Origin of the sequence: Kribbella sp. NPDC051718 (genome assembly GCF_040681515.1) — a bacterium.
In the GTDB taxonomy this organism is placed as follows: domain Bacteria; phylum Actinomycetota; class Actinomycetes; order Propionibacteriales; family Kribbellaceae; genus Kribbella.
The window spans coordinates 56,901-114,571 of the sequence record NZ_JBFAYZ010000001.1 but is presented as its reverse complement, the minus strand read 5'-3'; the positions used below and the strand labels follow the sequence as shown (position 1 = coordinate 114,571).

53 protein-coding genes and 2 tRNA genes (2 of these 55 cut by a window edge) are annotated in these 57,671 nt (G+C 66.7%); 36 read left to right on the top strand and 19 right to left on the bottom strand.

Going from position 1 to position 57,671, the window contains the following annotated elements; genetic code table 11:
- The 9 genes from AB0M15_RS00555 to AB0M15_RS00515 all read right to left on the bottom strand — a co-directional run.
- Positions 1–356 carry the 5' end (the start) of an alkaline phosphatase family protein gene (locus tag AB0M15_RS00555; RefSeq protein WP_363812451.1) on the bottom strand. 1,285 nt of this gene lie to the left of the window's left edge, so only the first 356 of its 1,641 coding nucleotides appear in the window; the start codon lies at positions 354–356; its stop codon lies off the left edge, out of view.
- 34 nt (positions 357–390) lie between these two features.
- The gene (gene efeB / locus AB0M15_RS00550) at positions 391–1,716 is read right to left on the bottom strand and encodes an iron uptake transporter deferrochelatase/peroxidase subunit (RefSeq protein ID WP_363812449.1); all 1,326 of its coding nucleotides are present in this window, start codon (positions 1,714–1,716) and stop codon (positions 391–393) included.
- The gene (locus tag AB0M15_RS00545) at positions 1,713–2,876 is read right to left on the bottom strand and encodes an EfeM/EfeO family lipoprotein (RefSeq protein ID WP_363812447.1); all 1,164 of its coding nucleotides are present in this window, start codon (positions 2,874–2,876) and stop codon (positions 1,713–1,715) included. Before AB0M15_RS00545 ends, efeB begins: the two co-directional genes overlap by 4 nt.
- A 177-nt stretch (positions 2,877–3,053) precedes the next feature.
- A complete protein-coding gene (gene smpB, locus AB0M15_RS00540; RefSeq protein WP_363812445.1) occupies positions 3,054–3,533 on the bottom strand; it encodes an SsrA-binding protein SmpB in 480 nt (159 codons plus the stop codon).
- A 39-nt stretch (positions 3,534–3,572) separates the two neighbouring features.
- Positions 3,573–3,645, bottom strand: a tRNA-Arg gene (locus AB0M15_RS00535).
- Between the two features lie 32 nt (positions 3,646–3,677).
- Positions 3,678–4,877: a hypothetical protein gene (locus AB0M15_RS00530; protein WP_363812443.1), complete on the bottom strand. Its 1,200-nt coding sequence runs from the start codon at positions 4,875–4,877 to the stop codon at positions 3,678–3,680.
- A gap of 200 nt (positions 4,878–5,077) precedes the next feature.
- Positions 5,078–5,680, bottom strand: a complete 603-nt coding sequence (locus AB0M15_RS00525) for an META domain-containing protein (protein WP_363812441.1) — start codon at positions 5,678–5,680, stop codon at positions 5,078–5,080.
- On the bottom strand, positions 5,677–6,171 hold the full coding sequence (locus AB0M15_RS00520) for a SigE family RNA polymerase sigma factor (protein WP_328328618.1): 495 nt from the start codon (positions 6,169–6,171) through the stop codon (positions 5,677–5,679). The genes AB0M15_RS00525 and AB0M15_RS00520 overlap by 4 nt, the downstream gene beginning before the upstream one ends.
- Positions 6,172–6,377: 206 nt before the next feature.
- On the bottom strand, positions 6,378–6,986 hold the full coding sequence (locus tag AB0M15_RS00515) for a hypothetical protein (protein ID WP_363812439.1): 609 nt from the start codon (positions 6,984–6,986) through the stop codon (positions 6,378–6,380).
- Between the two features lie 114 nt (positions 6,987–7,100).
- Between AB0M15_RS00515 and AB0M15_RS00510 the strand changes: the two genes are divergently transcribed.
- The 3 genes from AB0M15_RS00510 to AB0M15_RS00500 all read left to right on the top strand — a co-directional run bounded on the left by AB0M15_RS00510 (position 7,101) and on the right by AB0M15_RS00500 (position 8,407).
- A complete protein-coding gene (locus AB0M15_RS00510) occupies positions 7,101–7,238 on the top strand; it encodes a hypothetical protein (protein WP_343973699.1) in 138 nt (45 codons plus the stop codon).
- A gap of 13 nt (positions 7,239–7,251) precedes the next feature.
- Complete coding sequence (locus AB0M15_RS00505; protein WP_363812437.1) at positions 7,252–7,863, top strand: alpha/beta hydrolase; 612 nt, start codon at positions 7,252–7,254, stop codon at positions 7,861–7,863.
- Between the two features lie 61 nt (positions 7,864–7,924).
- Complete coding sequence (locus AB0M15_RS00500) at positions 7,925–8,407, top strand: GNAT family N-acetyltransferase (protein ID WP_363812435.1); 483 nt, start codon at positions 7,925–7,927, stop codon at positions 8,405–8,407.
- Between the two features lie 61 nt (positions 8,408–8,468).
- On the opposite strand, the gene mscL is transcribed toward AB0M15_RS00500, so the two are convergent.
- The 3 genes from mscL to AB0M15_RS00485 all read right to left on the bottom strand — a co-directional run bounded on the left by mscL (position 8,469) and on the right by AB0M15_RS00485 (position 10,050).
- Positions 8,469–8,876, bottom strand: coding sequence for a large conductance mechanosensitive channel protein MscL (mscL, locus tag AB0M15_RS00495; protein ID WP_363812433.1), 408 nt, complete (start codon positions 8,874–8,876; stop codon positions 8,469–8,471).
- 136 nt (positions 8,877–9,012) lie between these two features.
- Positions 9,013–9,636, bottom strand: a complete 624-nt coding sequence (locus AB0M15_RS00490; RefSeq protein ID WP_363812431.1) for an SAF domain-containing protein — start codon at positions 9,634–9,636, stop codon at positions 9,013–9,015.
- 54 nt (positions 9,637–9,690) lie between these two features.
- On the bottom strand, positions 9,691–10,050 hold the full coding sequence (locus tag AB0M15_RS00485) for an FmdB family zinc ribbon protein (protein WP_363812429.1): 360 nt from the start codon (positions 10,048–10,050) through the stop codon (positions 9,691–9,693).
- A gap of 171 nt (positions 10,051–10,221) precedes the next feature.
- Here AB0M15_RS00485 and AB0M15_RS00480 point away from each other — a divergent pair, with 171 nt between their 5' ends.
- Entirely contained in the window at positions 10,222–12,768 is a 2,547-nt protein-coding gene (locus AB0M15_RS00480; RefSeq protein ID WP_363812427.1) for a penicillin acylase family protein, read from the top strand.
- On the opposite strand, the gene AB0M15_RS00475 is transcribed toward AB0M15_RS00480, so the two are convergent.
- Positions 12,769–13,326 carry a 5-formyltetrahydrofolate cyclo-ligase gene (locus AB0M15_RS00475; protein ID WP_363812425.1) on the bottom strand — a complete coding sequence of 186 codons (558 nt, stop codon included), beginning with the start codon at positions 13,324–13,326 and terminating at the stop codon, positions 12,769–12,771.
- A gap of 70 nt (positions 13,327–13,396) precedes the next feature.
- Here AB0M15_RS00475 and AB0M15_RS00470 point away from each other — a divergent pair, with 70 nt between their 5' ends.
- Positions 13,397–14,785 carry a UTP--glucose-1-phosphate uridylyltransferase gene (locus AB0M15_RS00470; RefSeq protein ID WP_363812423.1) on the top strand — a complete coding sequence of 463 codons (1,389 nt, stop codon included), beginning with the start codon at positions 13,397–13,399 and terminating at the stop codon, positions 14,783–14,785.
- The gene (locus AB0M15_RS00465; RefSeq protein WP_363812421.1) at positions 14,778–15,248 is read left to right on the top strand and encodes a GNAT family N-acetyltransferase; all 471 of its coding nucleotides are present in this window, start codon (positions 14,778–14,780) and stop codon (positions 15,246–15,248) included. Before AB0M15_RS00470 ends, AB0M15_RS00465 begins: the two co-directional genes overlap by 8 nt.
- Here the strand turns inward: AB0M15_RS00465 and AB0M15_RS00460 are convergent.
- A complete protein-coding gene (locus tag AB0M15_RS00460) occupies positions 15,208–16,266 on the bottom strand; it encodes a helix-turn-helix domain-containing protein (RefSeq protein WP_363812419.1) in 1,059 nt (352 codons plus the stop codon). The genes AB0M15_RS00465 and AB0M15_RS00460 overlap by 41 nt on opposite strands.
- A 136-nt stretch (positions 16,267–16,402) precedes the next feature.
- Here AB0M15_RS00460 and AB0M15_RS00455 point away from each other — a divergent pair, with 136 nt between their 5' ends.
- The 10 genes from AB0M15_RS00455 to AB0M15_RS00410 all read left to right on the top strand — a co-directional run bounded on the left by AB0M15_RS00455 (position 16,403) and on the right by AB0M15_RS00410 (position 25,082).
- On the top strand, positions 16,403–17,764 hold the full coding sequence (locus AB0M15_RS00455) for an alpha/beta hydrolase (protein ID WP_363812417.1): 1,362 nt from the start codon (positions 16,403–16,405) through the stop codon (positions 17,762–17,764).
- Positions 17,765–17,781: 17 nt separating this feature from the next.
- Positions 17,782–19,008 carry a gephyrin-like molybdotransferase Glp gene (gene glp, locus AB0M15_RS00450; RefSeq protein ID WP_363812416.1) on the top strand — a complete coding sequence of 409 codons (1,227 nt, stop codon included), beginning with the start codon at positions 17,782–17,784 and terminating at the stop codon, positions 19,006–19,008.
- Positions 19,005–19,487 (top strand): cyclic pyranopterin monophosphate synthase MoaC, encoded by a 483-nt coding sequence (gene moaC / locus AB0M15_RS00445; RefSeq protein ID WP_363812414.1) that lies wholly within the window; start codon positions 19,005–19,007, stop codon positions 19,485–19,487. The genes glp and moaC overlap by 4 nt, the downstream gene beginning before the upstream one ends.
- Positions 19,484–19,972, top strand: a complete 489-nt coding sequence (locus AB0M15_RS00440; protein ID WP_363812412.1) for a MogA/MoaB family molybdenum cofactor biosynthesis protein — start codon at positions 19,484–19,486, stop codon at positions 19,970–19,972. Before moaC ends, AB0M15_RS00440 begins: the two co-directional genes overlap by 4 nt.
- Positions 19,972–20,583: a GNAT family protein gene (locus AB0M15_RS00435; RefSeq protein ID WP_363812410.1), complete on the top strand. Its 612-nt coding sequence runs from the start codon at positions 19,972–19,974 to the stop codon at positions 20,581–20,583. The genes AB0M15_RS00440 and AB0M15_RS00435 overlap by 1 nt, the downstream gene beginning before the upstream one ends.
- 98 nt (positions 20,584–20,681) lie before the next feature.
- Positions 20,682–21,497 carry a hypothetical protein gene (locus tag AB0M15_RS00430; RefSeq protein WP_363812408.1) on the top strand — a complete coding sequence of 272 codons (816 nt, stop codon included), beginning with the start codon at positions 20,682–20,684 and terminating at the stop codon, positions 21,495–21,497.
- Positions 21,498–21,588: 91 nt separating this feature from the next.
- Positions 21,589–21,664: transfer RNA gene (locus AB0M15_RS00425), tRNA-Ala, on the top strand.
- 357 nt (positions 21,665–22,021) lie between these two features.
- Positions 22,022–23,167 (top strand): hypothetical protein, encoded by a 1,146-nt coding sequence (locus tag AB0M15_RS00420; RefSeq protein WP_363812407.1) that lies wholly within the window; start codon positions 22,022–22,024, stop codon positions 23,165–23,167.
- On the top strand, positions 23,164–23,844 hold the full coding sequence (locus AB0M15_RS00415; protein ID WP_363812405.1) for an HAD-IA family hydrolase: 681 nt from the start codon (positions 23,164–23,166) through the stop codon (positions 23,842–23,844). The genes AB0M15_RS00420 and AB0M15_RS00415 overlap by 4 nt, the downstream gene beginning before the upstream one ends.
- Before the next feature lie 17 nt (positions 23,845–23,861).
- Complete coding sequence (locus tag AB0M15_RS00410) at positions 23,862–25,082, top strand: ATP-grasp domain-containing protein (protein ID WP_363812403.1); 1,221 nt, start codon at positions 23,862–23,864, stop codon at positions 25,080–25,082.
- Here the strand turns inward: AB0M15_RS00410 and AB0M15_RS00405 are convergent.
- Positions 25,056–26,189: a hypothetical protein gene (locus tag AB0M15_RS00405; RefSeq protein ID WP_363812401.1), complete on the bottom strand. Its 1,134-nt coding sequence runs from the start codon at positions 26,187–26,189 to the stop codon at positions 25,056–25,058. The two genes, AB0M15_RS00410 and AB0M15_RS00405, sit on opposite strands and share 27 nt — an antisense overlap.
- A 185-nt stretch (positions 26,190–26,374) precedes the next feature.
- Between AB0M15_RS00405 and AB0M15_RS00400 the strand changes: the two genes are divergently transcribed.
- The 8 genes from AB0M15_RS00400 to AB0M15_RS00365 all read left to right on the top strand — a co-directional run bounded on the left by AB0M15_RS00400 (position 26,375) and on the right by AB0M15_RS00365 (position 39,264).
- Entirely contained in the window at positions 26,375–27,136 is a 762-nt protein-coding gene (locus AB0M15_RS00400; RefSeq protein ID WP_363814534.1) for an alpha/beta fold hydrolase, read from the top strand.
- 15 nt (positions 27,137–27,151) lie between these two features.
- On the top strand, positions 27,152–32,029 hold the full coding sequence (locus tag AB0M15_RS00395) for an amino acid adenylation domain-containing protein (RefSeq protein WP_363814532.1): 4,878 nt from the start codon (positions 27,152–27,154) through the stop codon (positions 32,027–32,029).
- Positions 32,030–33,094, top strand: coding sequence for a thioesterase domain-containing protein (locus tag AB0M15_RS00390; RefSeq protein WP_363812399.1), 1,065 nt, complete (start codon positions 32,030–32,032; stop codon positions 33,092–33,094).
- A 51-nt stretch (positions 33,095–33,145) separates the two neighbouring features.
- Complete coding sequence (locus AB0M15_RS00385) at positions 33,146–35,554, top strand: non-ribosomal peptide synthetase (protein ID WP_363812397.1); 2,409 nt, start codon at positions 33,146–33,148, stop codon at positions 35,552–35,554.
- A gap of 146 nt (positions 35,555–35,700) precedes the next feature.
- Positions 35,701–36,726: a tRNA pseudouridine(13) synthase TruD gene (truD, locus tag AB0M15_RS00380; protein WP_363812396.1), complete on the top strand. Its 1,026-nt coding sequence runs from the start codon at positions 35,701–35,703 to the stop codon at positions 36,724–36,726.
- A 5-nt stretch (positions 36,727–36,731) separates the two neighbouring features.
- The gene (locus AB0M15_RS00375) at positions 36,732–37,709 is read left to right on the top strand and encodes an ABC transporter ATP-binding protein (protein WP_363812394.1); all 978 of its coding nucleotides are present in this window, start codon (positions 36,732–36,734) and stop codon (positions 37,707–37,709) included.
- Positions 37,706–38,482, top strand: a complete 777-nt coding sequence (locus tag AB0M15_RS00370; protein ID WP_363812392.1) for an ABC transporter permease — start codon at positions 37,706–37,708, stop codon at positions 38,480–38,482. Before AB0M15_RS00375 ends, AB0M15_RS00370 begins: the two co-directional genes overlap by 4 nt.
- Complete coding sequence (locus AB0M15_RS00365) at positions 38,479–39,264, top strand: ABC transporter permease (protein ID WP_363812390.1); 786 nt, start codon at positions 38,479–38,481, stop codon at positions 39,262–39,264. Before AB0M15_RS00370 ends, AB0M15_RS00365 begins: the two co-directional genes overlap by 4 nt.
- Before the next feature lie 15 nt (positions 39,265–39,279).
- On the opposite strand, the gene AB0M15_RS00360 is transcribed toward AB0M15_RS00365, so the two are convergent.
- From AB0M15_RS00360 to AB0M15_RS00345, 4 genes are all read right to left on the bottom strand, one after another.
- Positions 39,280–40,818, bottom strand: coding sequence for a GMC family oxidoreductase (locus tag AB0M15_RS00360; RefSeq protein ID WP_363812388.1), 1,539 nt, complete (start codon positions 40,816–40,818; stop codon positions 39,280–39,282).
- Positions 40,819–40,838: 20 nt separating this feature from the next.
- Complete coding sequence (locus tag AB0M15_RS00355; RefSeq protein ID WP_363812386.1) at positions 40,839–42,080, bottom strand: cytochrome P450; 1,242 nt, start codon at positions 42,078–42,080, stop codon at positions 40,839–40,841.
- 28 nt (positions 42,081–42,108) lie between these two features.
- The gene (locus AB0M15_RS00350) at positions 42,109–43,203 is read right to left on the bottom strand and encodes a DUF6421 family protein (RefSeq protein WP_363812384.1); all 1,095 of its coding nucleotides are present in this window, start codon (positions 43,201–43,203) and stop codon (positions 42,109–42,111) included.
- 66 nt (positions 43,204–43,269) lie between these two features.
- On the bottom strand, positions 43,270–44,088 hold the full coding sequence (locus tag AB0M15_RS00345) for a DUF6202 family protein (protein WP_363812383.1): 819 nt from the start codon (positions 44,086–44,088) through the stop codon (positions 43,270–43,272).
- A gap of 317 nt (positions 44,089–44,405) precedes the next feature.
- Between AB0M15_RS00345 and AB0M15_RS00340 the strand changes: the two genes are divergently transcribed.
- The 12 genes from AB0M15_RS00340 to AB0M15_RS00285 form a co-directional block, all read left to right on the top strand.
- On the top strand, positions 44,406–44,606 hold the full coding sequence (locus AB0M15_RS00340) for an MbtH family protein (protein WP_363812381.1): 201 nt from the start codon (positions 44,406–44,408) through the stop codon (positions 44,604–44,606).
- A gap of 33 nt (positions 44,607–44,639) precedes the next feature.
- Entirely contained in the window at positions 44,640–46,133 is a 1,494-nt protein-coding gene (locus AB0M15_RS00335) for an AMP-binding protein (protein WP_363812379.1), read from the top strand.
- A 66-nt stretch (positions 46,134–46,199) separates the two neighbouring features.
- On the top strand, positions 46,200–47,204 hold the full coding sequence (locus tag AB0M15_RS00330) for a MupA/Atu3671 family FMN-dependent luciferase-like monooxygenase (RefSeq protein WP_363814530.1): 1,005 nt from the start codon (positions 46,200–46,202) through the stop codon (positions 47,202–47,204).
- Positions 47,201–48,487 (top strand): hypothetical protein, encoded by a 1,287-nt coding sequence (locus AB0M15_RS00325; RefSeq protein WP_363812377.1) that lies wholly within the window; start codon positions 47,201–47,203, stop codon positions 48,485–48,487. Before AB0M15_RS00330 ends, AB0M15_RS00325 begins: the two co-directional genes overlap by 4 nt.
- A complete protein-coding gene (locus AB0M15_RS00320; RefSeq protein ID WP_363812375.1) occupies positions 48,487–49,341 on the top strand; it encodes an aspartyl/asparaginyl beta-hydroxylase domain-containing protein in 855 nt (284 codons plus the stop codon). The genes AB0M15_RS00325 and AB0M15_RS00320 overlap by 1 nt, the downstream gene beginning before the upstream one ends.
- Positions 49,342–49,730: 389 nt before the next feature.
- Positions 49,731–50,759 (top strand): LuxR C-terminal-related transcriptional regulator, encoded by a 1,029-nt coding sequence (locus AB0M15_RS00315; protein ID WP_363812373.1) that lies wholly within the window; start codon positions 49,731–49,733, stop codon positions 50,757–50,759.
- Positions 50,760–50,953: 194 nt separating this feature from the next.
- Positions 50,954–52,465: an Hsp70 family protein gene (locus AB0M15_RS00310; protein WP_363812371.1), complete on the top strand. Its 1,512-nt coding sequence runs from the start codon at positions 50,954–50,956 to the stop codon at positions 52,463–52,465.
- A 4-nt stretch (positions 52,466–52,469) separates the two neighbouring features.
- Positions 52,470–53,624 carry a tetratricopeptide repeat protein gene (locus AB0M15_RS00305; RefSeq protein WP_363812369.1) on the top strand — a complete coding sequence of 385 codons (1,155 nt, stop codon included), beginning with the start codon at positions 52,470–52,472 and terminating at the stop codon, positions 53,622–53,624.
- Positions 53,625–53,629: 5 nt separating this feature from the next.
- A complete protein-coding gene (grpE, locus tag AB0M15_RS00300) occupies positions 53,630–54,148 on the top strand; it encodes a nucleotide exchange factor GrpE (protein WP_363812367.1) in 519 nt (172 codons plus the stop codon).
- A gap of 199 nt (positions 54,149–54,347) precedes the next feature.
- Entirely contained in the window at positions 54,348–55,574 is a 1,227-nt protein-coding gene (locus AB0M15_RS00295) for a hypothetical protein (RefSeq protein ID WP_363812365.1), read from the top strand.
- Positions 55,571–56,722 (top strand): hypothetical protein, encoded by a 1,152-nt coding sequence (locus AB0M15_RS00290; protein ID WP_363812363.1) that lies wholly within the window; start codon positions 55,571–55,573, stop codon positions 56,720–56,722. The genes AB0M15_RS00295 and AB0M15_RS00290 overlap by 4 nt, the downstream gene beginning before the upstream one ends.
- Positions 56,715–57,671: the start of a hypothetical protein gene (locus tag AB0M15_RS00285; protein WP_363812361.1), read on the top strand. Its footprint extends 969 nt past the window's final position; only the first 957 of its 1,926 coding nucleotides appear in the window; it begins with the start codon at positions 56,715–56,717; the stop codon falls past the right edge of the window. The genes AB0M15_RS00290 and AB0M15_RS00285 overlap by 8 nt, the downstream gene beginning before the upstream one ends.

Genomic DNA, 57,671 nt, shown 5'->3' with positions numbered 1-57,671 from the left:
AGCCGGCTCGGGTCGTACTGGTTCGGGTTGTGCTTGAGCAGCGTCGGCGTCAGGCCGTTGACCCGCGGCGTGTGGCGGGCGGCCTGGAACTTGGTGCCGTCGGTGTTGGCGGCGTTCGGGTACGTGCCGAAGTAGTGGTCGAACGAGATGTTCTCGTCGAAGATGACGACCAGGTGCTTGATCGGGGTGCTCGCGGTCACCGGCGGCTTGGGATGGCCGCCGCCGTGGTGCCACCAGCCGTCGCCGGCCCAGGCGGGACCGGCCGCGGCGACCAGCGCCAGCACGCCGACCCCGGCGACGCCGGTGATCGCCGCCGCTCGGGTTCGTTTGCTCCAGGTACGGGGCTTGAGGACCACAACTGCCTCCTTGCACATCGTTGGGAATTGCACTTCAGGCGAGCAGCCCGCGTCCGAGATGGTCGGCGGAGTCCCGGACCCCGGGCAGAATGAGGAAGTAGCCGCCACCCACCGGCTGGATGTAGTCGACGAGCGGCTCGTCGGCCAGCCGCTTCTGGATGGCTTCGAACTGGCGCTGGAGATCCTGCTGGTAGCAGACGAAGACCAGCCCCATGTCGAGGTTGCCGACGTCGTCCACGCCGCGGTCGTAGTTGTACGGCCGGCGCAGGATGCGGCTGGCGTCGCTCTGCGGAGTACGTGGGTTCGCCCGGCGGATGTGGCTGGTGAGCGGGATCGCCGAGCCGATCGGGTCGGCGGCGAAGTTCGGTACGTCGTGCTCGTCGTTGCCGTCGAGCGGTGCGCCGGTGTCGCGCCGGCGGCCGAACATGTTCTCCTGCTCGTTGATGGAGACGCGGTCCCAGAACTCCACCAGCATCCGGATCCGGCGGACGACCTGGTAGCTGCCGCCTTCGGTCCACGGCTGATCGGTTGCTGGCGGCAACCACACCGTCTTGTCCATCAGAGCCGCGTCGTTGACGTCCAGGTTGGACGTACCGTCCTTGAAGCCCATCAGATTGCGGGGAGTGCCGCTCGGTCGCGGTGGCGAGCTGAAGCCCTCGTACCGCCAACGCACCTGCATCGCGCCGCGAGTGTGGCGGGCGATGTCGCGTAGCGCGTGCAGGACTGTGTCGCGGTTGTCCGCGCACAGTTGCACGCTCAGGTCGCCGTGGCTCTCGGCCGGGTCGAGGTGGTCGTTGGGGAAGGTGGTCATGCGGGTCAGCCCGGCCGGCTTGCGGTTGGCCAGCCCGTACCGCTCGTCGAACAGCGAGGCGCCGACGCCGACGGTGACGGTCAGCCGATCGGCGGGGACCGTCGGCCCGAGTACGCCGGAATCGGTCGGCGGCGCCGAAATCCCCGGATCCGGCGGCGTCCCACCCGCGGTGAGAAAGCGAGCCCTGTCGGTCAGCGTCTTGAACAGGTCGGTGAGCTCCGCCCGGTTCGTGGTGAGCACGTCGAACGAGACATGAACGGCCTGCGGCTGAGCCGGCGTGACGATCCCCGCCTGGTGCACCCCATGGAACGGTACGACCGCCTCGACCACCGGCGCCGCATCAGCCCGCCCCGCCCGAGCAATCCCGGCCCCAGCCCCCGCCCCAACCGCAACCCCCGCCAGCCCAGCACCAAACGCACCCCGCAAGAACGACCGCCGCGCCGTACCCGCCCGCTCGGCGCCCGCCCGCTCCGCACCCGCCTGTCCCGTGCCGGACCGCCCCGTGCCGGTCCGCTCCGCGGTCGGCTGGTCTTTGTCAGGGGTGCTCATGAGGTCCTCCGGACGTCGCCGATTGCGGCGATCGGTGCCAGTACTTCGACCAGTTGGCTGACGGCGGCGTTGAGGCGCATGCGGGTCTGCTGGTCCAGGGCTGTCGGCGCGATCCAGGTGCCGTCCGGCCGGTGCCCCTTGGCCAGCAGGCCTCGGGTGGTCGCGATCCACGTGGCTACCTGCGGCCAGCCGGCGTACCGCTTGGTCATCAGCGGCGCGAGCGCACGTAGTACCGCCTGCGTGCCGTCCAGGTTCGCCCCGATCGTCGCGAGCCCAGTACCGCTGCCCTGGTCCGCCTGGCCGGTCAGCTCGAACTGCAGCGCGTTCTCCATGATTTCGTGGGCGCGCAGCGGCAGATCGTTCGGATCGGTCCGCTCCTTCGGGAAGTCCTCGCGAAGACCAGCGACGGCGGCGGCGAGCTTGGTGCCGACCGGTACCAGCGAGGCGGGCGACTGCCCATGCCACAGCCCGTACTCGATCCGCCGCAACCCACCGAACCCCGGATCCCGCACCCCAGCAGGCAACCCATCCGGCATCCCGTCGATCTGGTCGCCGAAGTCCCCGAACGTGTCGTACGCCGCCCCCAGCCGCTCATACGCCAGATGCGCGGCCAGCCACGCCGCCCGAGACGCGGCCAAGTCACCGCCGCGGAAGGTCCGTACCAGCTTGCTGACCTCACCCGCCAGCGTCCCGAGCCCCGTAGCGACGTACCCCCGGTACTCCGTAACAGCACCGGTCAGGTCCTGACCACTGATCGGCAGGATGGCCGGTGCAGGCGGGGGAGGACCGTCATCGATCTGGATCGTCGGCCCAGTCACCGCGTCGGTGTCCTCCGCCAGACACCGGAACGCATACGACGCCCGGCCGAGGTTCAGCTGCATCGGCCGACTCGTGTTCGGCGCGAGCGCCTCGACCTCGGCGTAAACCCCACCAGTCGCCGGATCGATCAGGTCGACCTCGGTAGTAACCGTCCCCACATTGCTCACCTGAACGGTCTGCGGCCCGCTCTGCGGATCCTTCCACCCGGTACCGCAGTTACCCCGCGACACTGTGACTGTCGGCGCACCTTGCGCGTCCTGTCCGGAGCACCCGGACAGGACGAGCAGGATCCCGCAGACCGCCAACGCACCAGCTGGGCGCAAGCGCACGACAAGCAGCACGAGGGCTCCGGGGGAGGGGTAAACGATTGATCACCCCAGACAGTAGGCCACCTTGCGAGCGCCACCCCATGACAGATGTCAGTCCCCCAGGATGTTGGCCTCCGGGTAACCCGCCGTTTCCCTACTCCCCAGCGAACGCGCGGTTGCGCGCATGCCCTTTCAGGTAGGCGGTTCGAATCAGTCCCGGCGCCCCTTCAACCGGCGGCCAACCGCGCGCTCGACCTCCCGGGTCGCCTCCCGCTCGGCCAGTGCCTGCCGCTTGTCCCAGTTCTTCTTCCCCCGGGCCAGCGCGATCTCGACCTTCGCCCGCCCGTCCTTGAAGTACAGAACCGTCGGCACGATCGTCAACCCACCCTCGTTGACCTTCCGCTCGATCTTGTCGATCTGCGCCCGATGCAACAACAACTTCCGCTTCCGCCGCGCCCCACCCTCATACCACCGAGCCTGCGAATACTGCGGAATATGCACCCCGTGCAACCACAGCTCGCGATCCTCAACCTGAGCAAACCCACCCACCAACGAAGCCCGCCCAGCCCGCAACGCCTTCACTTCCATCCCCTGCAACACAATCCCCGCCTCCCAGGTCTCACCCAGTTCATACTCATGGGCAGCCTTACGGTTCCGGGCGATCACAGGGTCGGCATCGGGCTTCTTCACTCTCTGATTCTGCCTGCCCCGCAGCACGGTCGCAGTGGGTGCCCCCGGCAGGATTCGAACCTGCGACGCACGGTTTAGGAAACCGACGCTCTATCCCCTGAGCTACGGGGGCGCACGTGTGGACCGGGGTTAAGGGTAGCGGAGTCAGCCGATGACTGCGTTGACGCCTAGGTGGCCGGAGATGGAGGCGTAGCGCTCGGCATAGAGGGTGATGCAGTTGGAGGCGGTGCAGCCGCCGCCGGCGAAGGAGAGGCCGCGGATGGTGGCGCCGGAGCCGGGGGAGGTTGTGTAGATCGGGCCGCCGGAGTCGCCGCCGCGGATGGCGATCGCGTTGTCGCGGGTTGCCCGGATGACGTAGGTGGTGCAGCCGTCCGTATCGCAGTACTTCGCGCTCAGGGACTTCACCGTGAGGCGGCACATCGAGAGGCTCTTGTAGCCGGACTGGCAGATGAACGAGCCGAGGGCGGGGTCGCCGGCGGCCTTGACTGTCCGGGTATCCACGGAGTCGCCTGGGCCGTCCGTCCAGATCTTGGCGCCGTACGAACTGCCGGTCAGCAGCGACTGGTCGTAGTCGGGGTAGTTCGTCCGCACCGACGTGGTGCCGTAGTAGTTGGTACCCGAGTTCCAGACGGTGCCGACGCCGCCGCAGTGGCCGGCCGTCACCGAACCGCGCTGGCCGTTCGATCGCTTGACGACCGAGAAGCCCGCGGTACACAACTTGAGCGCCGACTTGATCATCGCGCCGCCCCAGTGGCCGCCGGTCGGAGTGTCGCTCACTCGCGTCGTCCGCTGCAGGCCACCAGCCGATACCCGTACGCCGTCCAGCGACTGCAACGCCGCGACGGATGCGGCCGACGTGGAGGCCTTGTCGTACTCGACGACGACGTCCTCGGTCGCCGGGTCCAGGTCCGCGCTGTACGTCGTCTTGGCCGCGTCGGTCCACGAACGCGCGCTGATCCGGTTCCAGGCGTCCGCGATGGAGCGGGCGGAACGGCAGCTGCGCTCGAGGCCGAGCATCTTCTGCCCAGCGGCCGGAACGTTCTTGGAGACGGCGGCCTGGTACTTCTTCTCGTCGACCACCGAGTCGTCCACAACGACCTTGTAGCCGGTCTCAGGCGAGCCCAGTACGCCGACGATGCCCTGACTCAGCCCGTACGGAAGACCCGACGTCGGCCGCCCGGTCACGTCGAGCGGCTCGATCGACCGGACGGCGCTGGTCACGCCCTCGGCGATCGCCTGGCCGAGCGGTCGCGGATCCTGCGCCGAGACGGGCTGGGACAGCCTGGTGGCGTCCGAGGACGTCGTCGTCGGGTCGGCGTGGTTGCACACCGTGGCCTTCGTCACAGTCGTCGGAGTTCCCGGCGCAGCCGTCGACGGCAGGGCCGAGAGTGAGGCGGTTACCAGTGACACTGAGCTAAGAGCGAGCAGCGGAACGGTAGCTGAGAGTCGCACTAAGCTCCCCAATCGGTGGACGGCCTCCGTGAATCGTCCGGTCAGGGACAGCTCATAGTCAATAGGCGATCACCGTCCGCAAGCAAATTTGACTACCGTGCGCGAGCGTATCTCGCAACTTCTCGCCCGTCGCCGGCGTAGAAGGTCAGGCCGGTCTTGTCGCTGGTGATCCGTTTAGCGGCCGCCAACACAGCTGTGTGCGGGACGTTGTCGCAACCGACCATCCGTTGGCTGCCCGACTTGCTGCTGAACTCGCCGCGCTGACCGATCGTGTAGGTGCCGTTGATCCCGTTGCAGCCGTCGGAGCCGACCCAGGTCCCGTCGGCCTTGAAGGTGATGGTCGGGACGTCCGGCCGGGCTGCCTTGAGGGTGGTGAAGCCACTGAGATGCACGGGTCGCCAGGTGCCGACCAATGATTGGGCCGTGGCTGCAGGAGCCTGAGCATTCGAGCCGGCCGCTGCAGGGTTGCTCCCTGCCGGCTGCGGGGTCGATTGGGATGGACCGGCCAGGCTGAAGCTGACCGCGGCGACCACGGCCACCGCGGCTGCGGCGGCACCCGAGATCAGCCAGGTACGCCGCTGGGCCTGCTGCGCGCCGACGGTGGCCCGGCCGACCAGGTCGGCGGACGGTGGGACCGAAGCGGCGGCGCGCTCGAAAGTGGCGCGCAGATCGTCTTCCAGCTCTGTCTTGCTCACGACAACCTCTCATCAACACGGTGGGACTGCCTCGTCTTGCGGAGCGCGGCGAGGGCTCTACTCGCGGTCGCGCGCACCGAGGACGGTTTGATGCCGAGCAGGTCGGCGATCGTCCGGTCGTCCAGGTCCTGGTAGTAGCGCAGCACCAGGACGACCCTTTCCCGGGCCGACAGCGTGGCGAGGGCTCGCCAGAGGTCGTCGGAGTTCACGATGTCCGTGGCCGGATCCGGCACCGTGCGATCGGTGTCGAGGTCGGCCGCCGGGGCCTCGGTGAAGGACCGGCGACGCGTCATCGACAGGTAGGAATTGATCAGGATCCGGCGCACGTAGTGGTGCGGGTCGTCGGCCCGCTGCACCTTGCGCCAGGACCGGAACGCCTGCATCAGCGCGATCTGGGCCAGATCCTCCGCCCGCTGGTAGTCGCCGGAGACGGTGAAACCGAGGCGCACCAGTTCCTGCCCGCGCGCGGACGCGTACTCCTCGAACTCCACTCGCAACTCCCCAACTGGGCGTACAACACCTCACACCTATTAGACGCAGTGTGCTACCCAGGGTGCTGCAGAGATTCACACACAGTTCGATCTCACCGCGGGAAGTCAGCGGGAGAGGCCGAGCCGCCCGCCTTGCGGGTGGAACCCACAAGGCGGGCGGGGTGACCCCGGCCCGGACGGCTTCGGGGGGCACGTCCGGGGCAGGGTCAGCGCAGGCCGAGCGCCTTGATCAGCTCGGGGGAGACCTGCCGCGGCGACGCGAGCTCGCCGGGCTTGCCTTGTCCTTCCAACGAGGTCGCCACCAGCTGGCGGCAACCGAACGCCTCCGCGGTGTACGAGAGCACGCCGCGGTCGTTGTCGGTGAACCGCAGCACGTAGGTCGGCCCCAGTTCCTTGGTGCACATGGGCGGCTTCTTGGGCACCGGCTTCGCGCTGTTCACCAGCGCGAACAGGTCGACGGCCTGGGCCGCGGTCCGCTTGGAGGTGACGGTCGCATAGTCCTGGCCGGTCGCCTGCGCGTCGTACTGGCAGATCGTGACGCTGACCGGCTGGAACAGGGACTTGGCGGTCCCCTTGCCCCAGACGGCCTTGCCGACGGCGTCCCGGACGGCGGTGATGGTGTCCGGGCAGTCCATGCTCGGTTTTCCGCTCGGGGTGGCGGTGGGCAGTGTTGGTGGCGTGCTGGGGGTGGTCGGCGGTTGGCTGGGCTGGGCGCCGGCGCCGCTGGAGTCCTCGTTACCGCAGGCGGCGGTAAATCCGAGCACTGTCACGACGAGCGTCGCCCCGATGAAGCCCCGTGTCCTTGATGCACTCACGACTCGGTCCTTCCGGTTGGGCAAGGAAACCCATCATGGTCGAGGAGGATCTCACTGGTCGTGGCAGAACTGTCACGGCACTGCGTCTATCTGGTCACGAGGTAAAATGGCCGCATGACGAGCCCGTACGAAGACGACGAGCCGCTGCTGCCCGAACAGACCCGCGACGACGACCCGCGGACCTGGGGTGAGAACGACTTCAGCAGCGACGACGACGAGCGAATCCTGCGCGAGGTCCCGCCGCACCACTGATCGGTCGCCCTCGATGAGCACGGTCTTCCTGGTCCACGGTGGCTTGTGGGAACCGATGAACGCGGATCGCTTCTGGCGTGCCCCGGGCATCGTCGCCGCACTCGAGGCGCGCGATGTCAGCGTCCTCGCGCCCGATCGTGCCCAGTCGCCAGCCAGCTGGACCGAGGAAGTCGCCGTACTGCGTAAGCGCCTTCCCCAGGAACCGGTGGTACTGGTCGGCGCCTCCAACGGCTGCTCAGTTGCTGCCCTACTCGCCATCGAGCACCCAGAGTCGGTCGAACGACTCGTCCTCGCCTGGCCGGCGACGAGCGGCGACCCGGTGGTCGACGAACGCACCCGGGCAGGTTTCACCTCCAGGGGAGCATCAGCAGCCATCGCTGAGGAGCTGCTCGCCGCGGACACCCTGCGTGGAGTGCGAGACGAAGACCTTGCCCTGTTGAGTATTCCGGTGGCTGTTCTCCCTTCGGTACCGGAGAATCCGTCTCACCAACGCAAGACGGTCGAAGCCTTGCTGCGCCTGATCCCTGGCAGCCGCGAACTCACCGGTTGCCCGGAGCCACCCACCCCGGACTTCCCGCCCCACAAGGACGAACTGGCCGGGACGCTGGCTGCTTTCATCGGCTGATCCGATCGCACCGTGACCGTCGTACTGTGTTCGGTCGGTGTCGTTCACGAGGAGAGTCCTGATGGAACTGCGGTCGTTCGAGAGTGCGTACACAGTGCTCGTGGCGGGCTGGGCGACGACAGCGCAGGAGGTCGCGTTGCTGACCGGGCGGGACGAGTACCCGTTCCCGGCCGACATCCTGACCAGCTGGCGCGCGATCGCCGACGACATCCAGTCCTACCTGTACTTCGACGGCGAGACCCCGGTCGCCTACGGCGAACTCTGGCTCGACGACGAGGAAGACGAAGTCGAGCTGGCCCGTCTCATCGTCGACCCAGCCCTGCGCGGCAAAGGCATCGGCACCGACTTCGTCCGGGCCCTGCTCGAACCGGCCCAGTCAGCGGGCTACGCCGAGATCTTCCTCCGCGTCCGCCCCGACAACACCCAAGCCATCCGCGCCTACCTCCGAGCCGGCTTCCAGCCCGTCGCCGCCGACATAGCCGCCGAATGGAACAAACCCCAACCCATCGACTACACCTGGCTCCAATACCCAACCACTGCCTGAGCCGCTCGGCCGGCTGCGATGTGCCGCAAGAGCGCAGCCGACCGGACCTGCAGTACCTCGGTCAGGACAGCGGGCGGGCCCGCAGAGCGTCGCGGATCTCTACCAGCAGCTCCTGGTCCATGGTCAGCGTGTTGGGCTCTTCCTCGGCGGTGCCGGCCTTCGCGGCGCGACGGTCCTGGATCTTCTTCATCGGGACGACGAGCACGAAGTAGACGACCACGGCGGTCAGGAAGAAGACGACGGCGGCGTTGATGATCGCGCCGAAGTCGATGACGGTCTTGGGGTTGCTGTCGTTGAGCTGGACGGCCAGGCCGTTGACGTTCGATCCGCCGATGGCGGCGATCAGCGGGCTCACCAGGCTGTCGACCACGGTCTTCACCACGGTGGCGAAGGCGGTGCCGATGACGACCGCGATGGCGAGGTCGAGGACGTTGCCTCGCAGCAGGAATTTCTTGAAGCCATCGATCATTTTGCAGTGCCTCCACGATGCGGGGCCCGGGCGGACCCTCGGCTGGGTACCCGCAAAACGTAGGTCTCCGCCCGCTGGATCGCGAGCGACCGCGCCGCATCACGACAGATCGCCACCGTCCGTGTCCGATAGGTGATCAGCTCGTGTCGGGTGTCAGGGCGAAGCTGATCCGCGTGTTCGCCGTCGCCTGAGCGATCCGGCCGATCACGTCCCGCCCGGCAGCGATCACCACCAGCGCGCCCGAAGCGCCGGTCGGCGACTCGCGCGCCGCGGGCAACGCGATCACGCGCACGGCTGCGGCCAACGGAGTCGCGGCGTCGACGGGAGTGCTCGTTGCGGCGTACAGGTCTATTCGGTCCCCGACTTGGAGCAGGGTGGTCAGGTCGGCGTCGTCGATTCGGACTGGATAGGCGAATTGGCCCGCCGGGAGTGACGCAGGGGTGAGGAAGCGCGCATCGGTGAGTGGCTCGCCGGAGCGCACCGGCCCCGCGAGGACGCGGCTCGCGACGTCGCTGCCCGGCTGGAGGGCACCGGCGGGCACGACGGCAGCGGGTAATCGCAGGGTCCGAAGGTCGCGCGCGGTCGGCGGCGAGCCACCGGCCAGGTCTCTGGCGGCGGCGAGGACGGCCACCGTCGGTGGTGGTGGCGGGGAGAGGGCGGCCATGCCGCAGTACACGGCTGCCGCCGCGGACACTCCAGCCAACAGGCGGCGGCGCCGGCGAACGGCTTTCAGCAGGTCACGAAGAAGAAGTCGGCTCATGCCAGGGAAGGTACGAGCCCGGGAGCCCCGTCTTCGGTTTGTCCACAGAGAAATTCAGGCGGCGCTGGTGCTGCTCGACGACGACCCGGACGACCCGGACCCGGAGGAGCCCGACGACGAGGACGAGGACGACGAAGAGCTCTTCGACGAATCCGACGACGACTTCGACCCGTTGGACGAGGACTCCGACGACGAGGAGGACGACTCGCTCTTGGCCGGCAGCGTGCTGGTCCCCGAGGACCGGCTGTCGTTGCGGTAGAAGCCAGAGCCCTTGAACACGACACCCACGGCGTTGAACACCTTGCGCAGGGTTCCCTGGCACTCGGGGCAGACCGTCAGGGCGTCGTCGGTGAAGCTCTGGCGGACCTCGAGCGAGTTACCACACTCGGTGCACTGGTACTGGTACGTCGGCACGTGATTCCCCTTCAGGCCGCTGGCACTCCTACTACTCGACTGCTAATAATGCGTTACGGGCCCGAAGTATTCCAACTTCAGGCCGAGATCTCCGGTCTAGACCGCTCTGTGTCCACAGGTTTTTGGGGAGCGGCATTTGGGGTGCGCGGCCGGATTCTCTAAGTTTGGTCCGTGCGTCGCCTGCTGCGTGTCATCGTCCTGTCCGGAATCGTGTTCGCCACCCTGCTCCTGGTGGTGGCCGGGACCGGCGTCTTCGTCGTCCGCCACTCCTTCCCCGGCTACGACGGGACGGTGGAGCTGACCGGACTCGACGCGGACGTGGAGGTGGTCCGCGACGGCAACGGCATCCCGCAGATCTACGCCGACAAGCCGGGTGATCTGTTCGCCGCCCAGGGCTACGTGCACGCCCAGGACCGGTTCTTCGAGATGGACTTCCGCCGCCATGTGACGGCCGGCCGGCTGGCCGAGTTGTTCGGCAAGGACGCGCTGGAGACGGACAAGTTCGTCCGCACGCTCGGCTGGCGGCGGGTCGCGGAGAAAGAGCTCGCCCTGCTCACGCCGACCACCCGGCAGTACCTGGACGACTACGCCCGCGGCGTCAACGCCTATCTGGACACCCATGAGGGCTCCGCCCTCAGCCTGGAGTACGCCGTACTGTCACTGAAGGACCCGACCGGCCCCGACTATCACCCGGAGCCGTGGACCGCGGCCGACTCGCTCGCCTGGCTGAAGGCGATGGCGTGGGACCTCGGCGGCAACATGGACGACGAGATCACCCGCACCAAGCTCGCCGCGAAGTACCCGACCGCCAACATCGCCAGCCTCTACCCGGACTACCCTTACGAGCGCAACGAGCCGATCATCGCGTCGGCCGGGGTGACCAAGGGCGGCACGTTCACCACCGCGTCGGCCCCGCCGCCGCAGCGCGGCATGCTGACCAAGGATCTGCTCAAGTCGCTCGACACCATCGACAAGGTGGCCAAGGGCCTGCCGGACCTGATCGGCCGCGGCGACGGCATCGGATCGAACTCCTGGGTCGTCTCCGGTGAGCACACCACCACCGGCAAGCCGCTGCTGGCCAACGACCCGCACCTCGGCGCGACGATGCCGGGCATCTGGACCCAGGTCGGCCTGCACTGCAACAACCTCGGCACCCAGTGTCCGTACGACGTGTCCGGGTTCAGCTTCTCCGGCCTGCCCGGTGTGGTGATCGGCCACAACAACTCGATCTCCTGGGGCTTCACCAACCTGGACCCCGACGTGACCGATCTGTACCTGGAGAAGTTCGCCGGGCCGAACGCGGTGATGTACGACAACAAGCGCACCGGCCTGGCCCGGCGCGAGGAGAAGTTCAAGGTCGCCGGCCAGGACAAGGAAGAGACGATCATCGTCCGGGAGTCCCGGCACGGCCCGATCATCTCCGACGTCGGCGACGACGAGCGCGAGACCGGCGAGCTGGCGGCGAAGAAGCTGAAGAGCCCCGAGGCGTACGGCGTCGCCATCCAATGGACCGCGCTGACCCCGGGACGGACCGCCGACGCGCTGTTCGCGATCAACCGGGCCCAGAACTGGACCCAGTTCCGGGCCGCCGCCTCGATCTTCGAGGTCCCGTCCCAGAACCTCGTGTACGCCGACCGCGAGGGCCACATCGGCTACCAGGCTCCCGGCCGGGTTCCGATCCGCAATGCCGGCTTCGGCGACTGGCCGGTGCCGGGCTGGGACTCGCGGTACCACTGGAAGGGCTACATCCCGTTCGAGGCGATGCCGACCGAGGCCGACCCCGACGACGGCGTGATCGTGACGGCGAACCAGGCCGTGGTGCCGCAGACGTATCCGTACCACCTGACCGACGACTGGGACTACGGCTACCGGTCGCAACAGATCCTCGAGCGGGTCCGGGCCGCGGGCAAACTCGACGCGAACTCGATGGCCTCGATCCAGCTCGACACCAAGAACCGCAACGCCGAGCAGCTGATGCCGTACCTGCTGCACGTCCAGATCAACGACGAGTTCGACCGGCAGGGTCAGGACACGTTGCGGACCTGGGACTTCACCCAGCCGGCCGACTCCGCGCCGGCGGCGTACTTCAACGTCGTCTGGCGCAATCTGCTCCAGCTGACCTTCCACGACCAGCTGCCGGAGAGCACCTGGCCGGATGGCGGGTCACGCTGGTTCGAGGTGATGCGCAACCTGGTCACCCAGCCGAACAGCACCTGGTGGGACAACCTCGACACCACCCAGCGGGAGAGCCGCGACGACATCCTGCGCGAGGCGCTGGTCAACGCGCGGGCCGAGATCACCACCAAGATGGCCCGCGAGCCCTCGAACTGGCAGTGGGGCCGGCTGCACAAGCTGACGCTGACCAACCAGACGCTGGGCAAGTCGGGCGTCGGCGTGGTGGACAAGCTGTTCAACCGCGGCCCGTACGAGCTGGGCGGCGGCTCGTCGATCGTCGACGCGACCTCGTGGGACGCGGCTGAGGGCTACGCGGTGACCTCGACGCCGTCGATGCGGATGGTGGTCGACCTGTCCGACTTCGACAAGTCGCGCTGGATCAACCTGACCGGCGTCTCGGGGCACGCGTTCTCGTCGAACTACATCGACCAGACCAAGCTGTGGGTGCGCGGCGAGACGCTGCCGTGGGCCTACACCCGCGGCGCCGTCGAGGCGACCCGCAAGCACACGTTGACCTTCACCAAGCCGGAGAAGGACAACTAGCTAACCGAGCTGGACCAGCCGGGTCGGGGTGAGTGCTGCCTTGACGGGCTGGTCGTGCGGATCGGACGGGAGGTCGTCGAGGATCTCGGAGTCGTTGACCACGGCCCAGGTCGGAGTACCGGGGGAGACGCGCGCCAGAGCCCGGTCGTAGGAACCGCCGCCACGACCGAGCCGCACGCCGTGGCGGTCTACCGCGAGCGCCGGGCAGATCACCAGCTCGGCGGAGGCAATCGCGTCGGCACCGAGGTCCACAGGCGGCTCTGAGAGGCCCAGCCGACCAGGGACCAGGTCGGCCGCGCCCGGGGCGATACCCCAGCCCAGGTCGTTGTCGGCGTACAGGACCGGCAGGAGGACCTCGCGGCCGGAGGCGAGCAGCCAGTCGATCAGTGGGCCTGTTTGAGGCTCATTGGCCATCGAGACGTAGACCGCGATCGTCCGCGCGGCCACCACCTCGACCTGCTCGCGGGCGACCGCCAGCAGCCCAGGTCCAGACATTGCGGCCGTTACACGCCGGGCGGCCAACAGTTGCGAACGCAATGCCGCCTTGGAAGAGAACACAGCGTGATCCTAGAGACGCGTAGTGACGTAGTTGACGTCGCGGTGAGGATGCCTACCCTAGTGTTGGGTCATGAGTGAGGCAGGTCTCCAACAGGCACAGGAGAAGATGCGCGCGGCCGGAGTCGCCGACGTCGCGGTGAAAGTCTTCTCGCACTACTACCGGTTGTTCGAGTCGGGTCAGCAGGGCACGATCCGCGAGGACGACATCGAGCCGGTGGGTGAACTTCCCCATCTCGAGCACCTCGATCCCAGCGAGGAGTCGCGGCGGGCTGCCCTCGCCGAGACGGTGGTGATCAAGCTCAATGGCGGCCTCGGTACGTCGATGGGCGTCACCGGACCCAAGTCGGCACTGCCGGTGAAGGACGGACTGAGCTTCCTCGACATCATCGCCCGGCAGATCCTCGCCACCCGCAAGGCGTACGCCGTACCGCTGCCGCTCGTCCTGATGAACTCCTTCCGCACCAAGAAGGAGTCGCTGGCGATCCTCGGCGAGTACTCCGACCTGCCGGTGGACGGCGTCCCGCTCGACTTCCAGCAGAACATGGAGCCCAAGCTCCTCGCCGACGACCTGACGCCGGCCGAGTGGCCAGACGACCCCGAACTCGCCTGGTGCCCGCCCGGCCACGGCGACATCTACACCGCGCTGGTCGCGTCCGGCACGCTCGACGCCCTGCGGGAGAAGGGCTTCCGGCACGCGTTCATCTCCAACGCGGACAACCTCGGTGCCACCCCGGACGGCCGGATCGCCGCCTGGATGGTCGAGCACGACGTCCCGTTCGGGATGGAGGTCTGCCGCCGGACCAGGTCGGACCGCAAGGGCGGCCACGTCGCCGTCCGCAAGTCCGACGGCCGGCTGATCCTGCGCGACAGCGCGCAGGTGCACCCGGACGACAACAAGTACTTCCAGGACGTCGCCCGGCACAAGACGTTCAATACGAACAACCTGTGGATCGACCTCGACCGGCTCGCCGAGCTGATGGCCGGTCACGACGGCGTGCTCGGGCTCCCGATCATCGTCAACCGCAAGACCGTCGACCCGGCCGACTCGTCCTCGTCGAAGGTGATCCAGCTGGAGACCGCGATGGGCACCGCGATCGAGACCTTCGAGGGCTCGCAGGCCGTGGTCGTCGACCGGAGCCGGTTCAAGCCGGTCAAGACGACCAACGACCTGCTGGTCCTGCGCTCCGACGTCTACCAGCTGAACGAGGCCGGCGACCTGACCACCCATCACGAGGGCGACGAGCCGTACGTCGACCTGGATCCGGAGTACTTCAAGATCCTCGCCGACTTCGAGTCGCGGTTCGCGGGCGGGCCGCCGTCGCTGGTCCGGGCGGACCGGCTCGCTGTCCGCGGCGATGTTGCCTTCGGCAAGGATGTGGTGGTGCTCGGCGAGGTCGAGGTGGAGGCGCCGGCCGGTGAACGCCGGGAGATCCCCGACGGGACCGAGCTCCGTGGATGATGTCTGGATCCGGCCGTTGGAGCCGTACGACACGGACGAGGCCGCAGCGGTTTGGTGGCGGTCCCGGCACGCACAGGATTCGCAGTTGCCACCGGCGATCCACAGTGAAGAACAGGTGCGCGGCTGGTTCGCCGAGGTGCTGCTACCGGACGGGCAGAGCTGGGTAGCGATGGACGACGGCCGGATCGTCGCCGTACTGACCCTGGACGGCGACGACCTCGACCAGCTGTACGTCGATCCGGAGGTGGCCGGCCAGGGGGTCGGCTCGACGCTGGTCGACCTGGCCAAGGACCTGCGGCCCGGTGGGCTCGCCCTGTGGACGTTCCAGAGCAACACCCGGGCGCAGGAGTTCTACCGGCGGCACGGGTTCACGGAGGTACGGCGTACCGACGGCGCGGACAACGAGGAGCGCGTGCCGGACGTCAGGATGGTGTGGGGCGCACATCCCGAAGCGGTGTCGTGAGCTGGTCCGCGGCGGGGGTTCTGGCGTAGTAGACCTCGCGGCCGAGACGGCGGCGCTCGACCAGCCCGCTGCTGTGCAGTCGGCCTAGGTGGTAGGACACCGTCGCCTTCGACAGGCCTAGGCGAGCAGCCAGGCTGTGACCCGGCTGGGGGACCTCCAAGGCGGCCATCAGTCGGTGACGAGTGCCTAGGCCGTCCGACGCTGGTACCTGGGGAGCGTCGCCCGTTGCATGGGGGCCGATGATTGCAGCGCGGCCGCGGCAGGGGTAGCCGACCACCAGTTCGTCACCCGAGATGACGACCGCCCGGCCGTGTTCGAGTAGCGCCGTGGGTGCCAGCACTATGCGATGGCGTAGGCGGGTCAGATCGAGTTCGAGTGGGGAGTCGAGCTGTGCGGCCTTGCCATCCCATTGCTCGCCGTCGACGAGTTCGAGGGCTGCTGAGGACATTCCGGCCGTCTTCACGAGGTGCAGCCGGTGCATGACATCGGTCTCGGTCACTGCTCGGATCGCCGGCCAGGTCGGCGCCAGGAGCACTTGCCAGGCATCTGCCAGTGCTTGCTGGACCGCATCCAGCAGTGGAGCACTCTGGCCCGACCAAGCGGCTTCGACAAGCTCTGTCGGCTCCTTGCGCCAACCGTCTGCCACGGCGGGTACTACGCCCAGGTAGCCGGCGAACATCTCGTCGACCGGCCCGAGGCGGTAGGTGAGACGTAGGTGTGCGCGGAGGTCGCTGAGCGGAGTGGCGGCGACCGCAGCCAATTCAGTCTCGACTGTCGGGCGGTACTGGTCGGTGACGGGGAGGAGGAAGTCCGGGATGGAGTGTGTCGCGGGATCGATCAGGTCGAGGAGCAATGCGCGGCTAGTGGGGGAGACCTGCGACCAGCGCTCAGGGAGCCATGCCGGTGGCTGATGCGGACGCTGCTGGATCCACAACACGGCGTGGACGAGCTGCATCAGCGGTGACACCGTGAAGCGCAGTGTGGACAACTGGCGGTCGTTCAGGCCGAGCCGGATCATCTCAGTCCTCCCCGGGCCACATCATCGCTCCTGGCGAGGTCGCCCCGGGAGAGTTCGAAAGTCTCGAATGGATGGCGTTCGGAGTCGCGGGCGGGGTGAGGTGTACCACCGACGCCCGACCGGTTTGGAGCCTACGATGCGCCGACGCCTGCTGACCGTGTTCATCCTGATCGCAGGTCTGTCGCTCGGCGGAAGTACAGCCGTGGCGCAGCAGTACGCGACGTGGACCGGGCTCACCCCGTGTGCGCAGCCGGAACTGTCCGCCTATCTGTGCGGGGAACTGACGGTCCGACTGGATCGAGGGGACCGGCGGAGCAAGACCCTCGACCTGCCGGTGCTGGTGGCAGGGAATCCGCAGGCGAAGCGCACGATGCTGATGCTCACCGGGGGTCCTGGCCAGCCAGGTCCGAGTCTCGCGCCGCGGGTGCTCCGGGCCTTCGAGGGAATCAAGAACGACTACCGCATCGTGATGCTCGACCAACGGGGAACCGGCGCGAACGCGCTGAACTGCCCCGAACTGCAGGAGGAGCGCGGCGGCAACGACCTCCGCGTACCGAGCCGAGTCGCAGTACTGGCGTGCGCGGCGACTCTTGGCGCCGACCGTGAGCACTACGCGACTACGGACACAGTCGCCGACTTGGAAGACCTACGGCGAGCCCTCGCCGTCGACCGCTGGGCGATCAACGGCGTCTCCTACGGCACCTACACAGCCCAGCGGTACGCGGCGGCGTACCGGTCCAGGGTCACCCATCTAGTGCTCGACTCGACAGTGCCGGTCGACTCCTTCCGTGCCGAGCTGGTGGAGACCTTCGGTGACTTTGCTCGAGTACTACGTGACGTGTGCGCCACCCCAGGCCGCAACTGCCCCGGCGACCCCGCGGCCGACCTGTCCTTGGTATTACGACGGGATCCCTCCCTCGGGCCGAAGCTGCTCGAAGCAGTCACGATGGTGAGCTACGTCGACTCGGCCCGCTTCCTGTTCGCCCCCGAGGCGCTACATGCGGCGGCAGGCGGCGACAACACGCGGCTGCAAGACCTGTTCGCACTGGTCGATCAGTTCAGCGGCGCGCCGGCATCGGAGTACAGCCAGGGAATCCAGGCGGCGACCCTCTGTCTTGACCTGGACTTCCCGTGGGGCGGCGCTCAGTCGCCTGAGCACAGTAGGGCCCGCAAGGCCGATCGGGCGGTCAGCAAGTTCACTCCTGAGCAGCTGTGGCCCTTCAACGCCGCCGCGGCCCGGTCGAACGGCGAGATGGTGATGTGCGAGAACTGGCCCAAGGTGAAGGACCCCGAGGTGCGTGGGCTGTCCCTGCGAGGTGTCAACGCTCTGCTGCTGCACGGCGAGCGGGATCTCGGTACACCGCTGGTCTGGGGGCTTGAGGCTCACCGGGACATTCCGGGGTCGCGGCTGGTCGTAGTACCGGACGCTGGCCATTCGCTGCAGGTCAATGGAGCTGGCACTGTTCGGCAGACCGTCACGGAGTTTCTCCTGCGCTAACGGCTAGAGTCGCCTGCGTGAGACGGAGTGTTGACGAGCATCTAGAAGCAGTACTCGGCAGGGTGAAGCCGCTGCCGCCGTTCGAGCAGCCGTTGATGGAGGCGCTCGGGCTGGTGCTCTGTGAGGACGTTGTCTCTCCAGTGAGTCTCCCTGGCTTCGACAACTCGGCCATGGACGGGTACGCCGTACAGGCGGCCGATCTGGCCGGTGCGTCCCGGGAGAACCCGATTGTGCTGCCCGTTGTCGGTGAGATCGCGGCCGGGCGGACTGAGCCGATCGTGGTGACGCCAGGGACCTGCGTGCGGATCATGACGGGCGCACCGATGCCCCGTGGAGCCGACAGCGTCGTACCGGTCGAGTGGACCGACGGGGGAGCCGCCCGGGTCCACATCGCGCAGCAGCCGTCACTAGGTGCCTCGGTACGCCATGCCGGCGAGGACCTGCAGGCAGGCGACAAGGTGATGGACCGGGACACAGTGCTGGGTCCGCGGCAGATCGCGGTACTAGCTGCAGTTGGACGCGCCCGGGTGACCGTACGGCCGCGCCCGCGAGTTGTCGTCGTGTCTACCGGGGCTGAGCTCCGTGAGCCGGGTACGCGGCTCGGGGACGGGCAGATCTACGACTCCAACAGCTACACGCTCGCTGCGGCGGCCAGGCAGGCCGGGGCCGTCGTCTACCGGGTAGGCATCGTCGACGACGACCCGAAGAAGATCATGGACACGCTGTCGGACCAGCTGGTCCGTGCTGACCTGGTGATCACCTCCGGTGGCGTCAGCAAGGGCGTGTACGACGTGGTCAAGGAGGTGCTGACCAAGCTCGGCACCATCGACTTCCCAGAGGTCGCCATGCAGCCAGGCAAGCCGCAGGGCTTCGGTGTGATGGGCGACGATGAGGTACCGATCTTCACGCTGCCGGGCAACCCTGTCTCGGCGTATGTGTCGTTCGAGGTGTTCGTACGGCCCGCGCTGCGCAAGCTGATGGGGGCGATGCCGTACCGCCGCCAGACGGTGCAGGGCGTCGTACTGGACGGGTTCTCGTCCCCGGCCGGGCGGCGGCAGTTCGTGCGGGCAGCGGCCACCTCCGGCGATCAGGGCTGGATGGCCAGTACAGTCGGCGGCCACGGCTCACACCTGCTCGGTGGGTTGAGCCGCTCGAACGCACTGATCGTGGTGCCCGAAGACGTCACCTCCGTCCGGGCCGGCGACCAGGCGGAGCTCTGGCTGCTGGACGAGGAGACCGGATGACGGAACCTGCCGGGGGGCTGACCCACGTGGACGCCACCGGCGCCGCCCGGATGGTCGACGTCTCCGACAAGTCGGCCGGCGCGCGCCGAGCGGTTGCCTCTGGCAAGGTCTACGTGTCGGCAGAGGTCGTCGCGGCGCTGCGGGGCGAGGGCGTGCCGAAGGGTGACGCGCTGGCGGTCGCCCGGATCGCCGGGATCATGGGGGCCAAGCGCACGCCCGACCTGGTGCCGCTGTGCCACCCGATCGCCATCACCGGGGCGAAGGTCGAGCTGGAGGTGGCAGACGACGCAGTACTGATCGTTGCCACCGTCAAGACGACCGACCGTACCGGGGTGGAGATGGAGGCCCTAACGGCTGTCGCGGTCGCCGGGCTCACGGTGATCGACATGGTGAAGGCACTCGATCCGGCGGCCGTGCTGACCGATGTGCGGGTGGAGCTGAAAGAAGGCGGCAAGACCGGGCACTGGGAGCGGCCGTGAGGGCTCTGGTCATCAGTATCTCCAATCGAGCTGCTGCCGGTGTCTATGAGGACACCACTGGGCCGCTGATCGCGGAGCGGCTCGCTGCTTGGGGTTTCACCGTCGACGGGCCTGCAGTGGTACCGGACGGGGCTCCCGTCGGTGAGGCGCTGGTGAAGGCGGTCGACGCGGCGTACGACGTCGTACTGACCACCGGTGGTACGGGTATCTCGCCGACGGACGAGACGCCCGAGCGCACGCGCGCAGTACTGGAGACGGAGATCCCCGGTATCGCCGAAGCCATCCGTGCTTACGGCATAGCCCAAGGCGTGCCCACTGCTGCGCTGTCCCGCGGTCTGGCGGGGTTAGCCGGCAATACGGTCATCGTGAACCTGCCGGGCTCGCGTGGTGGCGTCAAGGACGGGCTGATCGTGCTGGAGCCGCTACTGCGGCATGCGGTCGACCAGGTACGCGGCGGAGACCACGTGCGGACGGACCAGGACTGATGGCCGTAGTGCACTGGCCCGTGGAACTCCAACACGGGCAGGTAGGGCTCAGACCCCTCAAGGCCACCGACGGCCCCGAGTGGAGCGCTGCCCGCCAGCGGAACATCAGCTGGCTCCGGCCCTGGGATGCGACCCAACCGCCCGGTGCGGACGACGGCGCCCGCACCTTCCGGGCCATGGCTCGCGACTGGAACCGGCAGGCGCGGTACGGACGCATGCTGCCCTTCGTCATCACGTACACCGGTGCCGCCGGCCCTCGAGCCAAGAGGCCTCTGGTGGGTCAGCTGACTGTCTCCGGGATCACCTACGGCTCAGCGCGTTGGGCGAACCTCGGCTACTGGGTAGACGAGCAGTACGCCGGGCGCGGGATCGTACCGGCGGCAGTGGCGCTTGCTGCCGACCACTGCTGGTTCACGCTCGGCCTGCACCGGCTGGAAGTCGCGATCCGCCCAGAGAACAAGGCGAGTCTGCGGGTGGTGGAGAAGCTCGGCTTCCGCTATGAAGGAGACCGGCCGCGCTTCCTGCACATCGACGGCGAGTGGCGCGACCACCGCATCTTCGCCCTGAACGCCGAGGAAGTCGGGCCCGGCCTGGTAGCACGTTTGCCCTGATCACGCTGCGTGCCTATTCACACCAGTCACACGAGTCTTCTTGCGACACACCGGCTCACGTACCGGACCTGACCCGCCCGGGGTCTTAGCGTCGTCGCATGGGGACGACAGGGCTGATCTATGTGGCGATCGTCGCCGCGTGGGCTGCCTACCTCGTCCCGATGCTGCTGAAGCGGAATGACGAGGCGAGTGCACGCCGCTCGGCGGAGAAGTACTCGTCGTCGGAAGCGCGCGTGCTGTCGCGGGCGACCGACGTCCAGGCGCGGTCGCGGTATGTCGTACGGCCGCCGGGGCAGTCACCTGACGAAGTCGCTGAGGATCTGTCGCCGCCTGCGCGGTACGTTCCGAACCGAGCCCGCCGGGTGGCCGCTATGCGCCGCCGGCGGGTGCTGTCGATCCTGACCCTTTCGCTGTTGTCGGTGACCGCGCTGGCCAGCTTCCAGATGCTTGCCTGGTGGACTTTGTCGGTACCGGCCGCCCTGATCGTCGGCTTCGTCGTACTCACCCGCGTGCAGCTCCGTCGCCAGGCCCGTGAGCGGGCTGCCGTCGCCGCGGAGCGCCGTGCCCGCGCCGAGGCGCACCACGACCGCGGCCCGGCGACTGCGCCACCGCTGTCGCCTGACCAGGAGCTGACCATCGAGGTCAAGCTCCCGGTCGCCCCGGAGCCCGTTGCCGAGACCAAGCCCGAGCCACGCACCGACGGCCTCTGGGATCCGGTCCCTGTGACGCTCCCCACCTATGTGATGAAGGAGAAGGCGCCCGACCGGACGGTCCGCACCATCAGCCTGTCCGGCCCGGAAGTCTTCTCCTCAGCCCGCACCGCCGACCCCGAGCCGGAGGCTGCTCCCGTCGTACCGGAGCCCGCCCCCACGCCCGTGGAAGAGCCCGAAATCCGCCGGGCGGTGGGCGACTGACGCTGCTCTGGGACCGGAGCGATACCGGTTTCAGACAGCGACCACTTGCGTGTTAGAGTTTCGCGGTCGCAAGGGAAACCAGCGACAACCTGGGGCTGTGGCGCAGTTGGTAGCGCGCCTCGTTCGCAACGAGGAGGCCAGGGGTTCGAATCCCCTCAGCTCCACCAGGGCGATGGGCGACCTGTGTTCACGAAAATCCGTGAACCTGGTCGCCCTGGTTATTTGTGCGGCGCTTCGCGCCGCGGGCGGGGGCTTCGCCACCCGCACCCCCCTTCGCCTTCGCTTCGCTCGGCTGTTGGGGTTGGGTTGGGCAGTTGCTGGCCGTTGCCGTTGCCGGGGTTGGGGGGGGGCTTGGCGGTTGCTGGGCCTTGGGCTTCGGGGCTGCAACAAGCTGCAATTTTTCGCATGTGCCGTCTCCGACGGGCTAGCGTGTCCGGCGACCGGGCGTACCCCGCCGCCTGCCAGCCGAGTACCTCTGGAGATGTCATGGTCGATTCCGGCGCACCGAATACCAGGAACCGGTGATGGGGGCGAATACCTCGAGGCAATGCTCGCGGGTGATGTTCGTCGGTCTGGGGGATCTGACGAAACGTGTGGTCGACATTCTTCTCAGTGCCGGTTTCCAGGGGCAGCTCGCGGTCACTGCCAGATCGGACGAGGCTGTCGTCCGGCATACGAATCTGGTTCGGTATGTCGGATGGAACATCGGTGCTGAAACTCCCGTCGTAGGTCTTCGCGTCGACGTGGACGATGTGGAGAAAACCGCCGAGGCAATTTCACAGTTCGATCCGGACTACATCTTCATGGGTGCTTCCATGCACGCCGCACGGAGAATTCTCGACCTGCCGGGAGAGATCACTCGGCGGCTCGACCGGGCAGAGCTCGGCCCCTGGCTGCCGGTGCACCTGTCGCTGAACCTCAAGCTGTCGGCGGCCATCGAGATGGCCGGAAGTACGGCAGCAGTGATCAACGGCGCTTATCCGGACGCGGTCGGCCCGGCAATGGCTGCGATCGGGCGCGCCCCGATGGTCGGGATCGGCAATGTGGGCAACATCATCCCGGGCATCACCTACGCCGCTTCGCGTCTCAGCGGCGTTCCGGTTGCGGAGCTTCAGGTGAAGTTCGTGGCACATCACTACGTCAGCCACCGCGTGCACAGATTCGGCGACGCCGGCCAAGCGCCGTACATCTTGTCCGTGACGCGTCGGGACACCGGCAAACAGGTCGACGTCGATCCACAGGACGTCTTTCGGACGTTGGCCGGTCCGCTCCGACGGACGGGTGGCCGGGACGGCCAGCAACTGACTGCGGCCTCCGCCGCAAGGCTGTTGATGGCGTTGACGAGTGAGGAACCAGTGGATCTGCACGCACCCAGTCCTGGTGGACTTCCCGGCGGGTACCCGGTCAGAGTTCATCGCGGCGGCGTCGAGTTGGCTTTGCCGGACGGCATCGATCTGGCCGACGCAGTCGCAGTCAACGCCGGCGGACAGGCCGCGGACGGAATCCTGTCGATTTCGCCGTCGGGCGAAGTGCAGTTTGCGGCCGAACAGATGTCGATCATGCGCGACATCCTCGGATACTGGCAGGAATCCATGGAGCTGGATGACTGCCACCGGCTGGCCGCCGAGCTGGTGGACAGAGTGAATCGACTCGATGGTGGAACCCGTTGACGGCCCTCGATGCGGGCGCCTTCGATCACCTCGAGAGCCGCTACCAGGCGGTTCTTTTCGACCTGGACGGGGTCCTGGTCGACAGTCAGGGCGCGGAGAACATCGCCCTCGTCGGGCTGGCTGCCCGCCTCGGCCACCACCTCACCGAGACGGAGGCGCACCAGCACTTCAACGGTCGGCGCCTGGCCGAGTCGGTCGGCATTCTCGGCGACCTGACCGGCCGCCCGGTGCCACCTGACGCGATCGAGTACCTGCGTACGACGGCAGCGGAACTCCTGGATTCCTCCCTGACCGTCGTTCCACACGTGACCTCGGTCTTGCAAAAATGCCGGATGCCACGCTACATCGTGTCGAACTCGCCGCTCGACATGATCCGTGACCGACTCGAGCGCACCGCACTGAACACCTACTTCGACCACGAGCATTTCTCGGCCTACGACATCGGGATCTGGAAACCTGACCCCGGTCTCTATGTTCATGCCGCGAAGCACGTCGGAGTACCGGCCGGCGATCTGGTGGCGATCGAGGACAGCGAAGTCGGACTCAGGTCTGCCGCAGGTGCCGGTATCGACGTTCTGTGGTTCGCTGCAGCGGACAGCCCGGCGATCGTGGGTCTGCCACACTCCGTGCGCCTTCAGAGGTTCTCGTCGATGCTCGACCTGGTGGGAAGAATTTGACGACATCCGGCGGGTTGATGACGGTCGGCCTCGTCTACGACCTCGGTAGTCTGTCGCCGACGCGGCAGGTGGAGCTGGCTCGCAGTAACGGGGCAGAGCCCGTTTTCATCGGTGCGGCCACCGACCACGTGGACGAGATGGCTCCGTATCTGCAGCATCTGGCCGAGTACGTCGAGGCCGGGCCAACGGTCGAAGAAACGGTTGAACGCCTCGTGAACCGGCGCCTCGATGCTGTCTTGACGTTCTCCGAGCACCAGTTGCGATTTACCGCTGAACTGGCGCGAGCCCTGGGGCTCAGTGGCTACTCACCCGAGACCCTCGACGCGGTGACCCTCAAGGACGCGCAACGTCGTCGAATGGCTGCCGGCGGGATTCCGCAACCGGCCTTCTGTCTCGTGTCGACGTCCGACACCCGACCGCCGGAATTGAAGTCACTCGCCTTTCCGGTGATCGTCAAGCCCGTTCGAGGCGCAGGAAGCCGGAACACGGCGCGCGCCGGCACACGGGACGAACTGACGCAACTCATCGACCGATTCCTGCCGGACGAGGGCGCCCTGATCGTCGAGGAGTTCCTGGAAGGCCGCTCTGAAGTCGAACCCTGGGGAGACTACTGCGCAATCGACGTCCTCGTGCATCGCGGCCAGGTGCATCCACTGTTCGTCTCGGCCAAGTTCTCGCTGTCGACACCTTTCCGGGAACGAGGAGCGTACGGTCCGGCCACGCCGGATGTCCTTCCCGAGTATCACGATGTTCTTCGGTTGGCCGAGGCGACAGTGCACGCGCTGGCGATCGACGAGGCAGTCGTCGACATGGAGATCAAGCTCACTCCCACGGGACCGCGGCTCATCGAGCTCAACGGGCGGCTTGGCGCCTGGGTCGACGATCTGGCCAGGACGGCGGGCGTCTGTGCGCCGGGCGATCTGGCCTTCAAGGTCGCGCTCGGGCTACCGATCACACCACCGGTGTACCCGACGACGGTCGAATCCCTCGCCTATCAGTACATAGTCGTCGCGCCACAGGATCGGTCGCGTGTACTCCGGGTCGACGCGCCGACCAGGCTTCGGCAACTTGCCTGCGTCGATCGCGTCACCGTACTCAAGCAGACCGGCGACGACGTGGGCTGGGAACTAGGCGCCGGCTCGTTCCTGGCCGAGGTTCAAGGGCGGGCGCCCTCGCGCCAAGTTCTGCGGAACCTGGTCCACGAATTCGAGCTACTCGACTGGATCGCACTCGACTAGCGGCCGCCTGGAACTCAGCTCCGTAAGCCGCCTCAAGATCACCCGTTCGCCGTCTGCGTCCAACGGAAGCGGATCCAGTTCGAGTTGGCCGGCCTGCATCTTGAAGTCCCGTAGGTAGATTGCGGGCTGTCCGTGCCGGAGCACCTCGTTCAGGCTCACGGCGTCCAGGCCGAAGATGTCGGGGTCGACGGTGACCAGTACGCGGAAGATGCGGTCGTCCCGGTCGTCGGGGATACCACGTGCGCTCAGTCCTTCGATCGCGTCGATGCGTTCTGCGAGCGTTTCGACGCGCAGGAGCAGACCTTCCCCGAACGCGCCGGATGCGTACTCGGCGACAGCCTGCAGGAGACCCATCAGCGTCTCCTTGCCGATCTTCATGCACCGTGCAATTCCCGCCGACTGCGCGCGACACGACTCGATGAGCGCTGCGGATCCGCAGATGAAACCGGCCGTCGGGCCGCTGAACGCCTTCTGGCTACTGAAGACGACGAGATCAGCGCCGGTGGACGGCCAATGCTGCAAGTCCCCTTCACCGGCCGCGTCCACGATGACAGGGATGCCGTACTCCCGGCCGACTGCGATGGTGTCCTCGAGCGAGACGGCACTGTAGGCCGTCACATGGTCCGGGGAGGTGACATACAGGAGTGCCGCGGTGCGATCGGTGATCGCACCGATCAGGTGCGCCCGCTGCGCGATGTTGGCGGACCCGACCTCGACGGCGCGGCCGCCGCCGAGCGCGACCATCTGCCCGATCGGAGCGCTGCTGCTGATCGCGTGGCTCTTCTGCAGGATCACTTCGTTCGGAGCGTCGCCGGCGTCTGGCAGACGCTGAATCCGGGTCAGATTCGTGCCTGCCACGAGCGCCGCGACCGCGATGGCGATGCCCGCGAAGGCACCCGCAGTCGGGTAGGCATCCTCGGTCCCGGCTGCTTGGGCAAGTGTGCGGCCGGCTGCCCGCCACAGCGCATCGATCTCGACGTGCTGCTGAGCCGCCTCGGTCATGGCCGCTAGCACGCCGCTGCTCAACTTGCTGCCGCCGAGCGGGGTGCTGTTGCCTTGCGCGTTCACGATGGGAACGACGCCGATCCGGTCGTAGTCGACGAGCACGATCGGACCATACCGGCGAACCCGAGCCAACCCGAAACCCCGTGCCTGAATTGCAGCTTTTGACATTCCGGCGGCCCCACCGGCGGCCACTCCAGCGACTAGGCTGCTGAACGCCCGGACCTCGAGTTCGTGTCGTGCGCAATCATCGCCATGGCCCTGTGCCGCGGTACTGGAGAAAGGTGCTCATGGTCAGCGGAACCTCGGTGTGGTACCCCACAGCTCCGGCTGCAGTGAATCCACAGGCAACGCTGTTCTGTTTCCCGCACGGAGGTGGAGACATCTCCTCGTTCCGGGACTGGCAGAAAGGGCTCGGCAATCGGATTGCCCTGGTTCCAGCCGCACTGCCGGGTCGCGAGCGACGAATCAGGGAACCGCTGGTGCCTTCGATCGCAACGCTCGCTGATTCCTTGCGGCAGCCCACACTGCAGCGGGCCACCGGGACGTTTGCTCTGTTCGGCCACAGTATGGGCGCGCTCGTGGCCTTCGAACTCGCCCACCGGCTGACGGAATCGGGACATCCGCCTGCGCTGCTCGTCGTCTCCGGCGCACCAGGGCCGCAGACACCCACGCCGATGGCCGGGCCGAGGGCGGACGAGATGTCCGACGCCGAGTTCCTGGATTCCGTTATGGCGTTGGGAGGAGCCCCATCGGTACTGCTCGAAGTGCCGGAGCTGCGTGATCTCGTCCTGCCCGTTCTCCGGGCGGACTACCTGGCCTGTGAGAACTACGAGGCGGAGGAGAGACCGCCCCTGGACGTCCCGATTCTCGTTCTCTGTGGAGACGACGATCCGTACGCCGGCCCTTCCGATGTGAAGGGATGGCAACAGACGACCACCCGGGAGACCGAGATCCGCTGCTTCGACGGCGGACATTTCTTCGTCTACGAACGGCAGGCCGAGGTTTTCGTCGCCATCCAGGCCGCCTTGGACGGTGCCCTCGGCGCGTAGCCGTCGACCGTGGACATGCCTCTCGCTGCTCCGGCAGCGGGCGACTCCGCCCAACCCACGATCCCGATGCACTGCGCGTCTTCAGTGCCGAGCTATCCGGAGGACGAAATGGTTCCCTTGTCATATGGTCAGCGGCGCCTCTGGTTCATCGACCGGACCGTCGGGCCGTCGCCGACGTACAACGTTCCGCTCGCGTTCCGGATCTCCGGGTCTCTGGACAAGGACGCATTGGAGGCCGCGGTGCTCGACATGGTCGAGCGCCACGAGTCCCTGCGCACGGTCTATCTTCCCGACGGCGATGAGATCCGGCAGTCGGTGACAGAACTGCCCGGAACGACCCTGGTGTTCGAGAGCAGGAAGATCACCGAGTCCGAACTGGACGACGTGACAGCCGCCGAAGTCGCGCGGCCGTTCGACCTGACGACGGATGTCCTGATCCGAACGACGCTCTTCGAGTTCGGGCCGGACCAGTACTTGTTGCTCTTCGTGACTCACCACATCGCCACGGACGCATGGTCGTGGGATCTGCTGCTCCGCGAATTGACGCAGGCCTACGCCGCCAGACGTTCCGCGCAGGCACCGGAGTTTCCGTCGCTTGCGCTCCGCTACGCGGACTACGCCATCTGGCAGCGCGAGGTCTACGACGGGCCGGAAGACGACGGGGATGGTGCCAAGGCGGGTGAACTGCAGTACTGGCGGCAGAAACTGGCAGGTCTGCCCGAACAACTCGAACTGCCGTACGACAGGGCACGGACGGAGGTGTCACAACATCGCGGCGGCACGGTGGACGTTAGGGTCGGAACGGAGACGCACGCCCGGCTCGCGGCGATCGCGACTTCGGCCAACACCTCGATGTTCATGGTCGGTCAGGCCGCTGTCGCGGCCTGGCTCTCGTACCTGGGAGCCGGGCTCGATATCCCGCTCGGAGTTGCGTACGCCGGACGTGACGACGTAGCGCTGGAGGAGCTCGTCGGGCTCTTCATCAACTCGTTGACCTTGCGGAGCGATCTCTCGGGTGACCCGGCCTTCGAGGACCTGGTACACCGGGTTCGCGACACAACGCTGGAGGCCTTCGACCATGGAGCCGTGCCGTTCGACCTGGTGGTCGAGGCTGTCAACCCGGCGCGCTCCTTGGACCGGAACCCTGTGTACCAGATCATGTACGGCTGGGCGGAACGCCGAAGCGCCGACGGCGGCCTGGATCTGGACGGCGTCACGGTAGCGGCTGTGCCCGTGAGTAGCGGTACCTCGAAGTTTGATCTCAACATCAGTTTCACCGAACAGCTCGTCGACGGCTCTCCGGCCGGAATCGTCGGCGAGATCGAGTACGACTCCGCCTTGTTCAGCGAGGAAACCGTCCGGTCGATGGCGAAGATGCTCGAGACCCTGCTCGACGACGTCGCGAAGGACCCCGGTCTCCGGCTGTCGGAGATCGACCTGATCGAGCCGGCGCAGCGGGAACTGGTTACCCACAGCTGGAATCAGACCGAGCAGAAACTGCGGTGGCAGAACCTGCCGGACATGTTCACCGAGCAGGTCCGGCGTGATCCGGACGCCGTGGCCATGGAGTCCCCGGAAGAGACGCTGACGTACGCCCAACTCAATCACCGGACCAACCGGTTGGCGCATCTGCTCATCCAGCGCGGTGCCGGGCCGGAGACGTTCGTGGCCGTCGTTGCGCCGCGAAGAATCGCCCTGATCGCCATGCTCGCGCTGTTCAAGGCCGGTGCTACGTTCCTGCCGATCGATCCGGACTACCCACGCGAACGCATCTCCTACACGATCGACGACGCGCAGCCGCATCTCATCTTGACCACCGAGGCACTCGCCGCGGAATTCAGCGGTCACGACCTGCTGGTGGTGGACCGGGCCGACACCGTTGCCGCACTGCAACGGTGCCCCGAGACCAACCCCGAAGCTGACGACCTGCTCGCTCCGCTCAGCCTGGAGTCACCTGCCTACATCATTTACACCTCGGGCTCGACCGGACGTCCCAAAGGGTGCGTGATCACAGCCAGGGTTCTGATCAACCTCATTGCCTGGCAGATGGACCTCACGAACGCGCAGCCCAGGACCCGGGTATCGCAGTTCGGGGCTGTCAGTTTCGACGCATTCGAGCAGGAGATCCTGGCTGCGCTGTTCGCCGGCCAGACGGTCGTGGTTCCGTCGGAGGACGACCGGCGCGATCTCACCAGGTTCGCCATCTGGTTGGACGACCAGAAGATCAACGAGTTCTATGCGCCCGACGCAGTCCTGCGTGCGGTGTGCGAAGCTGCCGTCGAACAGGAGCTGCCGCTGGAGCAGCTGCGGACAGTGATGCAGGGCGGGGAAGCTTTCCAACTGACCGAGGCGGTCCGCGACTTCTTCCGGCGGCGCCGGGACATCGAGGTCTACAACCACTACGGCCCCTCCGAGACGCACGTGATCACGGGGATGAAGCTCCCAGCCGATCCGGCCACCTGGCCCAGTGTCGCTCCGATCGGGAAGATGCTCTGGAACTGCCAGGGCTACGTGCTCGACTCGAAACTGCGGCCCGTTCCCGTGGGCGTTGCCGGGGAGCTCTATCTCGGCGGAGACGGACTGGGACGGTCCTACATCCGTCGCCCCGGCCTGACGGCGGAGCGGTTCGTGGCGAATCCGTTCGGTGCTCCGGGGGAGCGGATGTACCGCAGCGGGGACGTCGTGCGATGGAACCGCAAGGGCGAAATCGAATTCATCGGCCGCGCCGACGACCAGGTCAAGATCCGCGGCGTCAGAGTCGAGCTCAACGAGATCAACTCGGTCCTGCGGCAGCATCACCAGGTGGCCGAGGCGGCCACCGCCGTACGCGAGTACGGACCCGGTGACAAGCGGCTCATCTCGTACATCGTTCCTGCTTCATCGCAGCACCCCGACGCGACCGAGCTGCGCCGGCATGTGAGTTCGTTGCTTCCGGCAGCCGTCGTCCCCGCTGCCTTCGTCACGCTCGATGCCCTGCCGAAGAACACGAACGGCAAGCTCGACCGGCTGGCTCTGCCTGAGCCGGACTTCGGGGCGCAGACCGGACCCGACAGCCGTGAACCGCGCAACCGGCTGGAAACGGCCCTGTGCGAAGCTTTCGCGAAGGTGCTCGGCGTCGGCCCGGTCGGTGTCGACGACAGCTTCTTCGACTTGGGCGGACACTCTCTTCTCGCCGTCCGCCTGGTCAACGAGATCCGTTCGTCAGTTGGCGCCGAGGTCCCCATTCGCACTCTCTTCGAGAATCCCACCGTGGACCGCCTGGCCGCGGTGATACCGCTCACCGAAGCGGAGACGGGCCCTGCGTTGACCCCGAGGCAGCGTCCGGAACTGATGCCGCTGTCCTTTGTCCAGCGGCGGCTGTGGTTCATCGACCAGCTCGAGGGGCCGAGTCCGCAGTACAACGTTCCACTGCTGACAAAACGGCTGGCCGGCCGGCTGGAGCTTGGCTCACTCGAAGCTGCGCTCACCGATGTCGTCAGGCGGCACGAGAGCCTCCGGACCCGCTTGCCAGATGTGGACGGCAAGCCGTTCCAGCTGATCATCCCCGCCGGCGACGTGTCGGTGAGTCTGCATCTCCAGCAGGTGAAGCCCGAAGAGCTGGACGAGTCCGTGGTGAAGGCCTGCGAGTACGAATTCGAACTGGCCGATGAACTTCTGGTCCGCGCCGAGGTCTTCTCGCTGTCGGACGACGACCACGTGTTCGTCGTGGTGGCGCACCACAGTGTGTGTGACGGCTGGTCGGCTGCGCCGCTGGGCCGGGACCTGACTCGCGCATATGCGGCTCGGCTTGCCGGTGAGACACCGGAATTCGATCCGCTGCCGGTGCAGTACGCCGACTACACGCTATGGCAGCGAGAGATGCTCGGCGCGGAGGACGACCCCGACAGCATCATCTCGATCCAGTTGGACATCTGGCGTCGGGCGCTGGCCGGTCTGCCGGAGGAAGTGATTCTGAAGCCGGACCGGCCCCGCTCGGCGATGACGACTGCGCGTGGCGCGATGGTCCAGTTCGCCGTCGACGCCGAGCTGTATGTCCGGATTCAGTCGCTGGCCCGGGCCGAAGGGGCGACGCCCTTCATGGTGCTCCAGGCCGCTTTGGCGGCCGCGCTGACCCAGTCGGGGGCCGGTTCGGACATCGCCTTGGGAACGATGGTCGCCGGACGAGCCGACGTTGTCCTGGACGACCTGATCGGATGCTTCGTCAACACGCTCGTACTACGCACCGACACGTCCGGCGAGCCGACCTTCCGGGAGCTCCTGGCCCGAATCATGGAGGCCGACCTGCAGGCGTTCGAGAACCAGGCATTGCCGTTCGAGCGTCTGGTGGCCGCGGTCAAACCGCCGCGCTCGCAGACGCGTCATCCACTGGCCCAGGTGATGCTCGCCCTGCAGACGACGGCCGACGGCATCCAGCTACCGGGCGTCGAGGTGCACGACTTCGCGGTACCGTCGGCCTCGACCTCGCAGTTCGATCTGGCCTTCAGCTTCGTCGAAGGAGCGGAGGGACAGGGCGCTGCGGGAACCGCCTACTACAGCACCGATCTGTTCGACAGCCAGACGATCGACGGATTCGTCAAGCGGTTCGCGGACCTTCTGGACTCGGCTGTCTCCGATCCGGACGCGAAGGTCTTCGGCTCCGCCGACACTGCCCTGCCGAGCGGTTTGGAAGACGATCTCTGCAGTATGTTCGCGGAGGTGCTCGGCATCGAATCTGTGGCGGCGGATGATGACTTCTTCGATCTGGGCGGGCACTCGCTGCTCGCCGCTGAGCTGGTTGGGAACATCCGCCGTACCTACCGGATCCAACTGAAGCTCCGGGACTTCTTCTTCAGCCCTACGGTCGCTCAGGTGGCCGAGCTGATTTCCGCTCGGTCCGGCCGGACGGAGAGCTGAATGCCTCGGTACCGAGACCACTTCGAGTTCTGCCTGGCGCTGGTCTGGGAGCAGGTTCTCGACTGCCGGAACATCCCGATCAGCAAGGACTTCTTCACTCTCGGCGGTGACTCCGAGGCCGCGAAGTCCATGCTGGCGGAGGTAGCACGGCGACTGGATGCGGCTGTGCCCACGGCGGACTTCGTGTCGGCGCCGACCATCGAATCACTCGCGCGACGAGTCCGGGAAACCCGGCACGCGCAACGAGCCCGGCAGGAGCCCTTCGTCATCCCGGGATCCGGGGAAGGGCCGTCCCCACTGGTGTTCCTGCACACTGTCGAAGGCGAGATCACGTATTCGGAGCGGATCCTCTGCGCCGATCTGGGGCGTCCGGTGATCGGGATCCGCTCGGTCGGCATGGACCTGGAGGAGGCCCCGCTCGCCACTGTCGAGGCGATGGCTTCGCGATACATTTCGGATCTGATCGGTGCGGGTGTCGAGGGACCGTATGTTCTCGCAGGCGTCTCGACCAGCGCCGTCATCGCCCTCGAGATGGCCCGGCAGCTGACTGAACAAGGTCGGCAGGTTGGATTCGTCGGCCTGCTCGAGCCGCCGCCGATGGGTACGGCACCCTTCTCCGTTCCGGAGCTCGTCGACATTCACCTGAAAGAGCTCTGCGAGGTCAACGCCATCGAGTTCCGGCCGGATTCCCTCCCGGACTGCGTAGCAGCGCTCATGCGCTCGGAAGAGTTCCCTCCTGGGCACACCTTCGAACTGGTGATGCGCATGGTGGAGATCTTCGCGCTCAACATCACGGCGTCCGACATCTACGCACCGTCCGGTCGCTACGACGGTCCCACGGTGCTCTACGAGAGTCGCGCCTTCGGCGACAACCCGGAACCGCTCGGGGTGCTGTCCGTCCGGGAGAGCGAGCTCAGCGAGTACGAGCGTTTCTGGGCTCAGTACATCTCGCCGAAAACTCCTATCCGCAGGCAGACCTGCGAGCACCGAGGCCTGAACAAGACGCCGGCGACGCGAACGTTCCTGCGAAACGACATCGAGGCCGCTCTGCTCGAGTGCCGCTAGCCGTCGCCTGATTCTCATCGTGAACAGTAAACCCGGAAGAAGTGCGGCTTGATGACTGCGAATGTTGATTCGACGTACGGCGAGGCTGACGCCCGCCCAGGTCTGCCGACGCAGGGGACCTGTTCACGCACGAGCGAGTGCGGAACGCAGCAGAGGTCGCGGACCGTTCCGGTGGACCTGGACCTGGGCCTGGACGCGGACGTGTCCGTTCTTGCGGGGCTGCTGATCCTGGTCCGTAGATACAGCAATCAGCCCGAAACCCGGATCGGCATCCGACGGGGCGACGTCAGCACCGAGCTGGTCTACTCGGCTCCTTCCGGCCTTGGACTGCCGGCTCATCGTCGGGCGGTCTCCGATCGGCTGGAGCATGCATCCGCAACGCCGACGGCCCTGCCGCTCCCCAAGCTGTTCCTCGCCGTTGGGGACGGTGGGCACGTATCCGGCACCGATCTGACGATCTCCTTCCAGATGTCCTCGGGGGCAACGGTTCTGCAGGCAGACTTCCATCACCACGTGCACTCGGCGGCGTTCGTCGACCGGATGCTCGGGCACCTGGAGAAGCTGCTCGAGAACGGCGTCCGCCGGCCGGACACGACGATCGCCGAGGCGCAGATGCTGTCGGAGGCAGAGCTTGCGCAGTGGGCCGAGATCAACGACACGGCACGGCCCTATCCGCGCGACGCCAATGTCTTCGAGTTGTTCGCCGAACAGGCGGCCGGCCGTCCCGACCGAGTGGCTGTGCACGACGGTGAGGGCGCCCTCACCTACCAGCAACTGCTCGAGCAGTCGCGGGTGCTGGCGGGCGAACTTCATGCTCAAGGTGTCAGGCAGGGCGATCGGGTAGCCTTCCAGCTGCCAAAGACCGCCCGCCTGGTGGTGGCCATGCTCGCCATCCTCAGGATCGGTGCGGTGTACGTGCCGATCGACGTCAAGGTACCGGAGGCTCGCCGGAACTATCTCCTCGCCGACAGCGGCGCTGTGTTGCTGCTCGTCGACGGATCAACATCGATCCCGGCCGAGGTCCCCGCGTTCGACCTCGCCGCGGTACGGGACGTGGGATCCGGTGCCGGCGATCTGCCGGCAGCTGCCGTGGTCTCGGCCACGCAGCCGGCTTATGTGATGTACACGTCCGGCACCACCGGAGAGCCAAAGGGTGTCGTGGTGAGTCAGCGGGCGGTCGTGCGCCTGGTCCGGGAGTCCGGGTACGTCGAACTCTCCTCGCGGACCGTACTCCTGCAGACCGGGGCCATCGCGTTCGACGCGACGACGTTCGAGTTCTGGGGGCCGCTGCTCAACGGGGGCTCGGTGGTCCTGGTTCCGGACGACCTGATCCTCGACCCGGCCGAGATCGGGGCCTCGATCGTGCGTCACCAGGCGAACACTCTGTTCCTCACCACCGGACTGTTCAACCAGATCGTCGAGAACGACGCCGCAGTCCTCAACGGATGTACGGTGCTGTTCGGCGGCGAGTTCGCGTCCGCGCGCCGGCTGGCAGATGCCGTGCAGGCTTGCCCGGACAGTGATTTCGTCCATGTGTACGGTCCGACGGAGAACACCACGTTCTCACTCGCCTATCGCATCACGAAAGCCCGGTATCCGCCTCGGGTGCCGATCGGACGGCCGATCGGGAACTCCACTGTGTGGGTGCTCGATCTGGACGGCAATCCGCAGCCGGTGGACGTGCCAGGAGAGTTGTACGTCGGCGGGGACGGCTTGGCATCGGGGTATCTCAACCGGCCGGAGCTGGACGCCGCCGCGTTCGTCGACCGGGCCGGGGACCGGCTCTACCGCACGGGTGACATCGCCGTCCTGAACTCCGACGGCCAGGTGGAATTCATCGGCAGAGCAGACGAGCAGGTCAAGGTCCGTGGCCATCGGATCGAACTCGGGGAGGTCGAGCACCACATCTCCCGGATCGACGGCGTGGATCGCGTGGTCGTACTCTCCCGCAAAGCCGACGACGGGCTGACAAGCCTGTGTGCCTTCTTCACAGCGGGCGTTCCGCTCGCCGTGTCGTCGATTCGGTCAGAGCTCCTGAGTCGACTTCCCGACTACCTGGTCCCGTCGCTGTTCGTACAGGTAGCCGCGATTCCCATGACGCTCAACAGCAAGGTCGACAAAGCCGCGTTGGCCGCACGTTGGCCGGCGCCCGGTGGAGACGGTCAGCCGCCGGTGGCTGACGAGTGCACGCCGATGGAGGCCGAGGTGGCCAAGCTCTTCTCCGAAGTGCTGACTGCCGAGGTGACGACTCCGGACGCAGACTTCTTCGCTCTCGGCGGCCATTCCTTGCTGATGATGCGCCTGCACAACCGGATCAAGCAGAAGCTCCAGCTCGAGATCGGTATCGGGCAGTTGACAGAAGCATCGACGGTCCGGGGTGTCGCGGCGGTGCTGGAGACTGCCGGGCCGGTTCCGAAGCAGCCGGTCAAGCTGGTGCGACGGTCCCACCTCAAGTCCTGACCCACTCGCCCCCACGGTCTCCCGCCCTGCCGGGAAGACCTCGCGCGCGCTCCGCGCGCCTCGCAGAGGAGTCGATAGTGAACCAAGCCGAAACAACCGTTGCGAGCTCCCTCCGTTCCGTTGCCGTGAGTCCGGTGCTCAAGCACATGCCCACGGATTTTCTGGTGCGGGAGGTGCTTGTCCCGCGCACGTGTACCCCGTCCGCAGCCAGTCATACTTACTACCTGCTGAGCAAGTGTGGCTATACCACGATGGAAGCGACCCGGGTGATCGCCGAGGAGTTCGATGTCGCCAGCACGGCGGTGACATACGGCGGTCTCAAGGACGAGGACGGCGTGACCGACCAGCTCGTCGGCCTCCCGGTCGGCTCCACATCGCACGTGACCTGGGAGCATGTCGCCGATGACGGCCGCTATCTGCGGTTGGCTCGGCATGGTTACGGTCTCGAGCCATTGAAGATCGGCGGTCTGGAAGGAAACGCGTTCCGTATCGTTGCCCGCAACATCGATCCGTCGGCTGCAGAGCAGCTGTCCGCCCGCAAGCGGAACTTCTGTTTTCTCAACTACTACGACATCCAGCGCTTCGGCGTACCCGGTGGTCCTCGGCGTACTCAGCACGTCGGTGCCGCGCTACTGGCTTCACGCTGGGACGACGCGCTGGCAGAACTGGTCGGGCTGGCCGCCCCGGAAAGCCCGGCAGCCGCAGCATGGACCGGTAGTGCCCAGGACTACTTCCGTTCTCTCGATCCTCGAACGTCGTCCTTCTACCTGGCTGCCTACGGCTCCGCGGACTGGAATGCTCACCTGATGGCCATCGTCCGCGAGGTGAGCGGCGGGTCGGCCGTCGATCTGGAGGTCGACGGGGTGCCGTTCGCCTACCTCGAGAACATCGACCGGGTTCGCGAAGTTCTTGCCGGATCGCCTGATCTGCCGTACCAGCGGTACAACTTCGAGCCCGACGGAATCAGCAGCCGTGAGTCGAGCAGGCCGACGGTCATCCAGACGCAGATGGCCTTCGGCACCGCCGAGCCGGACGAGTTCTTCCCTGGTCGTTGCCGAGTCGAGATCCGCTTCTTCCTGCCGTCGGGGTGCTACGCCACAGCCGCAGTTCGGCAGCTCTTCCGCAGCGACGCCCTCGCCGCGGTAACGAGAGGTACGGACCCGTTAGCATGACCCGCGTGACTCACGCCATCGAAGCCCGCGACCTTCGGCGGACGTTCCAGGTGCGGAGCGGACTGCTGAAGAGAACCCGCAAGGATGTGGAGGCGGTCAAGGGAGTCAGCTTCCAGATCGAGCAGGGTGAGCTGTTCGGACTGCTCGGACCGAACGGTGCCGGGAAGACGACCACGATCAAGATGCTGATCACGTTGCTGTTGCCGACCTCTGGTCAGGCGACAGTGCTCGGTCACGACGTCGTTTCCGACGTTCGTGAGGTGCGTCGCCGGATCGGCTACGTGTTCGGCGGGGACCGCGGACTGTACGAGCGTCTCAACGGTCTCGACAACCTGCGTTACTTCGCCGAGTTGTACGGCGTCGAGGCACGCGACCAGAAGCGCCGGATCGGGGAGCTGCTCGAGCTGGTCGGCATGGCCGGCCGGGAGAAGGAACGGGTCGAGGGTTACTCGCGCGGGATGAAACAGCGGCTGCACATCGCACGTGGCCTGCTGCACGACCCCGACGTACTGTTTCTCGACGAGCCGTCCATCGGCATCGACCCGGTCGGTGCCCGTGAACTGCGCGCCACGATCGGCGGTCTCAAGGCACAGGGCAAGACGGTTCTGCTGACGACGCACTACATGTTCGAGGCCGACGAGTTGTGCGACCGGATCGCTGTGATCCGCTCAGGTCAGATCGTTGCCGAGGGCACTCCCAACGAGCTCAAGCGCAAGGTCAGCAGCGGACGTGTTGTCGAGATCGAAACCTACGGTGTCACCGAGGAGGCGGTCGCGAGCGCCGGCAAGGTCGCCGGCGTTCGTTCGGTCGTGACTGAGGAGCGGGGCCAGCTGCAGGTACTGCTCGTGCAGTGTCAGCAGGACACCGACCCCACGCAGGCTGTGCTCGCAGGTCTCGGGGACGTCCGGGTCGGCCGCGTCAACGCCCGGGAGCCCACGCTCGAGGACGCCTATGTCGAGCTCGTCGCCGGTGCGACGGGATGATCAGAGCTCGAGTCCGCCAGCTCGCGGTATGTTACTGGCTGCAGTTCAGGATCCTCGCGGTCTCGCCCTTCGAGGGCATCTTGAACTTGATCTTTCCACTGATGTTCGCAACGTCGGCCCTGTTGGTCTACCGGCTCAGCGGTGACCCGGACGCGCTGTTGTATGCGGGACTCGGCGCCGCCGCCATGGGGATCTGGACCGCGATGATGGTTCCGGCCGGTTCCTTGCTCAACCGCGAGCGTTGGCAGGGCACCCTGGAGCTCGTCGTCGCGTCCCCCACCCCGTTCAGCCTGGTGATCCTGCCGATCACGTTCGCGATGGCAACTGTCGGGCTCTACAGCGTGGTCGCCACGCTGTTGTGGGACTGGCTGGTCTTCGGTATCGAGCTCACGATCCATAGCCCGGTGTTCTTCGTGGTGAGCATCTTGGCGTCGGCAGTCTCCATCGCGTTGATCGGCTTCCTCCTCGCAGTGACCGTGGTGCGCTACCGCACCGCATGGGCCTTGGGCGCCGCGCTCGAATACCCCGGTTGGCTGCTCTGCGGATTCGTCGTACCTGCCGAGCTGCTGCCGGAGTTCCTCCGCCCGATCTCGTGGCTGCTGGCGCCGACGTGGGCCGTCCGCGCAATGCGGATCGCTGCGGACGGTGGCGCACCGTGGGCCGAGCTCGGTATCTGCGCGGCGCTCGGGGTCGGGTACGCCGTACTCGGGATATTCCTCGGGGCACGTCTCATCGACTCTGCCCGCCTGCACGCGACCCTGGCGTTGACATGAACAGTCTCCGCATCTTCTTCTACGGCGGGCTGATGAGCTATCGGGCCCAGTTCAACTGGCTCAACCCGTGGATTCTGGTGCCAACGCTCATGGTCCAGCCGTTGGCGCAGATCTTCCTGTTCGCCTATATCGGCCGGGCGGCCGGCGTCGGTTCCGACGAGTTCTACCTGATCGGCAACGCACTCAACTTCGCGGTGATTCCCTGCCTGTTCGCGATGGGAGCCACCATCTCGGGGGAGAGGTGGACCCAGACGCTGGAGCTCGTCTTCGCGACGCCTGCCCGTCGGCTACCACTGTTCCTGGGCCGGGCGCTGCCGGTGATCCTCAATGGCTGGGCCGTGGCGATGTTCGGCCTCGTCGTCGGGTCGCTGCTGCTCGACGTACACATCGACCCCGGCGCCTGGCCTGTGATCGCCCTCGTCGTGGCCACGACTTCGTTCTCGTGCTCAGGGCTCGGCCTCGTCATGGGCGCCGTCGCTCTCAAGACGCGCGACAACGCCACCCTGGCCAATGTGTTGTTCCTGGTGCTGCTGGTCTTCTGCGGGACCAACGTTCCGCTCGACTCGATGCCTGGCTGGATTCGGGCCACGTCCAGTTGGCTGCCGCTGACCCATGGCATCCAGGCCGCCCGGGCGGTGGCAGACGGCGCCGCATTCAGCGCAGTCGACAACCTGTTGCTGTCGGAGTTCGGTCTCGGCCTGCTCTACCTCGGCCTCGGCATCGTGATGTTGCGCGGATTCGAGCACCTGTCGCGGCGCGGCGCCTCATTGACTCAGATGTGAGGCCGTCTGGCCGAGTCAACTCGCCCAGGCCATCCTGAGTGCGTTGCGCGCGACAGCCAGCACGGTCAGGTTGGTGTTGGCCCGGATCGGTTCGGGGAGCACTGACGCATCGGCGACGTAGAGACCACGCAGGCCGCGGACGGACAGGTCATCGATCACGACGGCGTCCGGATCCTCCGCGCTGCCCATCCGTGCGGTTCCGACCGGGTGGTGTCCAGGCTGGAAGCTCTGCAGGATCCACTCGTCGAGTGCGTCGTCGTCGGCAAGACACGCATCCGACGGACGATGTGTGCGGGTGATCCGGAAGGCGAACGTCTCGTGCCGCAACAGCGCGGCAGCCTTCCGGACTCCTTCGCGGAGCCGGGCGAGATCGGCCGGATGGTCGACGAACCCGTAATCGATGACCGTGTCCAGTCCGTCCGGTGTCGCGGTAAGCCGCACTTTGCCGCGTGCGGCGGGCATCATGAGGTTGGCGGTGAGCGAAGACGCCAGGTTCGTGTCCCAGGCCGCCGCCAGCGCCGGGTTGTAGCCGGTGAGCTCGACGTGATTGAGCATACAGAGCTGCATGTCGTTGGGCTGCGATGCGGACGTTCGCGACGAGTACCGCAACAGGGCCTGAACGCACGGCACCCGACGGCTGGTGCCGATCGACTCGTAGGTGAAGGCGAGGGGGACCTGGGAGTGGTCACTCAAGTTCGCACCCACTCCAGGCAGGTCGGAAACCACTGCGATGCCTAGGCTTTCGAGCTCCTGCCGGGGGCCCAGACCGGACCGGAGCAGAATCACGGGCGTGCCATAGGCGCCTGCACTCAGGACCACGTGCGCGGCGCTGGCGAAGTGGTCTCCCCGCCGACCGGAATGCCGATAGACGACGCCCTCGGCCCGGCCGTCCCTGATGGCGACACGGTCCACCAGCGCGTCGCTCAGGACGGTCAGGTTGTCACGCTCGCGCGCCGACTCGAGGAATGCCAGGCGTGCCGAGATGCGCATGCCTTCCGGCGAAATGTTCAAGGGGGCGAGCCCGACACCGGTGCTGAGCGGTGCGTTGTGGTTCTCCGTGTAGCCGTAGCCCGTGGCCAGGCACGCATCGATCAGAGCTCGACTCGGGTACGCCAGCTCGGTACTACGCGGCCGGCGAATGGCCACGGTCCCATCGGCAGCGTCCGCCTGCGGAAAGTCCAGATCGTTCTCGACCTCATGAAAGCACTCGACCAGTCGTTGCCAGTCCCACTTCGACGACTTGAACGACGGTCCGCCGAAGTCCGACGGTTCAGGGCGCAGGGCTATACAGCTATTGATCTGTGAGGTGCCCCCGACCACTCGGCCGCGCGGCACAGGCACACTGTGCCCGTCGGGCGTCTGCGCCCACAGGCCCCAGTCGTGGGAGCCGATCGCCGGTGTCGTGCCGTCGTTGAGTTCCACCGGAAGCTGCGTGCCCCGGTAGTCCGGTCCGGCTTCGATCAGCAGGACCCGATGCCGCGGGCGCGCACTCAGCCCTTCGGCCAGCACACAGCCGGCTGACCCGCCGCCGACGATGATGTGGGTGTAGTTCATCCGCGGTCAGAGATCGGCCGTCAGCATGCCGACACGGGAACTCTCTTGATCCCGGCCACCAGGTTCGACGCGAGACGTTCCGCAGGCCCCCGCTGCACCAGGTTCGGGAGCTGCTCGACCACGGCCGTGAACATGGCACGGAGTTGCATCCGGGCCAGCGCTGCGGCCACGCAGATGTGTGGTCCCTGACCGAAGCTGACATGGCGATTGGGTGATCGGGTGATCCGGAAGGTGTCTGGTTCCGCGAACTCCTCCGGGTCGCGGTTCGCCGCGGGATAGAACACGACGACCTTCTCGCCGGCCTGGATCTCGACACCGCGAAGTGTGGTCGGCCTGGTCGCGGTCCGCCGGAAGAGGATGACCGGAGGGGCGTAGCGCAGGCACTCCTCGACCGCGGGCGCCGCTAGCTCGGGCCGGCTGCGAAGCAGAGCGAACTGGTCGGGGTGTTCCAGCAGGGTGAGGATTCCGCCGGGCAGCGCACTTCGGGTCGTGTCGTTCCCGGCGACAGCCAGGAGGAAGAAGAAGTTCTTGAACTCCGCGTCGCTGATCGGCTGTCCGCCGACCTGCGCATGAACAAGTGTGCTGATCACATCGTCGCCGGGACGACGCAGCCGGTAGGCCCGGAGGCTGTCCGCATAGTCGTACATGTCGCGCAGAGACGACGGACTGCGGGGATCCGAGTCGGTACCTTCGGTGTATTCCTCGTCCTGGTATCCGATGATCCTGTTGGCCCAGTCGAAGAACAGGCGCTGATCGCTCTTGGGGACACCGAGGATCTCTGCGAGCGTGCTGAGCGCGAGCAGGTCTGTCACATCCTCGACCAGGTCGAAATCGCCCCGTTCGCGGGCCTGACTCACCAGGCGGTCCGTGGTCTGCCGGATGAAGGGCTCGAGCTTCGTGATGCTCCGCGGTGTGAACAAGTGGCTCACGGTCTTACGCAGGGGATTGTGCGCGGGTGGGTCCATGTTCAGCAGCATCGAACGCAGGAAGCCGAGATCGCCCGGGGCAGGATCGCGTAACTGCGTACAGCCCAGAGAGGCCGAGAACAGATCCGGAGTCTTACTCACGTACTGAACGTCGTCGTGCCGCATGACTGCCCAGAAACCCGGCCCGGCCGGCACACCCGGCAGCTCCGGCTCCGCGTGCCACGAGACGGGGGTCGTGGCACGCAGCCTCGCGTAGGTGTCGTAGGGGATACCTCGTCGGTAGATCTCTGGGTGGAACACATCGTTCGCCGGGTTCACGGTCGCGAAGTCGGTCACTGCGAGTCAGACCCCCACAGAGTCATTGTCAGAACCCAAGGCGTTCTTTTGCTTCGGCGAAGAACGAGATGTGCCGGTAGTCCTTGGCCTCTTCGTCGAAGTCGGTGTACCGATTGACGAAAGCGAGCAACCGGGTCCTGACGTCCTCCAGCTCGTGCTCATGGATCAGCGACTCGATGCTCTGGATCTCGTCCAGGAAGCACCTGAGTGTTGCCGGGAGATCCGGGCTGAGGTGGATGCGACCGTCCTCGATGCTGATCGCGCTGTTCTCGGCGAGATACGTGAACAGCACCTGCGAGGCGACCGCATCGTAGTTGGGACGCGGGATGCCCTCGACCGCATACCGCAGCAGTCGCTCGGACAGGATGAACTGATAGGTGAGTTCCGCGGTCTCCCGAGGGAGCCGGTGGTCGCTGAGGCAGGCCAGCATCGAGGAGACGTCGGTGCGCAACTCCTCCAGCCCGGCCAACGGCTTGATGCTCTTCGCCGACAGGTACTTCGGGATCGGCAAGTCCCCTTCACGGTGGTGGTACTCGTGCATCCGCACCCACCACGAGGACGCCAGTTCCATCATCGGCTCGGACGCTGCGCGAACCAGCGGGAACGCGCCTGGTTCCATCAGCGCCTCGATGAGCGGCAGGGTCAGCCGCTGGTGACGTTCGACGAACTTGTCGATGAAGTAGAAGATGAGGTCCTGCGGATCCTGGTGACCGTCGAGCTGATTCTCCGGGAACAAGGCGACAACGGTCCGCGAGCGGAAGCCCTCGGACATGTTCTCGATGACGATCGGCATCGTCGGACTCGCATAACGCTCGGCCAGGTGCTCGTCGACAGGCAGCGTGCGGTACTGCAGGTACTCCAACGACAGGGACGGAAAATAGGAGGCGTTGAAGAGGCCGGCGATGGAGTTCTCCGTGGCGCCGTTCACCAGTGCCTTCGTCCTCGACAGCCGTTGCTTCTCGGGAAACTCCCGGATGTCGTCGATGAGCGCCCGTACCAGTGGGCGCTCCAGCAAAGCCGGTGAGTCGGTAAGTCTGTCGGCCAGCTTCGCCAGGAACTCCGGCTTCCGGTATTCCGACCGCGGCCCCAGTTCAGAACGCAATCGGTTGACTTCACTGATCACTTCGGCAATGTCATATCCTGACAAAAGTCACCTCACTTACCAGGACGTCAGGGTGGGGGCGTGAGCTCAGTGACCCGCGGTCAGCGCCTGGTCGAATTCGTCCAGCGCACGGGCCCAGTTCGCGGTGTACTCCTCGGCGAGCAGGAAGAACTCCTCCTGCTCTTCCTTGGTGGCCGCCATCGCGGTCATGCCGGTCTCGTCGTCGCTCACCGATTTGGAGTGCGAAATCTCTGCCTTGACGTGTGAGTCCACCCAGGCCAGGGCTCCCGGTGCGCGATACGGCTGGGTTTCGCCCAGCGTCACCTTCGAGTAGATACGCCGGAACGCCACGGCGATGTCGAGCGCGATAGCCTCGACGACACGGAGCTGGACAGCGCCACCGAGCGGCGCCGACGCCAGTTGCTGCATGCCGGCGATCAGTGCCGTGACACCATCGCCGAGCTCGGCCGCGGCCAGGACTGCCTCGTCGCCAAGGTGTTCGGCGAGTGGCGCGACGATCGTGTCCGCCCACCAGACGTAGTGCACTCCGGCGGCGCCGGCCGGCGCGACGGCGCTGAAATCCGGCGCGACGTTCGCCATGTCGTCGCCGATGACGCTGTAAGCGGTCTGTATCGCACCCAGCACTTCACGATCCGGCTCGTCGCCGGTGGCCAGGCGAGCGGAAAGAGTTCCGAGACTGGCGATGGTGGTGAACATGAACGCCCGTGTCATCGCCTGCCAGGCCACCGCGATCCGCAGTGCCGCACGAGGATCCACGTCCTGCACCGACTGTGCGTCCGCGAAGAAACGGTTGTCGGGCCGGGCCAGCCCCGCGGCGGCGATCAGTTGTGTCACGCGCTCTTCGAGGTCGGTGCCGACTTCCGGCATCAAGCCGCTCTGGCTCACAGCAAGTCCTCCGAATGTCGATGGTCGAGATACTCGAAACGTGCGGCCAAGGACTGTGGCTCGTCATCTGCAGAAGACAGGACAGATGCCAGTTTCGGCGCCCCTGGGGCCGTCCCGCTGGTACCCAGAACCTAGCAGCGTTCGTGGTCTCGGGTGGCTGGATCGCCAGAGATTGCAGGAAGCTGCAATCGGCCTGGTCAGCCAAGCACAGCAGGGCCGATGCCGCCCGGAGTCTGTTGCCAGACGGACCCACGAGGTGGTCTCATAGCGATCGCGTTCGGTACGGCAACGGGCACGAGGCAGGGAGGGAAGACGTCATGAACAATCCGTTCGAGGACCACACCGGCTCGTACCTCGTTCTTCGCAATGCGGAGGAACAGCACTCGTTGTGGGCCGCCGACATCGAGGTGCCGGCCGGCTGGCAGCAAGTCAGCCACGGCAGCCGGCAGGACTGCCTCGGCTACATCGATCGGCACTGGACAGACATGCGGCCACTGAGTCTTCGCGCCCGAACGTAGAGGTCCACAGACCACGGTTGCCTGGGGGATGACATGCTGCACGATTGGTTCAGTCACAGCGTTCAGAAGTTCCCCGACGAACCCGCACTGATCATCGACGGCCGGCGATTCAGCTATGCCGAACTCGGTGACTTCTCCCGTCGGATCAAGCACCGCCTGCTGGCCGAGCAAGTCGCCCGTCCGCGGGTCGGGCTCCTGGTGAGCCGCACTGTCGCAGACTATGCCTCGTATCTTGCCGTGCTACGGATCGGTGGCGTCGTCGTTCCTCTCGACCCCTCTCATCCTCCCGAACGCCTTGCGCAGATCGCGAAAACGGCCGGGCTGGACTGTGTCGTGGCCGGTGAGGGAGCCGAGAGCCGAGGCCTGGACAGCGTCGTGCCATCCGTCCTGCAGGTGTCAGAGGCCGGCCGGATCGCGATCGATGATGACCTGCCGGACTGGACCGGCAGCCCGGACGACCTTGCCTACCTGCTCTTCACCTCGGGGTCGACAGGTCGCCCCAAGGGGGTGCCGATCCGTCATGGCAACCTCGACGAGTTCCTCAGGTTCAACATCGCCCGGTACGGCATGGGGCCCGGCAGTCGCCGGTCTCAGATGTTCCACCTGACCTTCGACCTCTCGGTCTTCGACATGTTCGTGACCTGGGGAGCGGGGGGCACCCTGGTCGTGCCTTCGGTCGACGATCTCCACGATCCGGTGACGTTTGTCAACGAGCACCGGTTGACCCACTGGTTCTCCGTGCCGTCGATGGTCTCCATGGCACTCAACAGCGAGCAACTGCCGGCCCGAAGCATGCCGTCACTGCGCTGGAGTCTGTTCTGTGGAGAGCGATTTACGCTTTCCCAGGCGCAGGCATGGGCCGATGCCGCGCCGAACAGCGTGCTGGAGAACCTTTACGGTCCGACCGAGGTCACGATAGCCATGACTGCGTACCGGCTGCCCGAGGACCCGGCAGCGTGGCCGACGACCCAGAACGGAACCGTCCCGATCGGCGAGGCCTACCCTCATGTCGAGGTTCGGATCAGCGCCGACGACGCAGAGCTGCAGGCTCGGGGACCGCAGCGATTCTCCGGGTATCTCGACGCCGCCGACAACGAGGCCAGGTTCGCCGACGCCGAACTTCGTCAGCCGGTTCCGGACTCCTCCTCGTGGTACCGAACGGGTGACAAGGTTGCGCTCGCCGACGGGATGCTCGTCCATCTGGGACGACTGGACCACCAGGTGAAGATCCGTGGTTACCGGATCGAACTCGACGAGGTCGAGAGCGCGCTGCGTGTCCACGCGGGCGTGGACGATGCCGTGGTCCACGCAGTCATGAAGCCGAACGGGGAGTTCGAGCTGGCCGCGGCGTGCACCGGCATCGTCCCGCCGGCCGGCGAACTGCGAGCGCGGCTTCGCCGGCACATCCCTTGGTACATGGTCCCGACGCGCATCGTCGTACTGGCCGGCCTTCCGCTCAACGACAGAGGCAAGGCCGACCGAAGAGCTTGCGCGGACCTGCTGGAGGGCGTCTATGCGAGCCGGTGAACCTTCCTCACGCCGCCCCCATTTCACAGAAATGATCAGGAGATCATCGTGGTCGACTACTCCGTCATGTTCTTCTCGAGCGCCCCGTTGCAGGCCGATCGCTACCGATTGGTGCTGGATGCCGGCAAACTCGCCGACGACCTCGGTTTCCGGGCGGTGTGGGTGCCGGAGCGCCATTTCGGCGACTTCGGAAGCATCTTCCCGAATCCGGCCGTGATCGCGGCGCATCTGGCCGCAACCACCCGGCGCATCGAGATTCGCGCAGGGAGCGTCATCACGCCGTTGCACGACATCATCCGGGTCGCCGAAGAGTGGTCGATGGTCGACAACCTCAGTAATGGGCGGGTAGCGATCTCGATCGGCAGCGGCTGGAACGTCAACGACTTCGTTTTGCAGCCGGACCGCTTCGAGCAGCGCAAAGAGGTCATGTGGGACCAGTTCGAGGAGCTGAACGCGTTGTGGCGCGGCGAACAGATCGAACGCCGCAACGGTGCCGGCCAACGGACCGAGGTCGGCATCCGTCCGCATCCTGTTCAGCCGGAACTCCCGATGTGGGCAACCTCCGGCGGTAGCCCCGCCACCTACGAGGAGGCGGGCCGGCGCGGGACGAACGTGCTGACCCACCTCATCGCCCAGGACTTGCCGGTGCTGGCCAAGAACATCGCCGCCTACCGCGCCGCGCGGAAATCGGAGGGCGGCATCGTCACTTTGATGCTGCACACCTACATCGGCGCGGAGGGCGAGGACGTCCGGGCCGTCGTGCAGGATCCGCTGCGCGACTATCTTCGGTCGGCACTGTCGCTGTATGACCGCGGCCGGGCCGACAAGGCAGCGGCGTCGACCATCGACGACGCGATGGTCGAGGAGCTTCTCGACGTGGCGTTCGACAAGTACTACCTGACCGGCTCGTTGCTCGGCTCACCCGAGAAGGCAGCCAAGACGATCGCCGAAGTTCAGGAGCAAGGTGTCGACGAGATCGCCTGCCTCATCGATTTCGGGCTGCCTGCGGAAGCGGTCTTAGGCGGCCTCAAGCGATTCGCTGAGCACTTTCTTCCTGGAGAGAACCGTTGAGCACTCTGCGAGCGCGCGCCGAGGAAGACCTGTCGAAGTGGTGGGGGCAGCTGACCGCCGCCGCAGAAGAGTCCGAGCACGCACTGAATCTGGTGCCGAGCGAGAACCGGCTGTCGCCGCTGGCCCGGATGCCACTCAGCACCGACTTCTACAACCGCTATTTCTTCAACGACGAGCTGCGCGACGACTTCTGGGAGTTCCGCGGCGGCGAAGACATCGGCGCGATCGAACGAGACTTCGTGCTGCCGAATCTGGCCGAGCTGGCCCGCGTTGGGGATCGCGAGATCTACGTCAATGCACGACCGATCTCCGGTCTCAGCGCGATGCTCATGACTGTTTCGGCGCAGGCCGGTCCGTCGGGGACACCGGTCGCGTACGTCGCACGCTCCACCGGCGGTCACTTCGCGACCGAGTCCCTGATCAGCCGGCTCGGTTTCGTGCCACGGGCCGTCCGGTTCGATCGAGGACAGCCTGATGAGTCGTCGTTTCGGGCGGCTCTGGATGACCAGCAGGTGAAGCTGCTCTACCTCGACCTCCAGAACTTCGTCGGTGCGGTCGATGTGGCCGCTACGGTGGCGCTGGCCAAAGCCATCAATCCAGGCCTGCGGATCCATGTCGATGCAAGCCACACCCTCGGTCTGGTTTTCGGCGGCGTACTGGCCAACCCGCTGGCAGTCGGCGCCGACAGCTTCGGTGGTTCGACCCACAAGTCCTTTCCCGGACCTCAGAAGGGCGTCCTGTTCACCGGCGAAACCGAGATTCGGCAGCGGTTCCTCAGCGCACAGTTCGATCTTGTGAGCAGTCACCACTTCGCTGAGACGGTTGCCCTGGGCATCGCGGCCTGCGAGTTCCGCCACTTCGGGCCGGCGTACGCCCGTCAGGTCGTTGCCAACGCGAAGCATCTCGCCGCAGAACTTGCCGAGCGAGGTTTCACCGTCCACGACGCGGACTCGATCGCGACGCACCAGATCTGGGTGCCGCCGAACGACGATTTCTCGATCTGGCGCTTCACCCAGGAGGTGAAGTTCGCCGGGATTCGTCTCAATGTCCAAACCGATCTGCCGGGGATACCCGGACCTTGTCTTCGGCTGGGAACGAACGAAGTGACCTTCCTCGGCGCCGGCCCCGAAAGCATGATGCTCCTGGCGGAGACGCTCGCGGACGCGCGTGACAACGGTGTGTGCAAACCGCACGCGCGGGACCGGATCCGGGAAACCTTCGGCGAGCCTTTCTTCGTCGCGGACACGTCGAGTCACCCGTTCAGCCGCCCGTGGAGGACCTGATGACCGAAACCTACAAAATACCGAGCGCCCAGCGCACCGGCCGTCTTGCCGCCGTGACGTTCGACGATGCCCGGCTCGCCCAGGATCTGGCGGTGATGGATCGGCTTCCGTACTTCGACTCGTACAGCGATTTCGCTTTCGGTCGCGCCCAGCGCGGCGCCATGCTCTGGAACTCCGACGGAACGCTGAAGACATCTCTCATCTCCGACTACCCGGGTTCGGCCCAGCCCACCGAGCACGGTCGGGCGCTGCCGTATGTGAGCGAGCTGATCACTGCGCTCTTCCGGATCGAGTACCTGAAGTTCGCCCGGTTGCTGGTGCTGCCGCCGGGCTGTGTCATGGTGCCGCATCGCGACTATCTCGAACTCGACAAAGACATGATCCGCATCCATCTGCCGTTGCGCACCTCCGAGCGCTGCTTCAGTTCGCAAGGTGACCGCGTCTTCCATATGCGGGCCGGTGAGATGTGGTTCCTCGATGCCAGCCGGACGCATACCGTCGCCTCCTTCTGGGACGTCGAACGTATCCACCTCACTTGTGACTTCGTTGCCGGAAGCGTCCAGGATGTGCTGATGACGCCGGCCGAGTGGGTGCCGGGCGTGCCGGCGGAGAACGTCGTTGAGCGCCGACCGCTGCTCGCCGAAGAGAGCGAGGCACTGTTGGGCCTTGCTCACCTGATCGATCTGAACAACTACCGCGACATCATGGCGATGCTGACCAAACTGCACTTCGGTGCGGACATCCAGGCCGACGACATCTTCGTCTGGATGAAGAAGATCGCCGCCGCTTCGGGCCGGCCCGAAGTCCTTGAGCGGGTGACGCAGGAAGCGGACTACTACCTGGTCCACCGCTGACCGTCACATGCCTGATGCCTCGGGCACGGGCAAAGGTGTTCGCTGGTCTGCTCCCGGCCTCGGGCGGCTGACGACGCGCTTGGCAGTCTCCGAGTAGATCCATCCGCGGCCTGATCCACACCTTGTGCTTTCGCAAGGTCGTGATGACAGTCGCTCCGTTGAAGCCCTTGACGCGCATGGTGACCCCTCTCGCCGGGTCGCGCCCTCCTCGTAGCCGGCGATCAGTCGACCGCTTGGCCGTGCTCGCTGCCGGTGAAGTGTCCGTCAGGGGTGGGATGTGGTTGGGCAACGTTGTGGCATCGTTGCCTGGTTTTTGGATGCGCTCTGTAACGGTGCGTGGGGTTGTGGCGATGTGACGGAGGGGAGTGGGACCGCGCGGCGGGATCGACATGGCTGAGTTCTACGGGGGAAAACGCATGCATCCGCGAGTGCTGGATGTGGGCCCGCAAACGGCGGCGATTCTGTCCGAGGCGCACGGGAAGATCAATGCGTTGCCGGGTGGGGATCATTATCGGCGTTATGACCTGGTTCGTAATGTGATGGCGGGGATCACTAGTGTCGACGCGTTTTATGTTGGTTTGTTTCAGGGGGCGACCAGGATTCGGTTGCCTTATTGTTATGACGGCGAGAAGTATGATGTGCCGGAGACGCATACGTTTGCGCCCAATGGGCCGACTGCTTGGGTTTTCCGGGAACAGCGTACGTATCGGTACCGGATGGATGGCGGCAAGGTGGTGAGGGCCGGGTTGTCGTTCGGGGATCCGCGGAAGATGTCTGCCGATGTGGTCACGGTTCCGTTGTTCAGGTTGCCGGAGGCGCGGCGGGAGATCTTCGGGGTGGTCTCGATGCACTCGTACCAGGCCCACGTGTACGGGGACGAGGAAGTGGCTGCCTTCGAGTGGCTGGCGGAGGTGCTGTCCCGGGCGCTCAACCGGGACTGGGAGGACGACCGGGTGATCAGTCTGCTTCCCGGTGTGGGAGGCGGCTCGGTTGTGCCGCTGACCGCGGAGAGCGTGGTGGATTACGTGGTGGCCAGGCTTGATCGGCTGCGGGGGCAGTTGCAGGCGACCGCTGGACAGCTCAAGGGCGGCGAGGTCGGTACGGCGGCTGCGGCCGGCGCGCTCGACGATCTCGGGCACGAGTGCGGGAGCTTCCAGACCGACCTCACCGAACTGCTGCTGCGGGTCGACGACGAACCGAGCCGGCGCTTCGGCACCCTGACCGAACGCGAGCAGGCGGTCGCCGTCCTGCTGGCCGCCGGGCTCACCAATCCCGCCATCGCCGAGCGGCTGTCCGTCTCCGCCGAGACGGTGAAATCGCACCTGGCCCGGATCCGGGAGAAATACGGCATGACCGAGCGGTCCCAGCTCGCCGACGACATCTCGGCGCATTTGGGCAGGATGTCACCGGGGAATTGATATGGGGTTTTCCGGGCCGGGCGGTTCACATTTGTGAGCCGGCCCGGCCGTTCGTGCGCCCGGATAATCCGCGCTCACCCGGAAGGTGAGAATCGCGGTATTTGATTTCACCCGGTGGGGGATAGTGCCCGGGCCGCATTCCGCGCAACCATCTTTTCGGGGAATTCAGCACGGGGAGGTGCGCTGTGGGGTTGATGATCGGAATCGATCTGGGTACGACGTATTCGGCGGTCGCCGTCGTGGACCGGTCCGGCCGGCCGGAGATCGTGCCGAACGCCGAGGGGCAGCGGATCACACCGTCCGTAGTCTTCTTCTCCGGCGACGTCGCGCTGGTCGGTGCGACCGCCAAGCGGTCGGCCGCGATCGAGCCACTGGACACGGTGCAGTTCGTGAAACGGGCGATGGGGGATCCGGCCTGGCGGTTCGAGACCGGCTCGGGCCGGCAGTTCCGCCCGGAGGAGATCTCGGCCATCATCCTGCGGCGGCTCAAAGAGGATGCCGAGGCGTACCTCGGCGAGCCGGTGACCGACGCGGTGATCACCGTACCGGCGTACTTCGACGACGGCGCCCGGCGAGCGACCCAGGACGCGGGAGCGATCGCCGGCCTGACGGTTCACCGGGTCCTGAACGAGCCCACCGCGGCCGCCCTCGCGTACGGCGCGAACCGGCCGACCGTCGGCACCGTGCTGGTCTACGACCTCGGCGGTGGGACCTTCGACGTCACCATCATGCGGATCGCCGATGGCGAGTTCGAGACACTGGCGACCAGCGGCGACCGCAACCTCGGCGGCTTCGACTGGGACAACGCCTTGATGCGGCTGATCAACGAACGGTTCCAGGCGGCCGGCGGACCGGACCTGCTGGACGACGACCGGACCGAGGCGGACCTGCGTGACCGGGCGGAATGGGCGAAGCACGCGCTGACGATGATGCCGGCCGCCCGGGTGGTGATCTCGGCCGGTGGCAGCACCGAGACGATCGAGATCACCCGGGCCGAGTTCGAGGACGTCACGGCGCACCTGGTCAGCCGGACCCGCGACCTCGCGGAGATCCTGATCGAGGACGCCGGGCTGGTCTGGAGCGACATCGACCGGGTGTTGCTGGCGGGCGGTTCCACCCGGATGCCCGCGGTCCGCGCGATGGTCGCGAAGATGTCGCACCGGGTCGCGGAGTCCGCCGTCAACCCGGACGAGATCGTGGCGCTCGGGGCCGCCGTCCAGGCACAGGTGCTGACCGCCGGCAACGGCCAGGGCCCGATGCCGGAGGTCAACGGCGTACCGATCAGCATTCGCGACGTCACCTCGCAGGGCCTCGGGACACTGGCCCGGATCGAGGGCACGTCCCGGATGGAGAACGTCGTCATCGTCGCGCCGAACACCCCGATCCCGGCGTCGAACAGCGAGCTGTTCCACACCGTGGTCGACAACCAGACGAGCTTGTTCGTCCAGGTCACCCAAGGCGATGACCAGGACGCTGCCTACGTGAAGGTGATCGGCGAGCGGGAGCTGTCGATCCCGCCGTATCCGGCCGGCGCGCCGGTCTCGGTCGCCTTCGCCTACGACCTCGACCAGACGGTCTTCATCGAACTGATCGATCTGACCAGCCACCAGTCGCTGGGCACCTTCGAGGTGTCCGACGTGGCGAACATGACGCCGGCCGAAAGAGACCAGGCCACCCGCAAGATCCATGAACTGGAAGTGAGTTGAGACGATGAAGACGACGCAGTTTGTGGACCTCTACCAGGTCCTGCAGGTGCCGGCCACCGCGACCGAGGAAGAGATCCGGTCCGCGGTCACCAAACAGCGACGGCAGTGGGTGAAGCGGCAGACCAGTGCCGACCCGGACCGCCGGGCGGAGGCCGAGGCCCGGGTCCGCGACATCGACCGCGCCGAACAGGTGCTGCTGAACCAGTTGACCCGGCAGGGGTACGACCGCGAGCGAGCTGGTCAGCGGCCGTCCGAGCCGGAGGCGCCCGCCGGCGAGATCGCGGGCAGCTGGCTGGACAAGGCCCGCGAGTACCTGCTCGCCGACAACCCCGGCGCCGCGAACTACGCGGCGAGGGAGGCGATCGGCAAGGAGGGCAACGACGCCGAGGCGTGGTTCCTGAGGGCCCACTCGTCGTTCCTGCTCGGGAACGGGCGGGATGCGGGCTACGAGTTCGTCGAGGCGATCAGGCTGCGGCCCGACTCGGCGCTCTACCACTACGGGTTTGCCGAGGCCTTCGCGGCGCAGGACAAGTGGAAGGAAGCGCTGGTCGAGTACGAGCACGCCCTGCGTCTCGAGCCGGGCAACCCGGAGTACCGGACCTCGATCGCGGTCGCCTACCTGCAGGACGACAAGGCCGACCGGGCCGTCGAGTTGATGGAGGCCCTGGTCAAGGAGTTCCCCGATACCGAGGTGTACAAGTACTACCTCGGTCTGGCTCTGCACGACAACGCGCTGGATTCCCTCGGCCAGATCAAGCCGTTCGTCTACAACGGCCGGATGGTCGACGCCGGTGGATACGCGGTGGTGTCCGAGGCTCAGATCCGTTGGGTCGAGGCGCAGGGCAGCCGGATCCGGGCTCTGAAGTCCAAAGACGCCGAGATCCGCAAGCTGGGCGAGCGGTTGATCGAGATGGCCGCCGAAAGCCGCACCATCCGCTGGAACCTGGACGGCAGCGGTCCCTGGATCGGAGCCTTCATCCTGCTCGGCGTGATCCCGTTCTTCGCCGGGTTCAGCGGAAGCGCGGGGGCCGTGTTCTTCGGCCTGGTCGCCGGTGGCTTGATCGCGGCGATCTTCACGACCACCCGTCGGTTGCCCGTGTGGAAGCAGAAGTTGAAGGCGCTGACCGAGAGCGGGCGCCTGCTCCGGCCCGGGATCTGACCCGGATGGAGACCAGCACAGACCTTCAGACGCTGACCGAGGAGTTGGCGGGACTGCGCGACATGTTCCGTCGGCGCCTGCTGAACGACAAGGCTCAGCAACAGGTCGTCGACGAGCTCTCCAAACGCCTCGACAACGCCGACAGCCGGTCGGCAGCGGCGATTCTGGCGCCGGTACTACACCAGCTGGTGCTGGTCCTCGACCGGATCGACGCCGAGGCTCCACTCGCCTCGGTCCGCGACGAGCTGACCGAGATCCTGACCCGGTCCGGGGTGCTCCGGCTCGGTCCGACGGCCGGCCTGCCGTTCGATCCACGGTTCCATCACGCGGTCGCCCGGCTCGAGGTCACCGACCCGGCCGGCGACGGTGTGGTCGCGACGGAGCTGAGGCCCGGCTACGTCATCGACGGGACGGTACTGCGCCCCGCCGAGGTCACCGTCGGTCAGTTGCCATCGACAACAAGCTGCCTGCGGGAGACCGCGGGTGTGGGGGAAGACAACACAACCGGAGGGGGAAAAAGCTGATGTGTTGGGTGCCGTTCGGCATGACATCGGTGAGCGTGTGAGGCAGTAGCAGGGGGAGGAGAACGAGCGCGGCGGCATCCGGTCAGTCCGGACGGCGCCGCGTTCGTTCGCGCTCCGGCCGGCGCTGCGGCGTCTGTCCGTCGGTAAGTCGTGAGGGCCTGAATTCGGTCCCCGTCGTCGGAAGAGTGGTGGGCAGCAGATGAACCGGAGCACCACTGTGCACAGCCCGCTCGCACCGGACCTGGACGGCGACGTCGAGGTCCGTACCGGGCCGGATGGAGCCGTCGTCATCGGCCCGCCACCGGTGGGCGCCGCCGGACTGAGCTTCATCGCTGTCACCGGAGGCCTGCTGGCCGTCGATCCGATGGCGCCGCACGGTCCAGGCCAGCTACGGATCAGCGACCCGTCCCAGGCGTGTGCCGTCGAGGCGATCTACGGCGCCGAGGTTGCTGCAGCGGTGAACGCGGCGGGCGACCGACCGATCCGCCTTCCACTGATGGCATCACCAAGTCGCGATGCCTTGGTGAGCCTCGGCGTACTGCGCTGGCTGGCCGCCCGCTGTCCGATAGCCCTCGACCGTCCGCTGCTTGCTGCCGAGGAGAACATCCTGACCACCCGCCTCGGTGACCTTCTCGACGAGGACCACACTCGTGGTCAGGCGCTGCTCGACTCGATACCGTCGGTACCTCCCGCCGTGGAGCCCGGCCGTGCCTGGGCAGTGATCGGTGAGCTCAGTCCGCGAGGTGCGCCGGTGATGGGCAAGGACGACTCGCTCCTGCGTCGTGGCTGGGGGCCGGTCGACTGGGATCGGACATCGCCGACCGCGACCTCTCGTGCCGAGGATGCCGTGTCCTGGCGGATCCTGGCGCGGGCCGGCGGGGATCTGCTGACCGTCGTGGTCAGGACCTTTCCGCCGTCGCCGTACGCGGAACTTCTGGTGGTACCGGACGCATTGCCGCCACCACCCGAACTGCAGGCGACCTTGCATTCGTCTGCGTGGCCGGAACCGCTCGCCGTCGTCGAGTTGACGCTCCGTCCGGAGAACGGAGCGCTGATGGGGTCGGGCCGGCTGGATCCGGTCGTCGCAGACAAGGTCCGGAACTCCCAGGGATCGGCATTGTCTGTGGAAGTCGAGAGCCGCGGGATCCCGCAACTCCCACGCCGCGGTGCCGAAGCGATGCGCGCCGCCGCTGTCCGCTGGGCCACTCGAGGTTTGTGCTGCTTACGGCTGGCCTCGGTCGCCCCAGCCGGGATACGCGATGACCTCACCACGATCGGTACGGAGGCCCTCGCTTTCGCGGCTCGCCGCTACACCGAACTACCGGACAGCGCAGCCGCCGCGCAGTGCTTCGCCTTGGAACCAACGGCAGTAGGGGCGACACTGGCCGAGATCTGGTACGCCGCGGCACACCCGGCGGATTCATGACACTGATCACCCACCAGCAGACGGTTTGGCGCCTCACCCTCGAACCGATGGGCGCACATGTCGCGTGGTCCCTGCTGCACACCGACGGTACGAGGCCGGCGTCCGCGATCGCCGGGGGAGTGATCAGGGACAGCCGCGATGCCGCGACGTCGAGCCTGGCCATCGCTCCGCAACGATCGGCGGACGGGCAGATCGACCTGTCCAGGAACAGCCTGGCCGATCCGATCCTCGAGCGGGCGACGGCAAGGCTGCTCGGCGCCAGGTTGCTGCCACCCGTTCTGCTGGAAGGTCTGCGGGAGAACCGCAGGCATACGGTGCAGATCGCGGCGCGGGGCTGGCCGGCCACTGTGCCGTGGGAGGCGGTGTCGGTCGACGACCGCACGAATACCCGACTGATCGAGCGGGCCGTCCTGGTCAGCGCGATGTCACCCGGAATCGAGGCCACGCGGGCCAGATCGGCGCTCCCGGTCGTCCCGGCCGCACCGGGACTCGTGATCGTGGACCCCGGGCCGGCGCAGGACAGCCTCTCCGGCGAGTGTGCCATCTACCCGGGCAGGTTGCCGGCCGAACTGATCGGCCCCGGCGGGCTGGCCGTCGACGATGTTGTTGCCCCAGGCAAGCAGACGATGAGTGCCGATGAGGCCGCCCGGACCCTGACCGAACGTACCTGGTCGAGGTTGCTGTACCTGGGCCAGCTGACCGTGGGCAGTCCGGAACGACCGGAGGCGGCCGCACTCGTGTTCCAGCGGCACGGGTTCCGCGATCCGCTGACGGCCGGAATGTGGCTGGCGGATCCTGCCCGCTGGCCCGCCCCCGCCCGGGTCGCGCTGATCGGCTGTGGCAGCGACGATGCCCGGTTCACCGAGGCGGATGGACTCCCGGTGGCAGCGATCAACGCGGGGGCGCAACTGGTGACGTGGACCCGGTGGACGCTGCCGGCCGATCGGCTGCGCTCCTCCGGGCTGCCTGCGACCGAGTTGGCGCTCGCAGTACATCGTGCTCATCGCTCGGAGAGTCCGATCTTGGCTCTGCGGGACTGGCAGCTGGCAAAACTCGAAGCCTGGAAGGCCGATCCGGCACCGGAGACGTCTCCGCTGTACTGGGCCGCGCTGACCAGCTACCTGGCCCCGGGCGGCGACCGTGGATGACACCTTCCAGGCCCTGCAGGAGTTGCTGGCTCGCTTCGAGGCCGGTCTGATCGCAGGCGAGGATGTCGTACCGCTCGTGCGCGAGATGGTGCTTGTGGCCGGTCGGTCGACCGACCCGGGCCGCTGGAACGATGCGCTCGCCGAGGAGCTCCGTGGCTATCTGAGCGATCTGTGGCCCGAGGGTGACGAGGAGCCGCCGCCGATGCTGGCACCGTGTCTCGACGCGGTCTGCGAGTTCGTCCTGGTCGTACCGTGTCCTGAGCTCGCCTGGCTGCTGCTCGTCCGGCTCGACCCCGAGACCACCGGACCGGAGCCGGTGATCGCCGACATGTCCGCACTGCTGGCGATGGGGGACACGGTCGAGGCCGAGACGCGGGCCGAGGCGCTGATGGCCCGCGCCGACGCCGAGCGCGAGCGCGGGAACGTCCAGAGCAGCATCGCTGACTGGGTCGAGGCCTACGGACTGTCCGACGACCCGACGGTACGGATCGCGTGCGCCACCGAACTGGCGGTTGCGCTGAGCGAGCGCGAGGAACTGGTCGATGCGGCGGAATGGGCCTGGCGGGCCGGTCTGCTGGTCGAGGAGACCGAGCCGGACGGAGACCCGGAGTTCTGGAACGAGGTCATCGTCGCCCAGGCAGCGGCGATCGAGCACGTGCACGCGGCCGACGGGCCGATCGAGCAGATCCGGGCGCTGATCGACCGGATCCTGGCCAGGCCGCACTGGTGGCCGGAGGGCACCGGTGGTACCGATCTGAGCGTGCTTGCCGCCAGCGCGGCCGTGCAGGACAACGACGTCTCTGCGGCGCTCGACCACCTCGCCAAGGCGCGGCTCTACTGGGACGAAGCCGACGAGTTGGTCCGGGCCGACTGGCACCTCACACGCGCCGAGACCGGAGTGATCGCGGGCGATCCGATTGCGGTCGAACAGGCGGTGCGGAGCGTGGAG

Bases quoted from the DNA above. Each gene is read 5' to 3' on its own strand.
- AB0M15_RS00505 (WP_363812437.1), top strand. From the start codon at position 7,252: ATGAGCACGGTCTTCCTGGTCCACGGTGGCTTGTGGGAACCGATGAAC.
- AB0M15_RS00310 (WP_363812371.1), top strand. From the start codon at position 50,954: ATGATCGGAATCGATCTGGGTACGACGTATTCGGCGGTCGCCGTCGTG.
- AB0M15_RS00335 (WP_363812379.1), top strand. From the start codon at position 44,640: ATGCTGCACGATTGGTTCAGTCACAGCGTTCAGAAGTTCCCCGACGAA.
- AB0M15_RS00295 (WP_363812365.1), top strand. From the start codon at position 54,348: ATGAACCGGAGCACCACTGTGCACAGCCCGCTCGCACCGGACCTGGAC.
- AB0M15_RS00500 (WP_363812435.1), top strand. From the start codon at position 7,925: ATGGAACTGCGGTCGTTCGAGAGTGCGTACACAGTGCTCGTGGCGGGC.
- AB0M15_RS00320 (WP_363812375.1), top strand. From the start codon at position 48,487: ATGACCGAAACCTACAAAATACCGAGCGCCCAGCGCACCGGCCGTCTT.
- AB0M15_RS00385 (WP_363812397.1), top strand. From the start codon at position 33,146: ATGACTGCGAATGTTGATTCGACGTACGGCGAGGCTGACGCCCGCCCA.
- AB0M15_RS00470 (WP_363812423.1), top strand. From the start codon at position 13,397: ATGAGTGAGGCAGGTCTCCAACAGGCACAGGAGAAGATGCGCGCGGCC.
- AB0M15_RS00305 (WP_363812369.1), top strand. From the start codon at position 52,470: ATGAAGACGACGCAGTTTGTGGACCTCTACCAGGTCCTGCAGGTGCCG.
- AB0M15_RS00410 (WP_363812403.1), top strand. From the start codon at position 23,862: ATGACGGTCGGCCTCGTCTACGACCTCGGTAGTCTGTCGCCGACGCGG.
- AB0M15_RS00395 (WP_363814532.1), top strand. From the start codon at position 27,152: ATGCCTCTCGCTGCTCCGGCAGCGGGCGACTCCGCCCAACCCACGATC.
- AB0M15_RS00435 (WP_363812410.1), top strand. From the start codon at position 19,972: ATGGCCGTAGTGCACTGGCCCGTGGAACTCCAACACGGGCAGGTAGGG.
- AB0M15_RS00510 (WP_343973699.1), top strand. From the start codon at position 7,101: ATGACGAGCCCGTACGAAGACGACGAGCCGCTGCTGCCCGAACAGACC.
- mscL (WP_363812433.1), bottom strand. From the start codon at position 8,876: ATGATCGATGGCTTCAAGAAATTCCTGCTGCGAGGCAACGTCCTCGAC.
- AB0M15_RS00455 (WP_363812417.1), top strand. From the start codon at position 16,403: ATGCGCCGACGCCTGCTGACCGTGTTCATCCTGATCGCAGGTCTGTCG.
- efeB (WP_363812449.1), bottom strand. From the start codon at position 1,716: ATGAGCACCCCTGACAAAGACCAGCCGACCGCGGAGCGGACCGGCACG.
- AB0M15_RS00430 (WP_363812408.1), top strand. From the start codon at position 20,682: ATGGGGACGACAGGGCTGATCTATGTGGCGATCGTCGCCGCGTGGGCT.
- grpE (WP_363812367.1), top strand. From the start codon at position 53,630: ATGGAGACCAGCACAGACCTTCAGACGCTGACCGAGGAGTTGGCGGGA.
- AB0M15_RS00420 (WP_363812407.1), top strand. From the start codon at position 22,022: ATGGGGGCGAATACCTCGAGGCAATGCTCGCGGGTGATGTTCGTCGGT.
- AB0M15_RS00400 (WP_363814534.1), top strand. From the start codon at position 26,375: ATGGTCAGCGGAACCTCGGTGTGGTACCCCACAGCTCCGGCTGCAGTG.
- AB0M15_RS00365 (WP_363812390.1), top strand. From the start codon at position 38,479: ATGAACAGTCTCCGCATCTTCTTCTACGGCGGGCTGATGAGCTATCGG.
- AB0M15_RS00330 (WP_363814530.1), top strand. From the start codon at position 46,200: ATGTTCTTCTCGAGCGCCCCGTTGCAGGCCGATCGCTACCGATTGGTG.
- truD (WP_363812396.1), top strand. From the start codon at position 35,701: ATGCCCACGGATTTTCTGGTGCGGGAGGTGCTTGTCCCGCGCACGTGT.
- AB0M15_RS00490 (WP_363812431.1), bottom strand. From the start codon at position 9,636: ATGAGCCGACTTCTTCTTCGTGACCTGCTGAAAGCCGTTCGCCGGCGC.
- AB0M15_RS00460 (WP_363812419.1), bottom strand. From the start codon at position 16,266: ATGATCCGGCTCGGCCTGAACGACCGCCAGTTGTCCACACTGCGCTTC.
- AB0M15_RS00290 (WP_363812363.1), top strand. From the start codon at position 55,571: ATGACACTGATCACCCACCAGCAGACGGTTTGGCGCCTCACCCTCGAA.
- moaC (WP_363812414.1), top strand. From the start codon at position 19,005: ATGACGGAACCTGCCGGGGGGCTGACCCACGTGGACGCCACCGGCGCC.
- AB0M15_RS00315 (WP_363812373.1), top strand. From the start codon at position 49,731: ATGGCTGAGTTCTACGGGGGAAAACGCATGCATCCGCGAGTGCTGGAT.
- AB0M15_RS00370 (WP_363812392.1), top strand. From the start codon at position 37,706: ATGATCAGAGCTCGAGTCCGCCAGCTCGCGGTATGTTACTGGCTGCAG.
- AB0M15_RS00390 (WP_363812399.1), top strand. From the start codon at position 32,030: ATGCCTCGGTACCGAGACCACTTCGAGTTCTGCCTGGCGCTGGTCTGG.
- AB0M15_RS00340 (WP_363812381.1), top strand. From the start codon at position 44,406: ATGAACAATCCGTTCGAGGACCACACCGGCTCGTACCTCGTTCTTCGC.
- AB0M15_RS00360 (WP_363812388.1), bottom strand. From the start codon at position 40,818: ATGAACTACACCCACATCATCGTCGGCGGCGGGTCAGCCGGCTGTGTG.